55 protein-coding genes and 1 pseudogene are annotated in these 46,623 nt (G+C 66.6%); 18 read left to right on the top strand and 38 right to left on the bottom strand.

The genetic code is table 11. From position 1 onward, the window contains the following. Positions 1–248 precede the first annotated feature (248 nt). The 21 genes from AX750_RS09210 to AX750_RS09120 all read right to left on the bottom strand — a co-directional run bounded on the left by AX750_RS09210 (position 249) and on the right by AX750_RS09120 (position 15,454). The gene (locus tag AX750_RS09210) at positions 249–908 is read right to left on the bottom strand and encodes a hypothetical protein (protein ID WP_066715916.1); all 660 of its coding nucleotides are present in this window, start codon (positions 906–908) and stop codon (positions 249–251) included. Next, positions 905–2,623, bottom strand: coding sequence for a tape measure protein (locus tag AX750_RS09205; protein WP_068204358.1), 1,719 nt, complete (start codon positions 2,621–2,623; stop codon positions 905–907). The genes AX750_RS09210 and AX750_RS09205 overlap by 4 nt, the downstream gene beginning before the upstream one ends. A gap of 8 nt (positions 2,624–2,631) precedes the next feature. After that, positions 2,632–4,239 carry a terminase TerL endonuclease subunit gene (locus AX750_RS09200; RefSeq protein ID WP_197426493.1) on the bottom strand — a complete coding sequence of 536 codons (1,608 nt, stop codon included), beginning with the start codon at positions 4,237–4,239 and terminating at the stop codon, positions 2,632–2,634. Next, on the bottom strand, positions 4,202–4,609 hold the full coding sequence (locus tag AX750_RS09195; protein ID WP_066715919.1) for a phage terminase small subunit P27 family: 408 nt from the start codon (positions 4,607–4,609) through the stop codon (positions 4,202–4,204). The genes AX750_RS09200 and AX750_RS09195 overlap by 38 nt, the downstream gene beginning before the upstream one ends. Continuing rightward, the gene (locus tag AX750_RS09190) at positions 4,606–4,929 is read right to left on the bottom strand and encodes a phage head closure protein (protein ID WP_066715921.1); all 324 of its coding nucleotides are present in this window, start codon (positions 4,927–4,929) and stop codon (positions 4,606–4,608) included. The genes AX750_RS09195 and AX750_RS09190 overlap by 4 nt, the downstream gene beginning before the upstream one ends. Beyond that, positions 4,922–5,335, bottom strand: a complete 414-nt coding sequence (locus AX750_RS09185) for a DUF3168 domain-containing protein (RefSeq protein ID WP_197426494.1) — start codon at positions 5,333–5,335, stop codon at positions 4,922–4,924. Before AX750_RS09185 ends, AX750_RS09190 begins: the two co-directional genes overlap by 8 nt. Continuing rightward, the gene (locus AX750_RS09180) at positions 5,332–5,727 is read right to left on the bottom strand and encodes an HK97-gp10 family putative phage morphogenesis protein (protein WP_066715924.1); all 396 of its coding nucleotides are present in this window, start codon (positions 5,725–5,727) and stop codon (positions 5,332–5,334) included. The genes AX750_RS09185 and AX750_RS09180 overlap by 4 nt, the downstream gene beginning before the upstream one ends. Next, positions 5,727–6,023 (bottom strand): head-tail connector protein, encoded by a 297-nt coding sequence (locus AX750_RS09175; RefSeq protein ID WP_066715927.1) that lies wholly within the window; start codon positions 6,021–6,023, stop codon positions 5,727–5,729. The genes AX750_RS09180 and AX750_RS09175 overlap by 1 nt, the downstream gene beginning before the upstream one ends. Positions 6,024–6,184: 161 nt before the next feature. After that, complete coding sequence (locus AX750_RS25460; protein WP_082735305.1) at positions 6,185–6,520, bottom strand: HNH endonuclease; 336 nt, start codon at positions 6,518–6,520, stop codon at positions 6,185–6,187. A 182-nt stretch (positions 6,521–6,702) separates the two neighbouring features. Then, a complete protein-coding gene (locus tag AX750_RS09170; protein WP_066715929.1) occupies positions 6,703–7,089 on the bottom strand; it encodes a hypothetical protein in 387 nt (128 codons plus the stop codon). A 63-nt stretch (positions 7,090–7,152) separates the two neighbouring features. Further along, positions 7,153–8,292, bottom strand: coding sequence for a phage major capsid protein (locus tag AX750_RS09165; protein ID WP_066715931.1), 1,140 nt, complete (start codon positions 8,290–8,292; stop codon positions 7,153–7,155). Between the two features lie 4 nt (positions 8,293–8,296). Next, entirely contained in the window at positions 8,297–8,833 is a 537-nt protein-coding gene (locus tag AX750_RS09160; protein ID WP_156446391.1) for an HK97 family phage prohead protease, read from the bottom strand. After that, the gene (locus AX750_RS09155) at positions 8,826–9,218 is read right to left on the bottom strand and encodes a gene transfer agent family protein (RefSeq protein ID WP_066715933.1); all 393 of its coding nucleotides are present in this window, start codon (positions 9,216–9,218) and stop codon (positions 8,826–8,828) included. The genes AX750_RS09160 and AX750_RS09155 overlap by 8 nt, the downstream gene beginning before the upstream one ends. Then, positions 9,211–10,419: a phage portal protein gene (locus AX750_RS09150; protein WP_066715935.1), complete on the bottom strand. Its 1,209-nt coding sequence runs from the start codon at positions 10,417–10,419 to the stop codon at positions 9,211–9,213. The genes AX750_RS09155 and AX750_RS09150 overlap by 8 nt, the downstream gene beginning before the upstream one ends. Beyond that, positions 10,419–10,994, bottom strand: coding sequence for a hypothetical protein (locus tag AX750_RS09145; RefSeq protein WP_066715936.1), 576 nt, complete (start codon positions 10,992–10,994; stop codon positions 10,419–10,421). Before AX750_RS09145 ends, AX750_RS09150 begins: the two co-directional genes overlap by 1 nt. Before the next feature lie 188 nt (positions 10,995–11,182). Further along, positions 11,183–11,917 (bottom strand): hypothetical protein, encoded by a 735-nt coding sequence (locus AX750_RS09140; protein WP_066715937.1) that lies wholly within the window; start codon positions 11,915–11,917, stop codon positions 11,183–11,185. Positions 11,918–12,089: 172 nt separating this feature from the next. Then, entirely contained in the window at positions 12,090–13,436 is a 1,347-nt protein-coding gene (locus AX750_RS09135) for an AAA family ATPase (RefSeq protein WP_066715939.1), read from the bottom strand. Beyond that, entirely contained in the window at positions 13,423–13,677 is a 255-nt protein-coding gene (locus tag AX750_RS25940; protein WP_156446393.1) for a hypothetical protein, read from the bottom strand. The genes AX750_RS09135 and AX750_RS25940 overlap by 14 nt, the downstream gene beginning before the upstream one ends. 158 nt (positions 13,678–13,835) lie before the next feature. Continuing rightward, positions 13,836–14,042 (bottom strand): hypothetical protein, encoded by a 207-nt coding sequence (locus AX750_RS09130; protein WP_067253930.1) that lies wholly within the window; start codon positions 14,040–14,042, stop codon positions 13,836–13,838. Beyond that, entirely contained in the window at positions 14,039–14,263 is a 225-nt protein-coding gene (locus AX750_RS09125; protein ID WP_067253927.1) for a helix-turn-helix domain-containing protein, read from the bottom strand. Before AX750_RS09125 ends, AX750_RS09130 begins: the two co-directional genes overlap by 4 nt. A 99-nt stretch (positions 14,264–14,362) precedes the next feature. After that, positions 14,363–15,454: a site-specific integrase gene (locus AX750_RS09120; protein ID WP_066715942.1), complete on the bottom strand. Its 1,092-nt coding sequence runs from the start codon at positions 15,452–15,454 to the stop codon at positions 14,363–14,365. A 116-nt stretch (positions 15,455–15,570) separates the two neighbouring features. Here AX750_RS09120 and dusA point away from each other — a divergent pair, with 116 nt between their 5' ends. The 4 genes from dusA to AX750_RS09100 are packed head-to-tail and all read left to right on the top strand — an operon-like array spanning position 15,571 to position 17,914. Beyond that, the gene (gene dusA, locus AX750_RS09115) at positions 15,571–16,584 is read left to right on the top strand and encodes a tRNA dihydrouridine(20/20a) synthase DusA (protein WP_082735307.1); all 1,014 of its coding nucleotides are present in this window, start codon (positions 15,571–15,573) and stop codon (positions 16,582–16,584) included. A 10-nt stretch (positions 16,585–16,594) separates the two neighbouring features. Then, the gene (locus tag AX750_RS09110; protein ID WP_066715981.1) at positions 16,595–17,047 is read left to right on the top strand and encodes a PaaI family thioesterase; all 453 of its coding nucleotides are present in this window, start codon (positions 16,595–16,597) and stop codon (positions 17,045–17,047) included. A gap of 50 nt (positions 17,048–17,097) precedes the next feature. Beyond that, positions 17,098–17,451: a metalloregulator ArsR/SmtB family transcription factor gene (locus tag AX750_RS09105; RefSeq protein WP_066715947.1), complete on the top strand. Its 354-nt coding sequence runs from the start codon at positions 17,098–17,100 to the stop codon at positions 17,449–17,451. 22 nt (positions 17,452–17,473) lie between these two features. Further along, complete coding sequence (locus AX750_RS09100; RefSeq protein ID WP_066715949.1) at positions 17,474–17,914, top strand: SRPBCC domain-containing protein; 441 nt, start codon at positions 17,474–17,476, stop codon at positions 17,912–17,914. 42 nt (positions 17,915–17,956) lie between these two features. On the opposite strand, the gene AX750_RS09095 is transcribed toward AX750_RS09100, so the two are convergent. Beyond that, complete coding sequence (locus tag AX750_RS09095) at positions 17,957–19,198, bottom strand: SMP-30/gluconolactonase/LRE family protein (RefSeq protein ID WP_066715951.1); 1,242 nt, start codon at positions 19,196–19,198, stop codon at positions 17,957–17,959. Between the two features lie 328 nt (positions 19,199–19,526). Between AX750_RS09095 and AX750_RS09090 the strand changes: the two genes are divergently transcribed. Further along, on the top strand, positions 19,527–20,360 hold the full coding sequence (locus AX750_RS09090) for a sulfite exporter TauE/SafE family protein (RefSeq protein WP_066715953.1): 834 nt from the start codon (positions 19,527–19,529) through the stop codon (positions 20,358–20,360). 24 nt (positions 20,361–20,384) lie between these two features. Here the strand turns inward: AX750_RS09090 and AX750_RS09085 are convergent, their stop codons facing one another. Then, complete coding sequence (locus AX750_RS09085; RefSeq protein WP_066715954.1) at positions 20,385–20,558, bottom strand: DUF1289 domain-containing protein; 174 nt, start codon at positions 20,556–20,558, stop codon at positions 20,385–20,387. Further along, a complete protein-coding gene (locus AX750_RS09080) occupies positions 20,555–21,433 on the bottom strand; it encodes an adenosylcobinamide-GDP ribazoletransferase (RefSeq protein WP_082735308.1) in 879 nt (292 codons plus the stop codon). The genes AX750_RS09085 and AX750_RS09080 overlap by 4 nt, the downstream gene beginning before the upstream one ends. An 81-nt stretch (positions 21,434–21,514) precedes the next feature. Here AX750_RS09080 and cobT point away from each other — a divergent pair, with 81 nt between their 5' ends. Further along, positions 21,515–22,543 carry a nicotinate-nucleotide--dimethylbenzimidazole phosphoribosyltransferase gene (gene cobT, locus AX750_RS09075; protein WP_066715955.1) on the top strand — a complete coding sequence of 343 codons (1,029 nt, stop codon included), beginning with the start codon at positions 21,515–21,517 and terminating at the stop codon, positions 22,541–22,543. On the opposite strand, the gene AX750_RS09070 is transcribed toward cobT, so the two are convergent. Both AX750_RS09070 and AX750_RS09065 read right to left on the bottom strand, forming a co-directional pair. Beyond that, complete coding sequence (locus AX750_RS09070; protein ID WP_066715959.1) at positions 22,531–23,652, bottom strand: D-alanine--D-alanine ligase family protein; 1,122 nt, start codon at positions 23,650–23,652, stop codon at positions 22,531–22,533. The two genes, cobT and AX750_RS09070, sit on opposite strands and share 13 nt — an antisense overlap. A gap of 91 nt (positions 23,653–23,743) precedes the next feature. Further along, positions 23,744–25,261 carry a HAMP domain-containing sensor histidine kinase gene (locus tag AX750_RS09065; protein ID WP_066715984.1) on the bottom strand — a complete coding sequence of 506 codons (1,518 nt, stop codon included), beginning with the start codon at positions 25,259–25,261 and terminating at the stop codon, positions 23,744–23,746. An 86-nt stretch (positions 25,262–25,347) separates the two neighbouring features. On the opposite strand from AX750_RS09065, the gene AX750_RS09060 reads away from it, so the two are divergent. From AX750_RS09060 to AX750_RS09040, 5 genes are all read left to right on the top strand, one after another. Beyond that, positions 25,348–25,899, top strand: a complete 552-nt coding sequence (locus AX750_RS09060; protein ID WP_082735309.1) for a thermonuclease family protein — start codon at positions 25,348–25,350, stop codon at positions 25,897–25,899. Between the two features lie 95 nt (positions 25,900–25,994). Beyond that, the gene (locus tag AX750_RS09055) at positions 25,995–26,606 is read left to right on the top strand and encodes a glutathione S-transferase (protein WP_066715988.1); all 612 of its coding nucleotides are present in this window, start codon (positions 25,995–25,997) and stop codon (positions 26,604–26,606) included. Beyond that, a complete protein-coding gene (locus AX750_RS09050; protein ID WP_066715960.1) occupies positions 26,606–27,076 on the top strand; it encodes a hypothetical protein in 471 nt (156 codons plus the stop codon). Before AX750_RS09055 ends, AX750_RS09050 begins: the two co-directional genes overlap by 1 nt. After that, positions 27,076–27,543 carry a hypothetical protein gene (locus AX750_RS09045; RefSeq protein WP_066715961.1) on the top strand — a complete coding sequence of 156 codons (468 nt, stop codon included), beginning with the start codon at positions 27,076–27,078 and terminating at the stop codon, positions 27,541–27,543. Before AX750_RS09050 ends, AX750_RS09045 begins: the two co-directional genes overlap by 1 nt. Beyond that, the gene (locus AX750_RS09040; protein WP_066715963.1) at positions 27,540–28,166 is read left to right on the top strand and encodes a uracil-DNA glycosylase family protein; all 627 of its coding nucleotides are present in this window, start codon (positions 27,540–27,542) and stop codon (positions 28,164–28,166) included. The genes AX750_RS09045 and AX750_RS09040 overlap by 4 nt, the downstream gene beginning before the upstream one ends. A 25-nt stretch (positions 28,167–28,191) precedes the next feature. Here the strand turns inward: AX750_RS09040 and AX750_RS09035 are convergent, their stop codons facing one another. The 3 genes from AX750_RS09035 to AX750_RS09025 form a co-directional block, all read right to left on the bottom strand. Next, positions 28,192–28,578 carry a hypothetical protein gene (locus tag AX750_RS09035; protein WP_066715965.1) on the bottom strand — a complete coding sequence of 129 codons (387 nt, stop codon included), beginning with the start codon at positions 28,576–28,578 and terminating at the stop codon, positions 28,192–28,194. Positions 28,579–28,732: 154 nt separating this feature from the next. Beyond that, positions 28,733–29,827 carry a TRAP transporter substrate-binding protein gene (locus AX750_RS09030; protein ID WP_066715966.1) on the bottom strand — a complete coding sequence of 365 codons (1,095 nt, stop codon included), beginning with the start codon at positions 29,825–29,827 and terminating at the stop codon, positions 28,733–28,735. 243 nt (positions 29,828–30,070) lie between these two features. Further along, positions 30,071–31,156, bottom strand: a complete 1,086-nt coding sequence (locus AX750_RS09025; RefSeq protein ID WP_066715969.1) for a TRAP transporter substrate-binding protein — start codon at positions 31,154–31,156, stop codon at positions 30,071–30,073. Positions 31,157–31,348: 192 nt separating this feature from the next. On the opposite strand from AX750_RS09025, the gene AX750_RS09020 reads away from it, so the two are divergent. Together AX750_RS09020 and speB are read left to right on the top strand one after the other, a co-directional pair. After that, entirely contained in the window at positions 31,349–31,861 is a 513-nt protein-coding gene (locus AX750_RS09020; RefSeq protein WP_197426496.1) for a GNAT family N-acetyltransferase, read from the top strand. Between the two features lie 13 nt (positions 31,862–31,874). Next, positions 31,875–32,933 carry an agmatinase gene (gene speB, locus AX750_RS09015; RefSeq protein ID WP_197426497.1) on the top strand — a complete coding sequence of 353 codons (1,059 nt, stop codon included), beginning with the start codon at positions 31,875–31,877 and terminating at the stop codon, positions 32,931–32,933. A 9-nt stretch (positions 32,934–32,942) separates the two neighbouring features. On the opposite strand, the gene AX750_RS09010 is transcribed toward speB, so the two are convergent. Further along, positions 32,943–33,620, bottom strand: a complete 678-nt coding sequence (locus AX750_RS09010; protein ID WP_066715974.1) for a hypothetical protein — start codon at positions 33,618–33,620, stop codon at positions 32,943–32,945. 246 nt (positions 33,621–33,866) lie between these two features. On the opposite strand from AX750_RS09010, the gene AX750_RS09005 reads away from it, so the two are divergent. From AX750_RS09005 to AX750_RS08995, 3 genes are all read left to right on the top strand, one after another. After that, positions 33,867–34,646, top strand: coding sequence for a transporter substrate-binding domain-containing protein (locus AX750_RS09005; protein ID WP_066715976.1), 780 nt, complete (start codon positions 33,867–33,869; stop codon positions 34,644–34,646). Between the two features lie 72 nt (positions 34,647–34,718). After that, positions 34,719–35,447: an ABC transporter permease subunit gene (locus AX750_RS09000; RefSeq protein ID WP_066715978.1), complete on the top strand. Its 729-nt coding sequence runs from the start codon at positions 34,719–34,721 to the stop codon at positions 35,445–35,447. Beyond that, on the top strand, positions 35,444–36,160 hold the full coding sequence (locus AX750_RS08995) for an ABC transporter permease subunit (RefSeq protein ID WP_067253923.1): 717 nt from the start codon (positions 35,444–35,446) through the stop codon (positions 36,158–36,160). The genes AX750_RS09000 and AX750_RS08995 overlap by 4 nt, the downstream gene beginning before the upstream one ends. Positions 36,161–36,178: 18 nt before the next feature. Here AX750_RS08995 and map read toward each other — a convergent pair whose 3' ends face one another. Continuing rightward, on the bottom strand, positions 36,179–36,928 hold the full coding sequence (map, locus tag AX750_RS08990; RefSeq protein ID WP_066735411.1) for a type I methionyl aminopeptidase: 750 nt from the start codon (positions 36,926–36,928) through the stop codon (positions 36,179–36,181). A 5-nt stretch (positions 36,929–36,933) separates the two neighbouring features. Here map and AX750_RS08985 point away from each other — a divergent pair, with 5 nt between their 5' ends. Further along, positions 36,934–37,944: an NAD(P)-dependent oxidoreductase gene (locus AX750_RS08985; RefSeq protein ID WP_348626272.1), complete on the top strand. Its 1,011-nt coding sequence runs from the start codon at positions 36,934–36,936 to the stop codon at positions 37,942–37,944. Positions 37,945–37,968: 24 nt separating this feature from the next. Here AX750_RS08985 and AX750_RS08980 read toward each other — a convergent pair whose 3' ends face one another. The 3 genes from AX750_RS08980 to solA are packed head-to-tail and all read right to left on the bottom strand — an operon-like array spanning position 37,969 to position 41,209. Further along, positions 37,969–39,153, bottom strand: a complete 1,185-nt coding sequence (locus AX750_RS08980) for a multidrug effflux MFS transporter (protein WP_066735408.1) — start codon at positions 39,151–39,153, stop codon at positions 37,969–37,971. Continuing rightward, positions 39,150–40,052: a DMT family transporter gene (locus tag AX750_RS08975; protein WP_066735399.1), complete on the bottom strand. Its 903-nt coding sequence runs from the start codon at positions 40,050–40,052 to the stop codon at positions 39,150–39,152. Before AX750_RS08975 ends, AX750_RS08980 begins: the two co-directional genes overlap by 4 nt. 17 nt (positions 40,053–40,069) lie before the next feature. Then, on the bottom strand, positions 40,070–41,209 hold the full coding sequence (gene solA / locus AX750_RS08970) for an N-methyl-L-tryptophan oxidase (protein WP_066735397.1): 1,140 nt from the start codon (positions 41,207–41,209) through the stop codon (positions 40,070–40,072). Positions 41,210–41,544: 335 nt separating this feature from the next. Between solA and AX750_RS08965 the strand changes: the two genes are divergently transcribed. Further along, a complete protein-coding gene (locus AX750_RS08965) occupies positions 41,545–43,188 on the top strand; it encodes a methyl-accepting chemotaxis protein (protein ID WP_066735395.1) in 1,644 nt (547 codons plus the stop codon). Here AX750_RS08965 and AX750_RS08960 read toward each other — a convergent pair. The 4 genes and pseudogenes from AX750_RS08960 to AX750_RS08945 all read right to left on the bottom strand — a co-directional run. Further along, positions 43,185–43,949, bottom strand: coding sequence for a hypothetical protein (locus AX750_RS08960; RefSeq protein WP_066735392.1), 765 nt, complete (start codon positions 43,947–43,949; stop codon positions 43,185–43,187). The two genes, AX750_RS08965 and AX750_RS08960, sit on opposite strands and share 4 nt — an antisense overlap. A 107-nt stretch (positions 43,950–44,056) precedes the next feature. Further along, the gene (locus AX750_RS08955; RefSeq protein WP_156449967.1) at positions 44,057–45,514 is read right to left on the bottom strand and encodes a hypothetical protein; all 1,458 of its coding nucleotides are present in this window, start codon (positions 45,512–45,514) and stop codon (positions 44,057–44,059) included. Next, positions 45,504–46,091: a hypothetical protein gene (locus AX750_RS08950; protein WP_066735389.1), complete on the bottom strand. Its 588-nt coding sequence runs from the start codon at positions 46,089–46,091 to the stop codon at positions 45,504–45,506. The genes AX750_RS08955 and AX750_RS08950 overlap by 11 nt, the downstream gene beginning before the upstream one ends. Before the next feature lie 118 nt (positions 46,092–46,209). After that, positions 46,210–46,623 (bottom strand): annotated as a pseudogene (locus AX750_RS08945) (GTP 3',8-cyclase MoaA); the annotation flags it as partial.

The raw sequence follows: 46,623 nt of genomic DNA, 5'->3' as shown, positions 1-46,623 counted from the left end.
CAAAGCCGGCACGCGGTGGCTCTGCGAAGCTACACCACCAGCAGGGACACGACCGTCGAAACCGGACCACCATCACAGGCCGATCGCGCTAGAGGGCATGAAATCGGATATGCCCTGTCAAAATTGGGCTGGAGATTGAAGCAGAGAGGGCGCTACCCCCCGAAGAAGAAGGGAGCGCGTTGAATGCCGCCCATGTCGCCAAAGTAACCGGCCCGCCCTGTACATCCGAGGTACGGGCCGGCTTGCCGCTAGGCGGCAACTCCGAGGCGGAGGCCAATCCAGTCTTCGTCCCATCGCCGGACGATCGCGGTCTGGATGCTTTCCGGCGTGATGCGAACGTACTGGCAGTGGCCGCCGACGCCCACCATGGCCGCGCCGTGGCCGGCATTCTGGCCGCGTAGGCTACGCTGTAGCTCCATGACGGCCAGCCCCGCATCCAGCACGTCGGTGGCCGGCTCCGCGGCCTCCAGCGCCGCGCTCAAAGCGTCGTCGAAGGGCGCAATGGAGATCGGTCCTAACTGGTGCAGGATCCACGGCTCAACGCTTGTACTGTGGCTTGCCAGCACGTATGCGGCTGGCTGATCGCCCAGCCATCCGGCGATGAATAGATCGAAGTCGGCGCCGACCTGGCAAAGTGCGAGAGTGTCGGCTTCCCGCTCGAAAACATCACGGGCCAGGTCGACGATTCCGTCGACCAACTCGGCAAACGTTTCGAACCGGCGCCCGATCTCCGGCGCGAGCATATCCATAAATACGCTGGGTCCGCGGCAGACGGCCGCGGCGTGGAGATGCGGGAGAAGATGCGCCTTGCTCGACACGGCACCCAGCGTGCCGTCCCCGAGGTAATGGGCGCCGTCACAAAACATATGGATGGCGTCGGGCTGGGTGATGATGTTAGCCGCGGTCATGCGCGCACTCCGTAAATTTGTCCAAGAGGGCCGCCGCCAATAAGCGCAGCCTGAAGCGCGGCCTTCGCCAACTGCTTCACGAGTGATTTCAAAACGTCCTCGGCCTTGCCGCCGTCGATGATGATGTCAGCGAGGCTGTCGGTGATGGCGTTGCCGAAGAACTTGCTGGCGTCGTTGAACGAATCCAGCGCCTTCTCAACTTCTTCGACCTTCACCTTGGCATTCGCGTAGCCGGTTGCGGCCTTGTCGATTGAGGCCCGCATTTCGTCGGTGATCGTGACGTTGGCACGCTTCGCAGCCGTCTCCAGATCAAGAACGGCCTTCGCTTTCGACTTCTCGAAGGTCGACTTGCCGGTCATCTCCGCGTCGAGTTGCAGCGCCTTCGTGCGCTTCTCAATCGCAATGAGTTCCTTTTCATAGGCGTCCAGCTTCTCCTTGGAGCCGCCGCCGCCTGCGCCGCCGCCATCCTTACCGCCTGGTGCCGCGAACTCGGACAGCGACCGCGGCTTGATGCCGTTTGTCCCCAGCCCGCCCGGCCGCGTGGGCGGCAGCGGGCCGGTTGTGAGGCGATTGGCGAAGTCGATCTCGCCAGAGCGGAAGTCCGCAAGGGCCTTGCGGTTGGCTTCGGCCGCGGCTTTGTTCGCAGCAGCCTGTTCTGCGGCAAGAGTTTCGCGGCCACCGGAATTCGCGAGGCCCATCTCGCGGGCTTGTGCTGTGCGGGCGGCCCGCTCTTCCTGATACGTCAGGGCCTGCTGGCGCTGTACGCCAGCATTGGCTCGGGCAAGCTCTCCAACCTTGGCGATGAGCGACTGCACGCCCAGAACCGCGTTGGTGGCCGCCGTGCCCACGCCCGCAACACTGCCGGCCAATGTATTGATGCCGCCAGCAAGGGCGGCGCTCGCGCCTGTGGCGCGATCAAACTCGCCGACCGCACGAACTAGCTCATTTTTAAGCTGTTCGAACGCCTGTGCAGACGTCAGCGTCGCACCGGCCAGTTTTGATTCCAGTAGCGGGGCACCTGCTTGAATGGCGCGGAAGAATGCTTCAGACGAGACCTTGCCGTCCTTGACCAGCGCGGTCAGTTTCGACACGTCGCCGCCAGCCTCCTTGAGGCCCGCCGCAGCCGCCTGCAGTAACGGGTACATCCCGTCTAGCAAACTGTTATATTCTTCCGCCTGGACCTTGCCCCCGGACAGGGACTGGCCAAGCTGCAGAAGCGCTCCTGAGGCTTCCGTAGCTGACGTGCCGGACACACGCAGCGACTGCGCAACAATGTCTGTCAGGCCCAGCAATTCGCTGGACGTCGCCCTAAGGGTCGTTTGCGCCTGGCTAACGCGTCCGTAGAGCGACGCAAGCGCATCGAGCGGCACAGCGTTCCGCTGCGCGCTCGCAAACAGCTTGTCGAACACGCCGGCCATGTCGCCGCCGGACACCCCAGCGACCTTCAACGTGTTGATGATTTTGGTGTATTCGTCGCCCGTCTTCCGGAGGTCGTTCAACACAGAGCCGACCGCGATACCGGCGAAAACGGTTCCAATTCGCTTGCTGAGGGATGAGAACGACGACCCGACGCTGTTCTCCATCCGCTTGGCCCGATCTTCGATCGACCCGAAGCTCCGGCTGGCAACCTGACTGGCTCGGGCCATGCCCTTTTCGAGTTTGTCGATGCGCGCGATGACGTCGACAGTTAGTTTTTTCGATTCCGAATTGGCCACGCGGGCTCCTAGAAGTTCAAATCGTCGACATCGAGCGTGTCGTACGCGCTGCGTTTGGTGTTGCCTGCGAGGGCACGCCCCGCGGCCATGATTGCGGCAGCGGCCGGATCAATGCGGTCGGGCGCCCGCTTTTTGTCGGGCCGGCGGTTGCCTGAGGCGTCGGAATAGAGAACGACGTTGGACACGGCCCAGCGCAAAAGCGGATTGCCGCCGTGCTCAAGCCGGCGCTCAAACATGGCCCGCTCAAAGGCATTGATGGCTGGGGTGTACGTCCCGATGGTCTGCGGAAACTCGACAACCGGCAGGCCGTCGCGATCCAAAGATTCCATCATCTCGCGCGCTGACCAGCGGTCGAAGTTGATCTCCTGAACGTCGAACCGTTCGCAGAGATCGCGAATGTACGCTTCGATCATGCCGCGGTCGACAACGTCGCCGGGGCAGGCCGTAAGGTGCCCCTGGTCGCGCCACAGCGGGTAGGGGGCGGCATCTACACCGGCACGGCGCCTGATGCCCTCTTCTGGGGCAAAGGACTGCACGTGCAGCGCTACGCGGTCGTCGGGCCGTTCTATGGCAATGGCAACGGCGGAAAGGTCGGTCTGTTTGGATAGGTCTACGGCCAGCCAGGCGCGACTGCCCTCCAGCGCATCCAAGTCAACGGGGACGGCGTTCTGGTCCCAAATGCGCATGTCCCACGCGGGTTCTGCGGCACCGTCGAGATAGACCGAGAGGTGAAGCCGCTTGTAGCTTTCACGCTCGGCCGGCGCGTGCTCGCACCGCTCGCGATAGCGCCTGAGTTTCTTGAGGTTGGGATAAGCGGGCGTGCACGACAGACCGGGGTTCGTCGCGAAAAGCCACTCATCCGAAAGCCAGTCCGCATCGGCCGGGGCTTCGAAAAGCACCGGCAAGAACGTCTCGTCCTTGATCCGGCCGTCGATGATCTTGTGAGCTTGCTCGTACTTCGCCCAGAACGGGCCGGTTCTCCCGATGCCCGCCGTCGAAGCGGACAAAAGCAGCGTGTTATTGGCCTTGTTGAGGCCGGTTTCGATGGCCTCTAGCAACTCCGTCTTGTTCTCGGCGTGCCCTTCGTCCCAAAAGGCGGCCACGTCGTTTCGACCGTGAGCGCCCTTGGCGTCCGACGAAAGCGCCTCGTAAACGACGGCATGCTTTCGATAGGTGATGGTCTTGCGCGAGTCCTGGATATGGACCGCCTCCAGAATGCGAGGCGTGGCCCGGCAGATGCCAGCCATCTCCTTGAACGTCAGCGACGATTGCTCGCGGGAGTTCGCAAAGCTGGCGATGGAGGTGTCGTTACGCCGCTCCGGCCCGCAGAGGTGGAGCATGAGGCACGCGGCCATCAGGCTCGTTTTGCGATTGCCACGGCCCACCATCAGGAAAAGCTCGTTCACGCGGCGGCTGCCATCAGGCAGCGTGTCGCCGTAGACGCGCCGAACGATCCGCTCCTGCCAAAGCGACAGGTCGAAAGCGTTACCGGGCAAGGTGCTCTTGGGGTGTTTCAGGGCGCGGATGAATTTGACCGCGGCCTCGCCTTTTCCATGCGGATCCGGGATCGGGCTCTGGTCAAATATCCACGCCAAACTCGGAAGCTTCTCCGTCACCGGGGGCGCCTCCCTTGTTTTTGGTGCGTGATGCGGGGGTAAGGCCAAGCTCCGCAGCCAAGCGGCGGGCGGCCTCTAGGTTCTCTTTCAGGATGGTCGTTTCCGGCCGGCGCTTCGGCCCGCTCTCGGACTCGAACGTCAGACCGTTGGCTGCGATGGCCGCCTCAGCCTGCCGCATGGTGGCAACGGCCAGGCAATACGACTCAACCGTGCCGAGTTCGTGGGCGGCGATCTTTCGCTCGGCGACCAACTGCGGCAGGACGCGGCGCCATTCCGCCTTGGCGTGGGCGGGCAGCCAGGACGGCGCGGGCGGTGCTTTCGACAACGCCCCGTCAATGGCCTTGATCTCGGCCTTCCTACCCCGGCTCATAGCGGCGTGCCATAGCCCGCCGTCCGAATCTCCAGCCCGCGCCGGCGCCCGATCTCTTTAAGTTCAACGATCGGGCGAATGGTACCGTCGTGGATGATACGGTGCACTAGCGTCACGCCGTCCAGCCATCGGATTCGGAAGACGTACGTCGGCTCGCTCGACGTGCCCCAGCCCCTTTGGAATTCCTCGGTGCTGGCCTGCAGCAATTGCGCGCGCACCGTGGCAAAGTCGGTCCACGACTCGATCACATTGCCAAATTCGTCGTCGGTGGACGTGAACGATTGGATCCGGATCGTCCGGTCGAGCGATCCACTACGCATCGTCGAACTCCGCGTTGATGGTTAGGCTGATGATGGCGTGGCCATGGTCGCCGGAAGGATCGCGCAGAAACCGCGTGTCCTGGCCCTCAAAGGCGAGCGCGACGCCATCCTGCGTGGCCTCAACGTTGCGGAGGGCGCGCTGCACAGCGCCGGCGATGGCCTTGGTTGGTGCCAGGCTGTTGCCGCGGGTCCAGACGTCAAGGTCAAGGAACACCTCCGCACCGACGAAACATTCGCCGTCGCTCTCGTCGATCGTCTGACCCTCTCCCACGATGATGCAGGGGAAAACCTCGGGCCGGCTGTTGCGGTCGAAGATGTTGGCGCCGGGGACCAGGTCCGTCACGGCTGATGTCGTCTTAAGCCGGGCAACGACATAGCGCTGCGCGGCCAATGATGGTTCGGTCACTTCCAAGCGTCCTTGATTGCTTTGCTGATCGCCCGGTCGATGCGGCCCTTTACGCGCTTTTTCAGCGTGTTGACGGACGGCCAGAAAAACGAATTGCGCTGCATGGCGACCGTGCCGAACTCTTGCGCCAAGGCGACGTCGAAGGGGCCTTGCGCGGTCTGCACGGTGGTTGCCGCGCCGCCTGCGGAGACCGTCACCGACAGTTCGACCGGGCCGGGGGTGGCGGCAATGCTGTCGCGCAGCTTGCCGTCGTCAGCCGGGGCCAGGTGCTTCATGCGCGCCACCAGTTCCTCGCCGCCCTTAGCGACTGCGGGCTTGATGCTGGCCTTCACCTCGGACGGGATGGCGGCGAACCGGCGCGTAAGGTCGGCCAGGTCGGGGTTTCGGGCCATCACGACCAACTGTAATTGCGCCGCTCGCGGATGATTTCGCGCACGCCGAGCGGCAGGAGGTGGACAGAAACGCCAACGACAGACGCCTCGCGGTTCTCGTACCAGTGGGCCGCAAGCTGGCGAACGGCCTCGGCCAAATCGGCGGGGACGTCATCGAACTCGTCCTCGATCACGTACCCAAGCTGCTGCTCAAGCGCGGCCTGCGCGGCGTCCAGCTTGCCGGAGATCAGGGAATCGTCATTGTCGTCGGTGATATTGAGGTGCGCCTTCATGTCGGCGAGGTCTACAATCGCCATGGCGGCGGCTTCCTTATTGGGTTGAAATTCCTATTTGCCCTGAATTGCGAAAGAAAGGGCGCGGGTGGTCCCGAGCTTGCGGCCAAAAGTCGGCGGACGCGCCCCGGTAGGGGCTTCGCGGCAGGCTCGGCTAGGGGGATGGCCTGAATCGGCCGAGGTCGTCAGCGGGCTGCTGTGGGCCGCCCGAACGGCTGCGTCCGTGCCGTATGCCTTGAGTGGCATGAGTGACACAGCGAGCGCAGGTTGCGCGGGTCGAGCCGCAGATGCGGTGCCTCGCGTATCGTCCTGATGTGGTCGACGTGCTTGGCAGGTGCGCCGCATTCGACGCACTGTGGATTGGCTGCGATGAACTGTGCGCGCAGGGCTCGCCAGTCGGCGTCATAGCCACGCTCAGCGGCGCTACCGCGTTCGGCGTCCTTGGCCTTGGCGCGTGCACGCTGGCATGAGCAGCGCTCGCCCTTGGGCACGAGCGTGCCGCATTGGCATAGGCGCTTCATGATGATGTCCTTGGTGGTGGGGCCAGCCCGGCAGGACTGGCCCCTGAGCCCTTGGTCGTGTGGGGCACGACTGGTTCTCGCGACTGGTGGCAACCTTGACCGGATCAAAGAACTTTGGCGCGCCGGAGTTTGCCTATCGTTGTTGGACTGGCCGCATTCAGCCCTCAATGCACCGCGCCAGATTAGGAAACGGGGGCGCTCGCCGGATGGCCCTTGATAACCGTGGCGCTCGCGGCGATCGACGTGCCGGAGTTGAGCGTCAGCACCGTGCGGATGTACCGCTTATTGCCGATGTACCCGACCTTGATCACGCTGGCCGCGGAGAGTGCGGCGGGGAACGTGCCGGTCAGGTCAGCGGCAGCCACGTCGGTAAAGTCGCCCGAGGTCGTGGTGTCCGACTCCTGCAGCTTGGGCGTGAAGTTGCCAGACGAGACGATCGCGCCGGTGTTGACGACGACCATGGCGGAGTCAAAGCCGAGCAGGTCGATAGCGGCAGAGGTGTTCGTGGCGGTGAGTACGGCAGGCGCAACGGCCTGCACGATGCCAACGTTATGGGAGAGATCACGCATCGCGGGATCCTTTCAAATTGAGGGAAGGGTAAGGGGCGGCCCGAAGGCCGCCCTGCGATGCGCTTAGGAAGCGGCGCACTTGATCTTGCGAAGGGCCTCGGCCTTGACCAGGCCACCGCCCACACGCCGACGGGCATGGAAACGGACCTTACCGGTGGTCGCGAGGCTGTAGGGATCGCGCAGCATCGACATCGCGACGCGGTCGTAAATCCGATACGCGGCGTTGAAATCGCCGATGATGATCGGGAAAGCGCCGGCGCCTTCGTCCGGCATATCCGGGGCCTCGATGACGGGGCGGCCAAGGATCGTGCCGGGCTCGCCGGCCTGAATACCGGGCTGCCAAATGTAGTTCTTGTTGGCGTCCTTCATGCGGCGAACCGAGCCGAGGGTGGTGCCGTTCATCATCCAAACCGCACGGCTGCGGTAAGCCGCCGGCAGGTCGTACAGCGCGTTGATCAGGCCGTTAGCCTGGCCATCAGCGTCCGCGATGGTGGCCGACGTGCCCGAGATGATCTCGCTGATGCCCTGGCCCGCGACCATGAAGCCGAGGGGCTTCTTGGTGCCGTCGCCGGAGACAAACGAGATGCCTTCTAGGCGACCGAATTCCTCGCCGAGGTCCATGGCCACTTCGGCCTCGACGTTGACAGCAGCGTCTTCAAGAAGCTGAACGGATACGTCGACATACGCCGCCATCTCGTGGATCGAGATTTCGATCTGTCCGTAAGCGGACTCGGTGCCGGTACGCGTCTCAGTCTCGCCAACCCACGAAGCGGTCGGCGTGCCGGTGCGCTTGGGCAGAACAACCGAAGCCGACGCGGTCGAGCCGACGCGGGCCGCCTGGCGAACGGGCGAGAACTCGACGATGTTCTTGATGATTTCGGTCGAGAACTCCTTTGGCGCCAGATAGCCGCCGCGGGTGTCGTCGGCCACGATCAGCGCCTTGGCCTCTTCGGCCGGCATGCGCTGCTCGCCCTGGCGCAGGAACGAGGTGAACGCCTTTCGCTCGGGGGTGATCGTGTCGTCTTCGGCGCCGCGGTTGATGTTCGGGCGGTTCAGCTTGGCTTCGAGGTCATCGATGCGGGCCTTCAGCGGGTCGGTGGCGGCCTTCACGTCAGCGGCCAGAGCCGCGACGGCAGCCTTCACCTCGTCGGCGCCAGCGTCGTCCGACTTGGTTTCGAGATCGGCGGGAATGGAATCAAACAATGTGTCAGTCCTTGAAATGAGCGCGGCCAGCGTTGATCGCTTCGACCAGTGCGCGGAAAGATTTGTCGGGTGAAGATTTGACGCCGGTTACGGTGGCGTCTTCGTTCATCGGGAAGGTCACGATGGACACCTCCCAAAGTTCGAGTTCGTGAAGCAGGCGGGCGCCGCTTTTGCGGTCCATCTCATCGCGAATTGTTCGGAAGCCGATGGATAGACCGTCGATCGCGCCGGCTTTGACCAGCGCATAGACTTCCCGGCCCTTGACGGTGTCGAGAATGAACCGCCCCTCGGCCTTGAGGCCGCGAGCGTCTTCGGTGAAGGACGACCACGTGCCAACAGGCTCCGAAGTGTCGTGCTGGTAGAGCATCTTGACGCGGGCCGGTGGGTACTTCTTGAGGCTGGCCGTGAAGGCTCCAGGCTGGACGATGTCGCCGCCGCGGTCCTTCACGCCGAAAACCGAGGCGTACCCAACAAAAAAGCCATCGTCTCCGATGGCCTTTAGGTCGAGTTCGATGGCTGAGCCGTGCGCGTACTTACTCACTGGCAGCCTCCTTGGCGGGAGCGACCAGGGGATCGTCGACAACGGGATGGCCGAACAGCATGCCCACCATGACGTCGAGGGCGATCGTGCTGTACTCGGCGATCGGCTCCTTATCGAAGTAGCGGCTAACCAGCTTGTGCGCGTCGCTGGGCGACTTACCGCCACCGATCAGCGAAAGGCGCAGCACCTCGCGAATATCGCCGACGCGGAAGTCATCGTCGCTGATGGATTTGAACAGGCGATACGGCCCGACGCCGGTCTTTTCCTGTAGCTCCTCGATCAGCGCCAGCGGCTCGGCTACGCCCTGCGGCTGCAAGGTGAAGACATGCTCGCCATCGCCGAAGAACGCCGTTACGCGGGCCGTCTTTTTGGGTTTGTCAGCCACTCGCGGCCTCCTGCTGTTGTGTGTTGTCGTTGGCCGGGCGGGCCGCGGTGGTGTTGGGGTTTTCGAACTTTTCGCCGCCTGGATAAGGCGGGCGGTTTTCAGCGGCGCGGGCCTCGTTCGGCGACAGGAAGCGGGCCGAGATCGCCTTGCTGTAGCCCTCCATCCGCTGCGCGAAGTCCGCACGCAGAAGGCCGTCCGTCAGGAACTCGGCGTATTGCCGGGCACGCTCTTCAGGCGTGAAAAGCTTGAGCGCGATCTCTCCCTCCCAGCGCTTGAGCCAGGGCAAAAGCGTTAGCTGGAGGAACTGCCGGTTCATGGCCTCCGCGTTCGACCAAGTCGCGCGGTCGAGGTCGCCGAGGAACTGTGCCGGGATCGAGAACGCCCGGCCAATCTCCGTGACCGAGAACTTGCGAAGCTCAAGCAACTGGCTCGAAACTGGATCGAACGTCGTGGCCTTATACGTCGCGCCGTCCCACAGCACCGCGGTCTTGCCAGCGTTGTCGGCGCCCTGATGCGCGGCCCGCCAGGCAAGGCGCATCTTCTTGAGGCCCTCATCCCCGAGCGTGCCGGGGTGCTCGATCACGCCGCCTGGAGCCGCCGAGTTGGCGAACAGCTTGGTGGTATGGGCTTCCAGCAGGAGCGCCAGGCCGATCGCCTCGCGGGCCTGCTGGATGGGCGCGACGCCGCGGATGCCGTCGAGCGACGGGGCTCGGATGTGCAGGACATCGCGGCGGGGAATGACGCGACCGTCCTTTTTGTAGACCGGGCCGCCCCAGTCGTCGGCGCTGATCGAGACAGAGCCGGGCGTGTACCTGATAAGCTCACGCACCGTACCGCCGGCACGGACGATGGCAGCAAGTCCGTCACCATGAAGTAGCGCGTCGCGGGTCAGTAGCTCCCGCATGTCGCTGGCAGGCGTCCATTCGTTCGCCTGGCCATTGAGTACGGACTCGATCGGACTGGCGGCGTCGCGCTCCTTGTCCGCGCGGTTGTGGACGTGAACCGGAAGCTGGCCGACCGCCTCGGCAATCGTCTGGACCGCTGCGCGCACTGCCGTGCAGCGCATGGCCGTCTGAGCGGTGACACTGACGCCCGCGTTGGTCGGGATGGCGCCAAATAGCTCCAGCCATTCCACGCTGGGATCCGCCAGGCTCTTCGCCTCCACGGGCGGCGGCTGGCGTTTGGTGAAGGGCCAAATCATCAGGCATTCACCGTGAACGTGGCCGGAAACGTGCGGCGCTCGATCGCGGGGGGCATGAGTTCACGCAGCGCCGTGGCAATGCGGAACAGGACGCGTCCTGGGATGATGCAGCTTTCGAAAATTCGATCTGCCTGGTTCGGCTGCCACGGCACTCCGCCGGGAGTGAACGCGACTTCGACCGGCTCTTCGTCGCTTCCGATCCGCACGACGAGGGCGGGGCGCGACCCGTTCGTGATGGTGACAGACGAGTGATACGCGCCCCGGCCGCCTATGCCGGTGTCGAGATCAACGAGCCGCTGCAGCATGGCCGCCACGAAGTCGCCGGCTGTGGTTTCGTCGTTCCGATAGTTGCGGATGTCCTCGACGGCCTTGGCAACATGGCCGTACCCGACGCCGACAATGTGGGCGAACAGCAGCGACACGACATGGTCGATGGTGACGACGGGGCGGTTGGAGCCGCCCTCGGATTTGGGAAGCTGGCCACCTTCCTGAAGACGGCGGGCCAGGGTGTCGAGGCGGCCACGGCCTGTATTCAGCGAGGTGGCGAGCGCATCGACAGCATCAGAGAGGTACATTGCTGCGCCTCCTTTCTGTCGTGTTGAAACTGAAAAATGAATGTGCGAGCCCGCATTCGGGCGAATTCTAGCAACAAAAAGCCCCGCGCTCTTTCGAGGCGGGGCAAGTCTTGCACGGGTCGTCGGAACGAACCCGACCACCTATTTATGACTGTATAGATTCGTAGCCTAAGGGGGTGGAGGGGGGTCTATGCGGCCCAAGCTGCTTGCCGGTTGTTATCGTTTGCCGGCCTGCCGAAGTGCCAAGAGAGGGTTTCGGGGTCGATGCGGTCAGCGTCCTCCAGTTCCTCCACGTCCGCGCGGACGTCAGCTACCAGCCGCAGTGCGGATACGACCGTTGCCCGGCCTGCTGCGGCTTCGCTGTTAGCACCTATGCCCGGCGCCTTGCCGATGGCTCGCATCTCCCATCGCAGCATGATCGCGGCGGCGGCGACGTCGAAGAGATGCCCGAGCCGCCGACGACACAGCCGGATGATCTGCATGGAACGCGCTTTTCGCTCTAGCGGCAGCAACAGCGACATATCGCGAGACGAATCCACAGCGCTTGCCGTGATGCCGTTCCGAACGATTCCGGGGTCACCCAGTCCGACGTCGCCCCAATCATCGGCCTTTACCTTGTAGGCTACGCCCCCCATTGCCGCGGCGATCGTGTTCGTTCCGTAGTGGCCAGGGTTCACAGCTTGCTCGACGTGCATACAGAACCATCGCACGGCAGCCTCAAGCCGGTAGCGTTCGGCTTCGTCCACCCCGATGCGCCCGGCGTTGAACTCTTCCCCCAGAGGCCAGCGTGCCGGAGCCCGTCGAGGCGGGGTGTCGTCGTTGGCGGTAGATAAGGGGACATTTTGTCCCATTATCTCGACGGCCCCCGCACGGGCCAGTGTGACGCCATTAGAGGCGGTGATGGTGGGCAGGGTGATGGTCATTGATCGCCTCGTGCAAGGAAGGGGTAGGCCGCTGCGCGGCTCTTGGTTTGATTGATTTTGGTTCGGGGCTGCGCAGGGTACGAAAGTACGTACCTAAGGGTACGTACCTTTCGTACCTCGCTTGGCGAAGACCGTACCTCGGCAGGTACGAAAGGTATTTTTAGGTACGGAATCATTTCGTACCTTCTTCCGCCAACGTGAATTCGCCTTGGTTTTCAACGACGAAGCCAGCCTTGATTAGATTTGGCCGGGCGCGATTGAAGCGGGACTTCAGGACGTTCTCGTCCTCACCGACATGATCGTCATAATAGGACTTGCGCCAAGCCCGCTGATCTACGACGCCGCCCCACTGGCGCGCCTTGCGCAGAGCCTCCAGCACGGCCTCGTCATGCTTGTTAGGGCGGCCTACGGCAGGCACCCAATTGGCCTTACCCACCGCCATGACGGTCGGAACCGAGCGGCCCTTGGTATCGACGAGAACCGGCGCGGTGACTGATTCCAGCGCGAAGAACATTGGAGCGAAATCCGCTCCCCGGTGCTTGACCTGCCAGTGAAGCTTGGCCAGCCCGCCGTCTTTCGTCAGCGTCAGATTACCGTCGACCTCCGCGATAAAGGCGCCGCCACCGCGGGGCTGCAGGTTTGCTTGATCGGCGTTCTTAGTTGGGTGGCAGGCCACGAACACAGCCGGCTTGCCGGGCAATTCCGTAAGGGCCCGGAGATCTCGCGCATGCTTGCCGAGCGGCGTGTTGCCGTTCTCGTCATCGCCTTGGAAATACGCTGCCGAGGTGTCCACGACGATCATGTCTGCGCCACCCAGGCGCTCGACATCGGCACTTATCCGCGCAATCGCGCCCGGTATGCTAAACGTGCCCGCGATAAAGTGGACGTCCGTATCGTTGGCATCGAAGCCCTGATGGTGCGCCATGGCCAGCCAGCGCATCCGCACGTCGTCTGGGTTTTCGCCTGCGAAATAGACGACACGGCCCTTCCGAACGTCCCTGCCGCACAGAGCCCTCCCGAGCGCTGTAGACGACGTCAGGGCGAGCAGAACAGCCGTCTTTCCGGTTCCGGTGCCTGCCGTCAGGGCATAGAGGAATCCTGCCTGCGCGACGCCGTCAATATGATAGTCAGGCGGCACGAACCCACGCACGAAGTCAGCGCTTGAGACGATTCCGGGATAGGGGGAGTTATCGTTTGCTGCCGCTGCCTTTCGGAGCGGAAACGGGGACGTGTAGCCCATGATGCGGGCGACCGTTCCGGCGTCGCCGGACAGCACAGCATCCGCGGCCCTTTTACGTTGAATGGCCGTTGCAACACGCGCCTTGCTCTTTGCGCCCTTGGCGAAAACGGACGCCAGCGGCGAGTCTCGCCAATAGGCGAAGGTCGTGTCGGCCTCGGCGTCGTCGCGCGCTTCTAGTTCGCTGTCCGACAGAGCTTCGTCGGGATCTGGCGTATCAGCAACGGCGTATCGGCTAAGAAGGATGTCGGCTTCAGGCTGCGCGGTTTCAGTTGCCGGCATGTTGGGCACCAAGCCTCCCGAACTCGGCGACCGCTTCTGCCGTCAGTGCTCGATAGGTGTCTGGTGCAAAGTGTGCGACACGCACGCCAAACGCTGCAGGAGCGGCAATGACATGCCCCCCGTCCCGCCTGCGGCGAAGTCTAAAGCCCGTGAGTTTGAGGGCTGGCGAAACGTCAATAGAGAAGCGTGCAATATTTTGTCCGCCGTCATAATGGATCGGCGTCATATCAACGATGCGCACAATGCGCTCCTATAGTAATGCCCCTATGGGCTGCTGCGGAAATGCCGCCGAAGCGGCGGGGAAGATTTGGGGAGGTCATTTTGACCTCCCCAAACACCGCGCCCGGTGTGGGCGCGGGATTGGTGAGAGCACGCGCAGAGTCTGCGTTTGCTACGGGCTCAGCGATCGGCGGGGTCGTAGAGAGTCGAGGCAACAAATTGCGCCACCTCTCGACGCTTCTCACGCGTCTCCAGCCGGATGGTTCCCTGGATGGCAAGCAGGGCCGCAGCGCCTTCGCTGTCCATGCCGATGTCCGTCAGTTCGGTCAGGGTGCGCTCAATTATGCCGCGAACTCGATCCTGCATGTTTTCGTGGCTATCTATCACGCGGCCCTCGCGGCGCGGGCATTGTCATTGGCGTGGTCGTAAACCGCCGTCCGGCGGGCGCCGGCGAGAAAGGCGTCGAGGTCTCTGCGGTCGTAGCGGACGCTTCCGCCGATTTTCAGATAGACCGGGCCTGTGCCGTTAAGGCGGGTTTTATTGAGCCAAGAGGCTGATTTTCCGATGTAATTTGCAGCTTCCGCCGTGTCGAATTTTGCCGTTGACATCTGGCCTCTGTCCCTCTAATGTGAGCATGTTGGGGGTCTTCTGATCAACTCAACATACATAGCCGTGTTTGGGGTCAAAAGTCAAGATTTTGTCCGCGCCTATCCGGTTGTGCGAGGCGCTGTGAGTTTAGCCAGCCACGGCCAGTTTGCGAATTTGTCGCCGCGATCGCGTATCTGGCTGTATCGCTGCAGGCTCTGCCAACTCCTGTGCCCTGATACTGACGCAGCCAATGGGATCGTTCGTCCCATTTCGAAGAGCCGCGAGACGCCTTCGTGCCTCAAGTCGTGGAATCGCAGGTCCTCGATCGCAAGGAGGTCGCACGCTCGCGTGAAGGCCATCCCGATAGCGTCGGTTGAATAGGGAAATATCTGCGGCTTGACCTTCGGCATGCTCCTAACGATCGCCAGCGCCTCCGGAGGCAACTCAACCCACGTATCGTTTCCAGCCTTCTGACCGGGGTGCTTCATATCACGCACGAGAATTCGGCTGTTTACTTCGTCGAGGTCTGCCCAAGTTAGGCGTGTAATCTCCTCCATTCGGCGCGTACTGAAAATCGCGAACGCAATAACTCGGGCCATAGGATTCGATTTGGGGCGGCGCGTCTGAACCTCGACGAAATGCTGTAACAGCCGGTCAAGCTCGGCGAGGGTAGGGCGCCTAGTGCGCTGCCTGCTTTTTGCGACGGTACCCAACCGTGCCAGTGCGGCCTGAGCGTCTTTGATAGCTTGCTGATCAAGCCGATAGCCCCACGCAGGCCGAGCGATGGCAAAAATAGCGGCTAGATGGGAGATGTAGTTTCCGACTGTGGAGGGGTGACGCCCGCCGTCTAGCAATTCTTGAGCAAAGGATACGATATGCTCACTTTTGATCGTCGCGCAGTCCATTTCGGCGATATCGTACTGCTTGATGGATCGAAGGACCTGCGTTTTTGTTCTGCCGATCTCTTTAGTCGACGTCGCAGTATATTTGTCGATGGCGTCCGCAAGCCTTATGATCGGCTTCTTGAGGTCGTCTAGAGCGCCTGGCTTGTCCAACTCGGCTTCGCGGAACCTTAGCCACGCCTTGGCCTCTCGCTCCCTGTCGAAAGTCTTCGCTTCCCGATGCAGGAACTCCTTACCTCGCTTGCGGACGATCTGTGCGGTATACCCAATCGAACCGTTCGCGCGCTTGCGCGGTGTGATCGTGCCCATGGCGGTACAACTAGCCTTCCGTTAGTACGACGGACGTTGTACCGGAGGCTGAAAAACACCGCAATGGTGGGTGTTTTCTGGTAATGTTATGACAAATTAGTACCGGACCTAAGAGCTTGAAATCAAATCAAAATCAAGCGTTTTCAGATACTTGGCGCTTCTCCGTCGCGCCGATGATGGACTGGACCGACCGGCATTGCCGCGTCATCCACCGCCTGATGTCGCGTCGCGCCCGGCTCTACACCGAGATGGTGACGGCGCAGGCGGTGATCCGCGGCGACCGGCAGCGGCTGATCGGCTTCGATGCGGTCGAGCATCCGGTCGCGCTGCAGCTCGGCGGCAACGATCCCGCTCTGCTGGCGCAGGCCGCCCGCATCGGCGCCGATTTCGGCTATGACGAGATCAATTTGAACTGCGGCTGCCCTTCCGACCGCGTCCAGGGGGGCGCCTTCGGGGCCTGCCTAATGCGCGAGCCGGCGCTCGTCGGGGATTGCGTCGCGGCGATGAAGGCGGCCGTCGCGATTCCCGTCACGGTGAAATGCCGCATCGGCGTCGACGATCAGGATCCGGAAGCCGCTCTCGACGCGCTCACCCGGGCGGTGACGGGCGCAGGCGTCGATGCGCTGATCGTCCATGCCCGCAAGGCCTGGCTGCAGGGCCTCTCGCCGAAGGAAAACCGCGAGATCCCGCCGCTCGACTATGACCGCGCCTATCGGCTGAAGGCGGCCCATCAGGGACTGCCCATCGCCATCAACGGTGGCATCCGCGCCCCGGAGGAATGGGCCGGGCATCTCGCCCATCTCGATGGCGTCATGATCGGGCGCGAGGCCTATCAGAACCCGGAGATCCTGCTGCGGGTCGATCCACTGCTCTTCGGCGAGGACGCGCCGGTGGCGGACGCCTTCGCCATGTTGGAGGCGCTTGAGCCGCATCTCGCCCGTTATGTCGAGGCCGGCGGGCGGCTCCATGCCTTCACGCGCCATCTCGTCGGCCTGTTCCCCGGCCGTCCCGGTGCGCGCCAGTTCCGCCGCCATCTCGCCGAGCATTGCGTCGCGGCCGGTGCGGGCCTCGCCGATCTGCGCGCGGCGGTGGCCCATGTTTCGCGGCACGACGCCATCCGCGCCGCCTGAGGACCTGACGATGGCGGATGCCCTGTCCGATACCGAGATCGGCCGCCGCGTCGCCGAGAGCTTCAACAAGCAGGGCCTTATGGCGACGCTGGGCGCGCGGCTGCTGCTCGTGGCGCCGGGCGAGGTCGAGATCGATCTGCCGATCGGGCCGCAGGTCTCACAGCAGCACGGCTTCGTCCATGCCGGTGCGGTCGCGGCCATCGCCGATTCCGCCTGCGGCTATGCGGCTTTGACCCGGATGCCGGCAGGGGTGGGCGTGCTGACCGCCGAGTTCAAGATCAACCTGCTCGCGCCTGCCGCCGGCGACAGGCTCATCGCGCGGGGCAAGGTGGTCAAGGCCGGGCGGACGCTGACGCTGGCCCTTGCCGAGGTCTTCGCGGTCCGTGACGGAGACGAGAAGCTCTGCGCTATGCTGACCGCCACCTGCATGGCCGTCGGCGGCCGCGAAGGCGTGTCGGATTGACGCGCCCGTCGCTGTTGACGCACCCGGCCGCCCCAAAGTAACTTAACGCAATGGTTAAGTTGGAATCCTCGCAGCTCGACAGAACCTTCGCGGCGCTGTCGGACCCGACCCGCCGGGCGCTGCTGGCGCGTCTCGAGGGCGAAGAGGCGGTCTCGATCAGCGAACTGGCGCGGCCTTTCGCGATGTCGCTGCCGGCGGTGATGAAGCATCTCGACGTGCTGTCGGATGCCGGGCTGATCACGCGGACGAAGAAGGGGCGTACCGTCTCCTGCCGCCTCAATGCCGACCCGATGGAGGAGGCGATGGGCTGGCTCGCAAGCTATCAAAGATTCTGGACGCAGCGCCTCGACGCGCTGGAGGCGATGCTGGAGGCACGCCGCAAAACCCCCGCCGATGCAGATTGAGCGCCGACCGCAAGGATCGTTCATGGACAGGGATGTGCCGACGACGCCGAGCCTGACGATCAAGCGCCGGCTCAACGCTACACCGGCCGAGGTCTTCGAGGCCTGGACCGATCCGAAGCTGCTGATGCAGTGGTTCGGACCGGAAAATGTCGAGACGCAGGAGGTCTCGGTCGATGCACGCGTCGGGGGCGGTTTTCGCGCGGTGATGCTGGAGGACACTGGCGAGCGTCACGAGGTCTCCGGCATCTATGCCGAGGTCGTCGCGAACGAGAAGCTGGTCTTCTCCTGGTCCTGGATCACGACGCCCGAGCGCGTCTCGCAGGTCACGGTCACCTTCAAGCCCGACGGCGCTGGCACGATCCTGACCCTGCTGCACGAGCAGCTCTTCGACGAGCAAGCGGTCAAGGGCCACACCCATGGCTGGACCGGCTCGCTCGCCAAACTGGAGGCGCTCTTCGCCTGACGGCCGGCCCGGCCTTGCGCCGGGCCGGTCGCAGCGCGGTCTTCAGCCTGGCCCGGCGCCCTGCGTACCCAGATAGAGCGCGTAGATGGACTGGCTCGCCGCCATGAACAGGCGGTTCCGCTTCGGCCCGCCGAAGCAGATATTGCCGCAGACCTCCGGCAGGCGGATGCGGCCGATCAGCTTGCCGGCGGGGTTGAAGACGTTGACGCCGTTATAGCCGACATTGCGTCCGGCGTTGGACGAAGCCCAGAGATTGCCCTCGACATCGCAGCGCAACCCGTCCGGCCCGCAATTCACGCCGTCGAACATGCAGTCCGAGAAGACGCGGCCATTGCTGAGCTTGTTGTCGGCGCCGACATCGAAGACATGGATGTCGCCCTTGCCGCCCGGCCCGGTATCGCCCGGTCCCTTGCCGGTCGAGGCGATGTAGAGCCGCTTGAAGTCGGGCGAGAAGCACAGGCCGTTGGGGTCCGGCACCTGCGATTCCGGCACGACGAGCTCGACGCGCCCGCTCGGGTCGATGCGGTAGGTGTTGGTCGGCAGTTCCCGCTTGGCGAGCCCGATGCCCGGCGGCTGGCCGAGGCGGGGATTGATCTTGCCATTGGCGTTGCTCGGGCCGCCCGGAGCGTCGGGCGCGCCCTCGTAGAGCTGCCCGCCATAGGGCGGATCGGTGAACCAGTAGCTGCCGTCGGGATGGGCAACGATGTCGTTGGGCGAGTTCAGCTTCTTTCCGTCGAACGAGTCCGCCAGCACCGTCGCCGAGCCGTCGAGCTCGTAGCGCACGACCCGGCGGTTCAGGTGCTCGCACGAGAGCTGCCGTCCCTGGAAATCGAAGCTGTTGCCGTTGCTGTTGCCCGAGGGCGCGCGGAAGACGCTGACATGGCCGTCATCCTCGATCCAGCGCATCTGGCGGTTGCGCGGGATGTCGCTCCAGACGAGGTACTGACCCTGCGCGTTCCAGGCCGGCCCCTCGACCCAGAGGCCGCCGGTCCAGATCCGCTGGATCGCCGCATTGGGCTGCGCCAGCCCGTTGAAGGCCGGATCGAGCGCGATCACGTCCGGGTCCCAGAAATAGGTCGTCGGAGCGCCCTGGCGGCTGAAATCGCGCGGCGGCGTGGTGACGGTGGTGGGTGGGGACGGCCGATTGGCGGTCGACTGGGCCAAGGCCGGCCCGGTGGCGGCGGCCAGCGCCCCGAGCCCTGCGGCGTGGATCAGGCGGCGCCGCGACAGGATCGCTTCTTTCGTCTCGGTGGGACCATGGTCGTGAACAGTAGGGTCTGTCATCGCTTTATCCTCCCAGATTGTTGATGGCTGTCCGGCTTGCTGCCGGTCTCGCTGCGTTTTGACGGTCTCCTCGCAATTGCTCGCCCATGGCGGACGGACGCTGCGCAGATCATCAGCAGGCCGTGCCGCGGTCGAGCGGCCTCGGCGTAGGGGCTGCCGCGCAAGGCGAGCATGCGTGCAGCCTTCCCGCGGCACGCGTGTTGCTGGGCGCGCGACAGCGCCCGACCGCGCACGACGGATCATCGCTGCATATCGGCTCCGCCCTGCCGCGCTTGCTCCGGCGCCGGAAATCCCCCACAGCAGCCTCCCCTTCTATCGGAACGCTGTCATGCTTGCTGGAATTCCCGTCGGCGACCTCGTCTTCCTCGCCATCTCGCTGGTCGCGGCGGGGGCGATCACCGGGCTGCTCGCGGGCGTCTTCGGCGTCGGCGGCGGCGCCGTCATCGTGCCGATCCTTTACGAGGTCTTCCGCGTGATCGGCGTGCCCGAGGATGTCCGCATGCCGCTCTGCGTCGGCACCTCGCTGGCGGTGATCATCCCGACCTCGATCCGCTCCTTCAACGCCCATCGCGCCAAGGGCATGGTCGACATGTCGATCCTGAAGATCTGGGCGGTTCCCGTTGTTCTCGGCGTTATCGCCGGCAGCTACATCGCCCGGTTCGCGCCCGCCGACCTGTTCAAGATCATCTTCGTCATCGTCGCAATCTTCAGCGCGCTGCGGCTTCTCTTCGCGTCGGACCGCTGGCAGCTCGGCACCGAGATGCCGGGCAAGGTCCTGATGACGATCTATGGCGGCGTCATCGGCGTGCTCTCGGCGCTGATGGGCATTGGCGGCGGACAGCTCTCCAGCCTGTTCATGACCTTCTATGGTCGCCCGATCCACCAGGCGGTCGCGACCTCCTCGGGGCTCGGCGTGCTGATCTCGATCCCCGGCGCGCTCGGCTTCATCTATGCCGGCTGGCCCAAGCTGGACGTGCTGCCGCCGCTCTCGCTCGGCTATGTCTCGCTGATCGGCTTCATCCTGTTCATCCCGACCTCGATCTGGACGGCGCCGATCGGCGCGCGTCTCGCCCACCGGCTCTCGAAGCGCAAGCTCGAGGTCGTCTTCGGCCTGTTCCTGCTGCTTGTCGCGGCCCGCTTCATCTGGTCGCTGGTGGTCTGACAGACCACGCGCCGACGCCGCGCCTCAGGTCTTGCGGGGCGTCTGCCCCGCCAGCCGCGCCATGATCGCGAGGCGCTCCGCCTCGCTCAGGTGGCTCCAGCGCCCGATCTCGTCGAGCGAGCGGCCGCAGCCGAGGCAGAGCCGCGTCGCCGGGTCGAGCTGGCAGAGCTTGATGCAGGGCGAGGAGATGCCGGTCACGACAGGCCAGTCCCCAGCATCAGCGCGAAGCCGAGATAGAGCACGATCTCGTCGAGCTGCTGCGTCGCTCCCGCGATATCGCCGGTCTGGCCGCCGATCAGCCGCCGGCAAAGGCGCCTGACGAGAAGCGCATCGAGGGCGATCAGCGCGAGCCCGAGCCCGAGCCCCGCGAGTGGCAGTCGAAACGGCAGCGCGAGCCCGCCCGCGAGCAAGAGGCCAAGGGCGGAGGCCAGCCAGGCGGTCTGCAGGCTCGGCCGCCCGACCGACGCCGAGGCACCCACCGGGCGGGCCGGCGCCATCCCGGCCAGCAGATGCAGGCCCGACAGGCGCGACAGCACGGCCGCCGCCATGAGGGCACCGCTCGCTGCCAGAGGCCCGGCCCGGTCGAGGATCAGCGCCAGCGCGAAGACGCGCAGCAGCAGCGCCAGTCCCATCGCCAGGGCGCCATAGCTGCCGAGCCGGCTGTCCTTCATGATCTCGAGCCGGCGCTCCGGCGTGCGCCCGCCGAAGAGCCCGTCTGCGCTGTCGGCGAGCCCGTCCTCATGGAGGGCGCCCGTCGTCAGGGCCAGCGTCGCGATGGCGAGCGTGGCCGAGAGCAGCCCGCCGAGCCCCGCGGCTCCGGCTCCAGCCAGCACGAATGCCGCCGGCAGGGCGATGATCAGCGCCGCGAAGGGCAGGGCGCGCGGCACGGTGCGGAAATCGGGCGCGGCATGGGGATCGGCCTCGCCAGGCAGGGCCGGCACCGGCAGGCGCGAATAGAAGCGGATGCAGATCGCGGTGGCCACGGCCCAGCCCGGCCAGGCCGGCTCGGCATTCGCCGGCGGCACGGGTGCGGCCTGCGGCGCCGCCTCATCCCTGTCCTCGATTGTCTTCATCCCCTGCAGCCTATAGCAGCAGCGACGATGGCGGGGCCATCGCCGAAGCCTCGCCGCCCGTCCTTAGCCACAGAGTCCGCCATGGCCGTTTCTGGATTGCCCTTCGACGACATCCGCGAGCTGATCGCGGCGATGCCCGGCCCCGACATGGCGGCCGCCAACCTGGTGCGCGCCCGCGACAAAGAGCTGACCAAGCCCGCCGGCAGCCTCGGCCGCATGGAGGAGATCGCCGAATGGCTCGCCGCCTGGCAGGGCAAAGGCAAGCCCTCGGTCGACCGTCCCCTGGTCTGCGTCTTCGCGGGCAATCACGGCGTCGTGGCGCAGGGTGTCTCGGCCTTTCCGCAGGCCGTGACCCGCCAGATGCTGGAGAATTTCGCGGCCGGCGGCGCGGCGATCAACCAGATTTGCGCCGCCTTCGATCTCGGCTTCAAGGTCTTCGACCTCGCCCTCGATTTGTCGACGGGGGATTTCACGCAAACCGACGCGCTCGACGAGCGCGCCTGCGTCGCCACCATGGCCTTCGGCATGGAGGCGCTGGTCGGCGGCACGGATCTGCTCTGCCTCGGCGAGATGGGCATCGGCAACACCACCTCGGCCGCCGCGATCTATGCCGCGCTCTATGGCGGCGATGCCGCCTTCTGGTGCGGCCGCGGCACCGGGCTCGACGATGACGGGCTGAAGCGGAAGATCGCCGCCGTCGAGGCCGGCATCGCGCTCCACCGTCCCCATCTCAAGGACCCGCTCGAGGTCTTGCGCCGTCTGGGCGGGCGCGAGGTCGCGGCGATCTGCGGCGCCATCATCGCCGCCCGCTCGCAGCGCATTCCCGTGATCCTCGACGGTTATGTGGTGACGGCCGCCGCCGCCATCCTACACGCGATCGAGCCCTCCGCGATCGACCACTGCATCGCCGGCCATCTCTCGGCCGAGGGCGCCCATGCGCAGGTGCTGGCGACGCTCGGCAAGGCGCCGCTGCTGGCGCTCGACATGCGCCTCGGCGAAGGCTCGGGCGCCGCTCTCGCCGCCAGCCTCGTCAAGGCGGCGGCCGCGATCCACAACGGCATGGCGACCTTCGCGCAGGCTGGCGTGGCGGGGAAGGATCAGGCCTCGTAGCTCGTCCTCAGCCCCGCCCGCTCGGCATGGCGCTCCTGCGCCAGTTCGACCAGCCGCGTCAGAAGGGCGGGGTAGGGCATGCCCGAGGCTTCCATCATCTTCGGATACATGCTGATCGCGGTGAAGCCCGGCAGCGTGTTGATCTCGTTGAAGTAGAAGGCCCCGCTCTGGCGGTCGAGGAAGAAGTCGACGCGCGCCAGCCCGCTGCAGTCGAGCGCCACGAAGGCGTCGATGGCGAGCTGCCGCACGCGCGCCATCTGCGCCGCGTCGAGCCGGGCGGGCAGGTCGACGCTGGCGCCGTCCTGATCGATGTATTTCGCCTCGTAGGAGTAGAACTCGTGCTGCGGGCCGGCATTGAGCTCGCTGGCGACGCTCGCCACCGGCGGTTCGCCGTCGAGGACGGCCACCTCGATCTCGCGGGCGTCGATGCCCTGCTCGATGAGGACCTTGAGGTCGTATTCGAAGGCGTCCGCCAGCGCGGCGTCGAGATCCTCCCAGCGCTTCACTTTGTGAACGCCGACGCTCGAGCCCATGTTGCAGGGCTTGACGAAGACCGGCAGCGTCAGCCCGGCGCGGGCGGCTTCGGTCGCGGCGACGGGGGCCCGGCGATAGTCGCGGCGCGCGACCGCAAAATAGGGCGCGACGGGCAGGCCCGCCAGCGCCGCGAGCCGCTTGGCGATGTCCTTGTGCATCGAGACCGCCGAGCCGAGCACGCCCGAGCCGACATAAGCGGCGCCCGCGAGTTCGAGCAGCCCCTGCAGCGAGCCGTCCTCGCAGAGCGGGCCATGGATCACCGGGAACACGACGTCCACGGGCGCGATCGCAGCGGCATCGGCGTCGCTGGGCAGGATCGCGGTTCGTCCATCCGCCTGGGGCTCGAAGCGAACCGACGGTGACTCGGCCGGGATCGGCAGGCTCTCCGTGTTGGCGGCCTCGATCCGGCGCAGATCATGACACTGCCAGCGGCCATTCTTGTCGATGCTCACAGGCACCGGCTCGAAGCGCTCACGGTCGAGATAGCGCAGCACGGACGCCGCCGACTTCAGCGAGACCTCGTGCTCGCCCGATTTCCCGCCATAGAGCACGGCGACACGCGTTTTCCGGGTCATGATCGAACAGTCCGAGGGCAGGGGGAGGCTGGGAGGGCAGGTCGGCGGTAGAAAGATGGCGGCGGAAGCTGTGGCACGATTCGGGCAGGAATCACGCGGCGCGCGTTTCGGGTTCGGGCAGGGCGGCCAACGTGTCCATGACGCGCACCGGCGGCAGCGTGACCGTCACCTCCGTTCCGGCGCGCGGCTTGGACTTCAGGCTGAAGCCGCCGCCATGAAGATCGATGAGGCCCTTGACGATCGGGAGGCCGAGGCCCGAGCCCTGTTCGGCCGTCTTGATCGCCAGCGAACCGCGCCCGAAGGTCTGCAGGACGACCGGGATCTCGTCCTCGGGAATGCCGGGGCCGGTATCGGCGATCGAGACATACTGCCCGCCATTCGCCGTCCAGCCGACCTTGATGGTGATCTCGCCGCCCGGCGGCGTGAACTTGATCGCATTCGAGAGGATGTTGAGGACGACCTGTCGGATTGCCCGCTCATCGGCCCAGACCTTGGGCAGGTCGGGCTCGACCGCCTCCCTGATCGTCTGGCTCTTCGCCTTGGCGCGCAGGTTGAGCATGTGCCGGCAGTCCTCCGTGATGTCGGCGAGCGACAGCGCCTCCTCATGCAGCTCGTATTTGCCGGCCTCGATGCGCGACAGGTCGAGGATTTCGTTGATCAGCTCGAGCAGGTGCTGCCCCGAGCCATGGATGTCGCCGGAATATTCCTTGTAGGCGGCGTTGGCGTGCTCGCCGAACACCTCGTTCTTCATCACCTCGGAGAAGCCGAGGATGGCGTTGAGCGGCGTGCGCAGTTCGTGGCTCATCGTCGCCAGGAAGCGCGACTTGGCGAGATTGGCCTCTTCCGCCTTGCGCCGAGCCTCGTCGGAATTGGCGTTCGCGGTCTCGAGTTCCGCGATCAGCGCGTCCTTCTCGGCCCGGAAGGCGATGGTCGAGACCGAGCTGGCATAGAGGCGATTGGCGAGGAAGACGAAGAACAGCTGCGCGGCGGCGGCCATGACCGCGGTCGTCAGGCTGTCCATGTCGGTGCGCCCCCAGAAGAAGGCGGCGATGCCGATCATGATCGGGACGATGCCCGCATAAACCGCCATGGGGATCGAGGCCGCCAGCATCACGGTGAGCGCGCTCACGATCAGCAGCGTCGTCGTCACGAAGACCTTGGCGCCGGGCGCATCCACCTGCGCGAAGATCACCACCATCAGCGCCCAGGTGATGCCCTGCAGCCCTTCGGCAACGGCGAAGGCCCGCCGCCAGCGCCGGATGGCGACCCCGCTGGCCGGTTCCGCCAGGAAGCGCCGGCTCATCACGACGACGAGCATGGTCGACAGCAGCACCGCACCGACCCAGGGCGTGACCTTGTAGACCGGAACCCACAGGCAGGCGGCGGCGGCGATCGCGAGAGCCAGGACCAGCGTGCCGACCGAGCCGTTCATCCGATACTCGGCGAAGACACGCAGCAATTCGTTGTCGAAAGCCCGCTCCAGCCCTGTGGACGAGGTCAGCCGCTCGCGCACGGACTTGACCTCGCGGGTGACGAGCTTGCGGCGTGCGACGGCCGTCGGGTCCGGCCCGCGCCCGCGCTGCACCTGTTCAGCCGTCACTTCCGCCATGGTCGAGAAACGCGACATCCTCTGCCGGGGCACGGGGTGCGCGCCGGGTCTGCCATCATGGTCGGCAAATCGTTAAGCTCGACTTGATGGCGCGCTTCGGATTCCCCCGCTGGAAGGATGGCCCCCTCGGCTGGCGGCGGGTCGGCCGTCCGGTCGACCTCGTCGTGGCGCTGGGCCTGCTCGGCCTGCTCGCCATCGCGGGTGCCGTGCTGCAGTACCGTCTCGGCCCGGCGCGCTCGCTGGTCGGGATCGCCCGCGCGATCGACGGCGATTCCCTGCGCCTGGCCGGCGAGGAGTTGCGGCTGCAGGGCCTGGATGCCCCCGAATTCCGCCAGACCTGCACCGATCCCGGCGGGCGCACGGTGGAGTGCGGTCGCGCGTCGCGCCGCGCGCTCGAGGCCCTTCTGGCGCGCGGTCTCGTCACCTGCGAGATCGGCAAGATCGATCGCTACGGCCGGGGGCTGGCGCAATGCCGGCAGGGCGAGACCGACATCAACGCCACCCTGGTGCGCGAGGGTCATGCCGTCGCCTATGGCGGCTATCGCAGCGAGGAGGCGCAGGCCCAGGCGGCGGGGCGCGGCCTCTGGGCGTTGCGGTTCGAGCGGCCGGAGACCTGGCGGCGGATGCACCCGCACTGAAGGCCGCCACAGAACCATCACGAAACGGCTGGAAAGGAATTGACCGCTCCGCCCCCGTCATGGTCGGGTCGCGCGGCGACGGGGAGAGGATCTCGATGAAGCTTTACGATGGCGGGCGGGCTCCCAATCCGCGCAGGGTGCGGATTTTCTTCGCCGAGAAGGGCGTGCCGCTGCCCGAACTCGTGCCGGTCGACATCGGCAAGCGCGAGCACAAGAGCGAGGCCTTCACGAAGCTCAACCCCGCGCAGCGCCTGCCGGTGCTGGTGCTGGACGACGGGACGGCCCTGGCCGAGACCATCGCGATCTGCCGCTATGTCGAGAGCCTGCACCCGCTGCCGCCGCTCTTCGGCCGCGATGCGCGCGAGCAGGCCCTGGTCGAGATGTGGAACCGGCGCATCGAGCTCGGTCTCTTCGCCGCCGTCGCGGCGGTGTTTCGCCACTCCCACCCCTCGATGGCGGAGCTCGAGACGCAGGTGCCCGAATGGGCCGAGGCCAATCGCGAGCAGATCGACGATCACCTCTGGCTGCTCGAACTTCAGCTCGCCGGCAGCCGCTTGGTCTGCGGCGAGGAGCTCACGGTCGCCGACATCACGGCCGGCATCGCGATTGACTTCATGAAGCCCTCGCGCATTCCGCTGCCGGAGGATTTCGTCCAGATCCGGCGCTGGCATGCCGAGTTGACCGCGCGACCGAGCTGGAAGGCCTGATGCGGACCGGCCTCCTCCTGCTGGCGGCGCTGGCCGCGCTGATCGGGCCGGCGCGGGCGGCCGAGCGTCTCGACGGCGGTGCGATCCGGCGCGCCTTCGAGGGCAACACCGTCAGCGGCCGCTACACCAATGGCGGCTTCTTCACCGAGTATCACGACCCGGACGGCCGCGCGCTCGGGCACAATGGCTGGCAGCCGAACCGCGACGCTTGCTGGACCACACGCGCCGACCAGGTCTGCTATTACTATGGCCCGCAGAGCGAGCGCACGGTGCATTGCTTCACCGTGGAGCTGAACCGCGACCTCTACATCCTGCGCAATGCCGGCAATCGCCAGATCAATGCGCTGGCCTCGGTCGAGCCGGGCAATCCGCGCAAGCACAGTGACCATGGCGAGGCCTGGTATTGCGACGGGCTGATCTCGAAGGCGCCGGAGATCCCGATGACGCGACGGCGCGTCGCTTCGCGGTGATGCAGGCTCGGATCGCCCTGTCGGTCCTCATCGTGCTCATGGGGGCGGGCGGCGCCGCGCGCGCCGCGGAGCGCCTCGACGGCGAGGCGATCCGCAAGGCCTTCGAAGGCAACACCGTCGCCGGCCGCTATGCCGGCACCAACCGCCCCTTCAGCGAACATCACCATCCCGACGGCCGCGCCACGGGCCATAACCGCGGCGTGCCCAACACCGACGCCTGCTGGACCACCACCGCCGATTCCGTCTGCTACTATTATGGCCCGCGCGAGACGCGGCGGACCTATTGCTTCACGGTCGAGCGCAGCGAGCGGCTCTACATCCTGCGCCGGCAGCCGGGTGGCGAGATCAATGCCATGGGAACCGTCGCGGCGGGCGATACCGAAGGAGCCAGCGCCGGCGCGCCCGCCTGGAGCTGCGACGGGTTGATCTCCGCGGCGCCGCCTTCCGCACGCCTCGCCCGCCGATGACGACGCAGGACGGGCTGAACACCCTTCTGCGCGAGCTGCGGGCCTGCCGGGTTTGCCGGGATGCACCGTTGCGCGGTCCGCCGCTTCCCCATGAGCCACGTCCGGTCGTCCAGGCCTCGGCCACGGCCCGGCTCTGCGTCGCTGGGCAGGCGCCGGGGACACGGGTCCATGCCAGCGGACGGCCCTTCACCGATCCGTCCGGCGTGCGGCTTCGGCAATGGCTCGGCCTCGACGAGGCTCGCTTCTACGACGCGTCGCGGGTGGCGATCGTGCCGATGGGCCATTGTTTCCCTGGGCTTGACGCGAAGGGCAGCGACCTGCCGCCGCGAGCCGAATGCGCGCCGCTCTGGCGAGACCGCGTCTTCGCTGCGCTGCCTGCGGTCGAACTCGTGCTGGCCATCGGGCAGTACGCCCAGGCCTGGCATCTCGGCCCCGCGCGCGGCGGGACCCTCTCGCAGACGGTGGCGCAATGGCGGACGATCCTCGATCGGCCGCTGACGCCTCGCATCATCCCGCTGCCGCATCCCTCTTGGCGCAACAATGGCTGGCTGCGGAAGCATCCTTGGTTCGAGCAGGAGCTTTTGCCCGTGCTCCGCCGCGAAGTCGCTCGGCTGGTGGCATGAGCGCAGGCGCGTCACGCCGAACCGGTCAGCGGTAATTGTAGCTGCCCGAGTCGAGCCCGCGATCGAGCTGCCCGCGCATCCGCAGCACGCCGCGCACCGGCCCGAGCGTCGACTCGCCACGTCCTTCGAGCTGGACCAGCGCGCCGGTCGAGGTGCCGAAGCCGCTGCGCGAACTCTTGCCCATCTCGACCCGCACCGACCCGCCGACGCGGACGCAGGAGGTCGACCCCTCGACGCGCACGAAGCCGGGCCCGTATTCGGGGCAGGAGCGCGTGCCGCCGACATCGGCCGGGACCGGCTTCACGCGCTGCTTCGCAGGGCCGCGGCCGGGCAGGGGCTCGCCGATCGACTGGGCCGGAGCCGCCGCCGCGGTCAGCAGAAGGGCGAGGGCCGTGGCGGTTACGCGGATCATGAGCTCGGTCCGAGAAGGGAATCTTCCGTAGGCTCGCCGCACAAGAAGGCGGCGCTGTGGCGCCAGCATAGGGCGGGCCCCCGAATCGGAAAACCCCGGCCTCGCGACCGGGGTGTGGGGTCAGTTGGGCCGCGGAGCGGCCGGTCGCTCCTTGTCAGAGCTGATTGGCCGCGCGCGCGCGGATCAGGAAGTTGTCGTAGGTATATTCGGCGATCTGGAACCAGAGATACTCATCGTTCCGGAAGGCCGACATGGCGTCGTAGACCTTCTTGAAGTCCGGGTTCTTCGCCGAGGTCTCGGCATAGACTTCCTTCGACGCCTTCAGGCAGGCCTCGAGGATCTCCTGCGAGAACGGCCGCAGCTGGGCTCCGGCGCCGACGAGACGCTTGAGCGCGCCAGGATTGCGGGCGTCGTACTTGGCCTGCATATCGACATTCGCCAGCGCCGCTGCGGTGGTGAGCACGGATTTGTAGAGCTTCGGCAGCGCGTCCCATTTGGCCGTATTCAGGAAGAAGTGCAGCGAAGCGCCGCCCTCCCACCAGCCGGGGTAATAGTAGAACGGCGCGACCTTGTTGAAGCCGAGCTTCTCGTCATCCGCGGGGCCCACCCATTCAGCCGCGTCGATGGTGCCCTTTTCGAGCGCCGGATAGATGTCCCCGCCGGCGATCTGCTGCGGCACGACGCCGAGCTTGGACAAGACCTGCCCGGCGAAGCCGCCAATGCGCATCTTCACGCCCTGCAGGTCGGCGACCGTCTTGATCTCCTTGCGGAACCAGCCACCCATCTGGCAGCCGGTATTGCCGCCGGGAAGGGCATAGATGTTGTATTTCTTGTAGAATTCGTTCAGCAGCTCGTTGCCGCCGCCATGGTAGAACCAGGCGTTCTGCTGGCGCGCATTCAGCCCGAAGGGCACGGCCGTGCCGAAGGCGAAGGTCGGATCCTTGCCGACATAGTAGTACGATGCGGTGTGGCACATCTCGACGGTGCCGTTGGTCACCGCGTCGGCCGCCTGAAGGCCGGGCACGATCTCGCCGGCGGCGAAGACCTGGATCTGGAACTTTCCGTCCGTCGCTTCCGACACCGCCTTGGCCAGCACTTCGGACGCGCCGTAAATCGTATCGAGCGATTTGGGGAAGGAGGAGGTGACGCGCCAGCGGACCTCCGGCGTCGCCTGCGCGATGGCCGGGCTGGCGATCACACCCGCGGCAGCCCCTGTGCCCGCTACCTTCAGAAATTGACGACGCTTCATTCCTGTCTCCTCCCCTGGAGCCTTGTGTGCCCGTTGGCCGAGCATCACGATTTCGCCAGCAAAGCAGGTCTGAGCGTGAGCGCAAGCAAAAAATGCATGCAAAGCATGCGTTCTTCGCATGAATTCCGTTAGGGAAGGCCGGAGCCCTGCGCGAGGCGCGGCTGTGCCGTTCCCTAAACGCAGAAAGCCCGGCCGAAGCCGGGCTTTCCCGTGGATGAGGGCGCTGCCCTCCGCAGCGCGAGATCAGCGAGCGCGCGAGCGGACCTGGAAGACGTCGAAGCTGAGCTCCGCCACCTGCCACCAGAGGTACTGGTCGCCACGGAAGGCAGCCATGGCGTCGATCGCCTTCTTGAACTCGGGGTTCTTGGCCGAGATCTCGCTGTAAAGCTCGTTCGAGGCCTTGAGGCAGGCCTCCAGGATTTCCTGCGAGAAGGGGCGCAGCTGCGTGCCGGCGCCGACGAGGCGCTTCAGCGCGGCCGGGTTCTGCATGTCGTAGCGGGCCGCCATCTGGGTGTTGGCATAGGTGCAGGCGGCGGTGAGCGCGGCCTGATAGGCCTTCGGCAGCGCGTTCCACTTTTCCAGGTTGACGAAGGCGTGGACGGTCGGGCCACCCTCCCAGAAGCCGGGATAGTAGTAGAACGGCGCGACCTTGGAGAAGCCGAGCTTCTCGTCGTCATAGGGGCCGACCCACTCGGCGCCGTCGATGGTGCCTTTTTCCAGCGCCGGATAGATGTCGCCGCCGCCGATCTGCTGCGGCACGACGCCGAGCTTGGCGAGCACCTGGCCGGCGATGCCGCCGATGCGCATCTTCAGGCCCTGCAGGTCCGCCGGCGTCTTGATTTCCTTGCGGAACCAGCCGCCCATCTGGGCGCCGGTGTTGCCGCAGGGCAGGCCGTAGATGTTGAACTTCTTGTAGAACTCGTTGAACAGGTCGTTGCCGCCGCCCTGGAAGAGCCAGGCGTTCTGGCCGCGCGCATTCAGGCCGAACGGCACCGAGGCCGCCACTGCGAAGGTCGGGTCCTTGCCGACATAGTAGTAGGAGACGGTGTGGCACATCTCGACCGTGCCGTTGGTAACGGCGTCGGCAGCCTGCAGCGCCGGAACGATTTCGCCGGCCGCGAAGACCTGGATCTGGAACTTCCCGTCGGTCAGCTCGGAGACCATCTTCGCCATGACCTCGGCGCCGCCATAGATCGTGTCCAGCGACTTCGGGAAGGAGGATGCCAGACGCCACTTCACCTCGGGATTCGCCTGCGCGACGGCGGGGGAGGCGATCGCCGCGGCGGCGGCGCCTGCGGTGGCGGTCTGGATGAACTGACGGCGCTTCATGTGGGGACATCTCCTCGGAGTGTTGTGGCGGTGGGAGGCGGTTCGGCCGCGCTCGCCAAGCATTGAGACTTGCTCAGCTTTCTAGAGGAAGCCTCTGCCCTTCGCGAGCGTTTTCGGGCAAGTCGCATTCAACTTTCGACTAGGTTGAGCGCCCTCTTGGCCAGGCGTTGCCGTAGGTGGTTAATGCAGCCGATGCTGGACACCGAACGCCTGCGCCTGCGCCCACCCCAGGCCGATGATCTCGACGCGCTTCACGCGTGGCGCAGCGATCCTGCTGTGGTGCGCTTCGTCGGAGGGCGCACGCTCGATCGCGAGGAAGCGTGGCAGCGTCTCCTGCGCATCGCCGGACACTGGTCGCTGTTCGGGCACGGCCTGTTCATGGTCGAGGAGAAGGCGAGCGGTGCCGTCATCGGAGAGGTCGGCTTGTTCTACGGCCGCCGGGACCTTGGGCCGGATTTCGACGCGGCGCCCGAGATCGGCTGGATTCTCGCCGCCGCGGCCCATGGCAGGGGCTATGCGAGCGAGGCGGCGCGGGCAGCGCAAGGCTGGTTCGCCGCGACGCAGGGCGACCGGCGTTGCGTCTGCATGATCGATCCTGCGCATGAAGCCTCCTTCCGGGTCGCCTCCAAGCTCGGATACAAGAGCTATCGATCGACGGATTATCACGGCAGTTCCGTGACGCTGCTCGAACGTCTGCCGGCCTGAGAGGCCGCAAGGAGTGAGAATGGACCAAGAGAAGCTCGCGCGGCTGCGGCAGCGCTATGCGGACGCCAGCGGCGCCGAAATCCACGATCCCCACTTCGCCAGGGTCGCCGCCGGCCAGTTCCAGGGTGACAAGCGGAAATGGCCGTTCTCGGACGTCGCGACCTTTCTCGGCGCGCCCTATCGCCCCGATGCGCTGTCCGCTCCGGCCCTTGGAGGGCTCGATGTCGCGATCATCGGTCTGCCGATGGATCTCGGCGTCACCAACCGCGCCGGTACGCGGCTCGGGCCCCGTGCCGTGCGGGCCATCGAGCGCATCGGCCCGATGGACCATGTCATGGGCACCGCGCCGCTGACCATGCTCAAGGCGGCCGATATCGGCGATGTGCCCTTCCGCTCGCGCTATTCGCTGGAGAGCTGCCACGAGGACATCGAGGCGACGTTCCGCACCATCGTCGAGGCCGGCGTCTCGCCGCTCGCCGTCGGCGGCGACCACTCGATCACCTATTCGATCCTGAAGGCGGTCGGCGCGAAGCGGCCGGTCGGCATGGTCCATATCGACGCCCATTGCGATACGTCCGGCCCCTATGAAGGCTCGAAGTTCCACCATGGCGGCCCGTTCCGTCAGGCGGTGCTCGATGGCGTGCTGGATCCGGAGCGCGTCATCCAGATCGGCATCCGCGGCGGCGCCGAATATCTCTGGGAGTTCTCCTATGAGAGCGGCATGACCGTGATCCATGCCGACGAGATGGACGGGCTCGGCCTCGACGCCGTGATCGCCAAGGCGCTTGCCGTCATCGGTGACGGGCCGACCTATGTCTCCTTCGACGTCGATTCCCTCGATCCCGCCTTCGCGCCGGGCACCGGCACGCCCGAGGTCGGCGGACTGACCCCGCGCGAGGCGCTCGCCATCCTGCGCGGGCTGAAGGGCGCCGACATCGTCGCCGCCGACGTGGTCGAGATCGCCCCGCAATATGACGCGACCTCGAACACCGCCCATTGCGCGGCGCAGGTGCTCTTCACCGAACTCTGCCTGATCGCCGAGGCGCGGGCGCTGGGGAAGGGGCGGCCTTAAGGGGCGTGATCACCCCTTCCGCGCCAGCCAGATGATGTGCCGCGCGCCGGACTTGCCGCGATGGGCCCGCACCATCACCTCCTCGACCGCGAAGCCGGCATGGCGCAGCCTTCCGGTGAAACGCCGGTCGGGGCCCTGCGACCAGACGGCGAGGATGCCGCCCGGGCGCAGCGCCGCCTTGGCGAGGCCGAGCCCGCCATCCTCGTAGAGCCGATCGTTGGCGGCGACCGTCAGCGCCTCCGGCCCATTGTCGACATCGAGCAGGATCGCGTCGTAACGCCCGGCGCCATCGGCGATGACGCGGCCGACATCCTGAACGGCAATGCTGACGCGGGGATCGTCGAGGCAGCCGGCGAAGAGCTCCGCCATCGGCCCTCTTGCCCAGTCGACCACGGCGGGGATCAGCTCCGACACGGTGATCTCGGCCGCCTCCTGGAAACTCGCCAGCGCGGCGCGCAGCGTGAAGCCCAGGCCGAGTCCGCCGATCAAGATGCGGGGCTTGGTGTGTCCCGCCAGCCTTGCCGCGACCAGCGTGGCGAGTGCCTCCTCCGAGCCGCTGAGACGGCTGTTCATGAGTTCGATCGTGCCGAGCATGATCGAGAACTCGGCGCCGCGGCGCTTCAGCCGCAATTCTCGCCCCTTGGCGCCGGGCAGGGTGGCCGTGTCCAGCTGGGTCCAGGGGATCAAGGGCGCGTCTCACAGTCTCAGGGCTCCCGAAGGGGAGGGCGAGGCGGTGGTAGGCAACCCCGGCATCGCCGTCCAGAGCGGACTTCTCCGGGAGGGTGACGATCCGCATGCCGCATAATTCGGCGCGCGGGCTCACAAAAGCCGCTCGCGCCCCCTTGCGGGCCGGCGGCGCCATCGCCCAATCTGTGGGCAGAGCCGGCAACGGGTCCGGGAACGCCCGGCCGGCCGAACCCACTGGGAGGTACCATGAAAGGTTTCGCACGAGTCATCGCCGCCGCCCTGCTGACGGCCGTCGGGGCCAGCGGCGCCCTGGCGCAGGCCAAGGAGTGGAAGGAGGTTCGGATCGGCACCGAGGGCGCCTATCCGCCATTCAACAATCTCAACGCCAAGAAGGAGCTCGAGGGCTTTGAGATCGACTACGGCAACCTGCTCTGCGAGCGGATGAAGGTGAAGTGCACCTGGGTCGTGCAGGACTGGGACGGCATCATCCCGGCGCTGCTCTCGAACAAATACGACATCATCATCGCCGGCATGAACGCCACCGACGAGCGCAAGAAGCGCGTCGATTTCACCGCCGTCTACACCAAGACGCCGATCTGGATCATCGGTCCGAAGACCACGACCTCGACCGATGTCTCGCCCGCCGCCCTGAAGGGCAAGGCGATCGGCGTCCAGGGCTCGACCGTCCATTCGAACTATGTCGAGAAGGTCTACAAGGATTCGACCGCGCGGCCCTATCCGACTCAGGAGGAGGCGAACCTCGACCTGCTCAGCGGCCGCCTCGACTACATCATCGCCGATTCGCTCTCGCTCGAGGATTTCCTCAACGGCAAGGGCAAGGACTGCTGCAAGAAGATCGGCGAGATCACCCGCGATCCCACCATCCACGGCCCCGGCGTCGGCGGCGCCGTCCGCAAGGAGGACACCGCACTCAAGGCGATGTTCGACAAGGCCATCGCCGAGACCATAGCCGACGGCTCGCACAAGAAGATCGCCGACAAGTACTTCAAGATTCCGATCCTCTGATCGGCTCGCCCTTCGCGGCCGGCGCGGCTTCCCGCGCCGGCTTGAGCCTCCCCGGCCCGGCACCCCTCATCGATGTTCGACAAGTTCGCGCTCCTCGGTTTCGGCGAAGGCGGCTGGGGGCTCGCTCTGCTCCAGGGCGCCGGCATCACCATCTCGATCGCGCTGGCGACGCTGCCCTTCGGGCTGGCCCTCGGCCTAATCGTCGCGCTCGGCGCCCGCTCGCAGCGCACGCTGCCGCGCATGCTGGCAACGGCCTACACCACCGTCTTCCGCGGCGTGCCGGAGCTGCTGACGCTCTACATCATCTATTTCGGCATCCAGGTGCTCCTCCAGGAGGCCTGGCGGCGCCTCGGTCTGCCGGGCTCCTTCTCGATGCCGCCCTTCGTCGCCGGCATGGTCGCGCTCGGCGTGGTGCTCTCGGCCTTCTCCAGCGAGGTCTGGGTCGGCGCGCTCAATTCGATTCCGAAGGGCCAGCGTGAGGCCGCCGCAGCGCTCGGCCTGACAAAGGGCCAGGCCTTCCGCCTCGTCGTGTTCCCGCAGCTGATCCGCGTCGCGCTGCCGGGGCTGGGCAACAACTGGATGGTACTGCTGAAGGAGACCTCTCTGGTCTCGGTCATCACCCTGCCGGACATCATGTTCATCACCACCCGCGCCAATGTCGCGACCAAGGAGCCCTTCCTCTTCTTCGGCGCGGCGATGGCGATCTACCTGTTCTTCTCGATGATTTCGGCCTGGGGCATCGGCCGCATGGAAGCGCGCGCCAACCGCGGCATCGCCGCCTTCGGAGGCGCGACGCGATGACCTGGTGCGAGTATCCGGGCTTTCTCGTCGGCAGCGAGGTCCTGCAGAACTATGGCTGCCGGATGGCGACCGGCCTTGGATTGACGCTCCAGCTCGTCGCGATCTCGGTGTCGCTCGGCTTCCTGCTCGCGATTGGGCTCGCGGTCGCGCGGCTCTACGGGCCGCGCTGGGCGCAGGCCCTGATCAACGGCTACACCACCTTCTTCCGTGGCACGCCGCTGCTCTGCCAGCTCTTCCTGGTCTATTACGGCCTTGGCCAGTTCCGACTGTTCTGGACCGATCTCGGCCTGTGGTGGTTCTTCCGCGAGCCCTTCTACTGCGCGCTCCTGACCTTCGTGATCAACACCGCGGCCTATCAGGCGGAGATCCTGCGCGGCGCCATCCAGTCGATCCCGCGCGGCCAGTTCGAGGGGGCGCTGGCGCTGGGCCTTCACCGCTGGTCGAGCCTGCGCCACGTCATCCTGCCGCAGGCGATGATCCTGGCCCTGCGCCCGCTTGGCAACGAGCTGATCGTGATGATCAAGTCGAGCGCGCTCGCCTCGCTGGTGACGCTCTACGACCTGATGGGCGCGACGCGGCTCGCCTTCTCGCGCTCCTTCGATCTCTCGATCTATCTCTACGCCGCGCTGCTCTATCTGCTGCTGGTCGAGATCGTCCGGCGTGTCTGGGACCGGCTGGAGATGCGCCTGACGCGACATATGGCGCTGCGCTGAGGCAACCGCGCCTCATGATCAGGCCGGCAGCGTCAGCACCATCGCCCCCTGGGCGGTCGCCACCAGCGTGTGCTCGTATTGCACGGTCGGTGCGCGCGGCTCGCCATAGAGCGTCCAGGGATCCTCGCCGTTCTCGGCCCAGTTCGCGCCCAGCGAGAGGAAGGGCTCGATGGTGAAGACCTGGCCCTTCTGCATCAAGCGACGCTCGGACCGGTCTGGCCAGGTCGCGACCTCTTTGGGCTCCTCATGCAGCGAGCGCCCGACGCCATGGCTCGCGAGATTGCGCACCAGCGTATAGCCGTTCTTTTCCGCGAAGCGGCCGATCGCGTTCCCGATGCCGGAGAGCGGCTTGCCGGCGCCGACCTGCCCGATCCCGACCCAGAGCGCGCGCCGCCCGTCCCGGCAGAGCCGTTCGGTCTTGCGGGCGACCGGCGGGACGGCGAAGGAGGCGCCGGTATCCGAGTAAAAGCCGGCCTTCTCGGCCGAGACGTCGATGTTGACGAGGTCGCCGGCCTCGATCCGCCGCGCGCCCGGAATGCCATGCGCAATCTCGTCATTGACGCTGATGCAGGTGGCGCCCGGAAAATCGTAGTCCAGCTCCGGCGCCGAGCGCGCGCCCTCCCGCTCCAGCAGGCTGCGTCCGATGAGGTCCAGCTCGGCGGTCGTCATGCCGGGTTCGATCGCCTTGCCCATGGCCGCGAGCGTCTGCGCGACGATGCGGCCGATGTCCTGCAGGCTCTTGAGGTCGTCGTCGTTCGAGATCGTCATCGCCGCTGCTGCCTAGCCCCATCCGGAGTCTGCCACAACCGGCCCGGCGTCATCGCCCATATGCGCCGCACGGTCCCGCGCCTTTCCAGAGCGGCGGCCACAGGCTAAAGCGCTGTGGCGAAAATCAGAACAGTCAGGCGGAGCGAAACATGGCCAAAGTCGCGTTCATCGGTCTCGGCGTCATGGGCTTTCCCATGGCGGGTCACCTCAAGGCCAAGGGCCATGAGGTCACCGTCTACAACCGCAACCCGACGAAGGCGCAAGGCTGGGTGTCGCAGCATGCCGGCATTTCGGCGCCGACGCCCGCCGATGCGGCGAGGGGCCAGGAGATCGTCTTCGCCTGCGTCGGCAACGATGACGATCTGCGCTCGGTGACACTGGGCGAGCAGGGCGCCTTCGCCGGCATGGAAAAGGGCGCGATCTTCGTCGACCACACCACGGCCTCGGCCAATGTCGCGCGCGAACTCGCCGAAGCGGCGAAGGCGGGCGGCTTCGGCTTCGTCGACGCGCCGGTCTCGGGCGGCCAAGCGGGTGCCGAGAACGGCGTGCTGACCGTGATGTGCGGCGGCGAGCCCGAAGCTTATGCCCGCGCCGAGCCGGTGATCGGGTCTTACGCCCGGATGTGCAAGCTGATGGGCCCGGCCGGCTCCGGCCAACTCACCAAGATGGTCAACCAGATCTGCATCGCCGGTCTCGTTCAGGCTCTCTCGGAAGGCGTCCATTTCGCCAAGCGCGCCGGTCTCGACGTCGAGGCCATGCTGGAGGTGATTTCGAAGGGCGCCGCCGGCTCCTGGCAGATGGAGAACCGCGGCAAGACCATGAATGCCGGCAAGTTCGATTTCGGCTTCGCCGTCGACTGGATGCGCAAGGATCTCGGCATCGTGCTCGAGGAAGCGCGCCGCAACGGGGCGCAGCTCCCCGTCACCGCCCTGGTCGACCAGTTCTACGCCGAGGTCCAGAAGCTAGGCGGCCGCCGCTGGGACACCTCGAGCCTGATCGCCCGCCTCGAGGAGTGAGCGTCGGACGGTCGCGGCGCGGCGTCAGCCGCGCGCCGCGCGCCGGCCGAGATGGATCGCGATCATGCCGATGATGGTCAAGAGCCACATCAGCACGACGAGCGAAGGCGGCCAGATCGTCACCACGAGGCTGATCGCCACCGTCATCAGCGCGCTGAAGCCGAGTTGCAGCGCGCCCATCAGACCCGCCGCCGAGCCGGCGTGGTCGGGCCGTGCGGAGAGCGCCTCGGCCGTCGAGCCGGGGATCGTCATGCCGTTGCCGATCGCGTTCACGGCTAGCGGCAGGAACAGCATGATCGGCGACCAGTCGGCCCGTAGCGACAGCGGAACCGCCACCGTCATCGCGACGGAGGAGATGACCAGCCCGAGATGGACCATGCGCGGCGCGCCGATCCGCACGACGAGCCGTGCCATCATGAAGTTGCCGACCATGTAGCCCGCGGCGTTGAGGATGAAGTAGGCGCCATAGGTGTCGCTGCCGCGCCCCATCGTCTCGACGACGATATAGGGTGCCGCCGCGATGAAGGCGAAGAAGGCCGCCGAGCTGGTCGAGACAGCGATCACGTTGAGCACGAAGACCCGGTTGGCAATCAGCGTCGGGAAGGCCCGGAAGACGCCGAGCAGCGGCGTGCGGAGCCCCAGATTGGGCGCGGTTTCGGGCAGTTTGAACAGGGTGAGAAGCAGCACGATCACGCCGCTGACGGTCATGAACCACAGGATCATCCGCCAGCCGAAGGCAGTCTCGATCTGCCCTCCGAGCCAGGGGGCGATCATCGGCGCGACGACCATGACCATCGTCACGGTGGCGATCTGGCTGGCGGCCTCGTCCCGGTTGGCCGTGTCGCGGATGATCGCGCGCGAGAGCGCGAAGACGGATCCGGAGCCGGCTCCTTCCAGGATGCGCGCCAGCAGCAGCATCTCGATCGACGGTGCGAGCGCCCCCAACACCGAGCCGGCGATGAAGAGCGCAATGCCGGCATTGACGCAGGGCCGCCGGCCGAAGCGGTCGGAGAGAGGGCCGCTGACGAGCTGGGTCAGCGCGACGGCGACCAGAAAGAAGGTCAGCGCGAGCTGGATCGTCGCGTAGCTCGAGCCGAAATGCCGCGACAGCGCCGGAGCCGCCGGAGCGAGCAAGTTGAGCGCGATCGGTTGCAGCGCCGACATCGCGACCAGCACGGTGAGCGTGGGCTTCAGGGCTGTGGCGCTCATGTCGGCGGCGTGCTCGGCAGCTTGAGCTGCGACTGCGGCACCACGCGCTGCCGGTGCATGGTGTAGAGCCCGCTCGCCACGATCATCGCGATGCCAAGCCCCGCCAGCGCATCGGGCACATGGCCCCAGACGACATAGCCCATGATCACGGCGAGGATCACGACCGAGTAGCGGTAGCCGGAGACCACGCCGACATCGGTGTTGCGATAGGCGCTGATGATGCAGATGCTGCCCGCCGCCATCAGCGCCGCCGCGGCGGCGACATAGCCGGTCTCGCGTCGCCAGACCGGCTGCCAGACCTCGAACAGCCCATAGCCGCAGGCCACGAGCCCGACGATCGCCGTCGTCATCAGCGCGATCACGGTGGAGGGAATTTCGTTGCCGATCCGGCGTGTCAGCAGGTCCCGTGCGGCGGCGAGGCTGGCGCTGATCAGCGCGACCAGCGCGGCGGCGTTGAAGGAATCCGTCGCCGGCCGCAGCACGACCAGCACACCGCAGAACCCGAGAAAGACGGCCAAAGTCCGGCGCCAGCCCACCCGCTCGATCCGCAGCACCACCGCCAGCACGACGATGATGATCGGCGACGCGAGCAGGATCGCGGTCACGTCCGCCAGCGGCATCTCGGCCAGCGCCCAGATGAAGGTCAATGTCACCCCGGCGTCGATCAGCCCGCGCAGCAGCACGATCGGCCGGAAGGCCAGACGCAGCTTCGCCCCCTCCTTGAACAGGATGACGAGGGCGAGCGCGCTCAGCAGCGCAAAGCCGGTGCGTAGCGTGATCGCCTGGCCGGCCGGATAGACCTCGCGCGCGAGCTTCATCAGCGCGTCGTTGCAGACGAACAGCGCCATGGCGGCCAGCATGGCGATGATGCCGCGTCGGTTCTGCTCGGGGCTGGCCACGCGGCTCGCTTCTTTCGTCAGGCCGCGAAGCGCGCCAGCGAGAAGGGCGCGAGGTCGAAGCGCGACCGGCCGCTGTCGGAGAGATCGGCGAGGATCTCGCCGATCGCGCTGGCGAATTTGAAGCCATGGCCGGAGCAGCAGGAGGCGAAGACCGCCTGCGGCACGCCCGGCACGCTGTCGATGATGAAATCCTCGTCCGGCGTCACGCTGTAGAGGCAGCCCTTCAGCGTCAGCGGCTCGCCCGCCGCATCCGGCAGGTAGCGGGCGAGGCAGGCGCGGATCAGCTCGACCTGCCGCGGACTCGGGGTGCGGTCGTCCTCGCGCGGATCCATCGGCTCGCGCCCGAAATGCGGCCCGCCCAGCTTGAAGCCGGGATGTTCGTAGAGCGGGAACCCGTAGAAATTGCCTTCCTCGACGGTCAGGATGAAGACCGGGAAGACGCCCTCGCGATAAAGCTCCGGCTTGCGCGTGGTGAACCAGCCGATCGCCTGGCGCACCGTCGTCACCGTCCGGGCCAGCGCCGGCACCGCATCGGTGATCCAGCCGCCCGAGGTGATGACGAGCCTGCCGGCGCTGTAGGTGCCGCGCGCCGTCCGCACCGTCACGCCGCCATCGGCGGTGGGCGACCAGTCGAGCATCGGCTCGTTGGTGCGGATCTCGGCACCGCGCGACTGGGCGAGGCCGACATGGGCGAAGATCGCCTTCTCGGAGGCGACGAAGCCGCCACCGGGCTGCCACAGCCCGATATGGCCGGAGGGGAGCGAAAAGCCGGGGAAGCGCCGCGCGATCTCCTGGCCGTCGAGCTGCTCGTGCTCGAGCCCATGGTCGAGGCAGGATTGCAGCGAGGATTCGACCTGGCCGGAGCCGGCCGGCGCGAGATCGAGCGAACCGGTGACGTGAAGAAGCTTCAGCCCTGCCTGTTCGCCCGTCTTCTGCCAGAGCTCATGCGCGCGCTGGACGATCGGCACATATTTCGAGCCCTCGAAATAGGCGAGCCGGATGATCCGCGTCAGCCCATGCGAGGAGCCCATGCCGTGGCCGAGATCGAAGCGCTCCAGCCCCAGCACGCGCAGGCCCCGCTGCGCCAGATGCCAGCAGGCGGCCGAGCCCATCGCCCCGACGCCTGCGACGATCACGTCATAGCTGTTGCTGGTCATCGTAAGGTCTCGGCAGGTCTTGCGGGGCGGGAAAGAGGCAGCGGGTCAGCAGTGGGAACCGTGCTGCGACGCTTAACCCGCCCGGCCGCAACGGTCCATGCTCACCCGCGCAGGGCGGCCCCTCGCGCATCATGGTGAGCCTTTCTTAACGATGTCGGACCATAAAGACGCATGGCTTGAAGGGACTGGGTGAGGTGATGCACCGAGCGGTTCGACGCTGGCTGAGCGGTCGAAGCCGGACGGACGCCGACGACCCTGCTCCGGCCGGGGCGGCGCCGTCTGCGGCCGGCCCCGCACCCGCCGCTGCGGCCACCGACACCATCGATCGCGAAGCCGTGGCCGTCCTCGAACAGGATGTCGTCGCGGCGATGCGCCGCCTCGCCGACGATCTCGGCGAGGCCGAACATTACTCCGCCGAATCCGAGACGCGCTCCAGCATCATCCACGAACGCGTGCTCGGCATGCGCGAGGCCACGGCGACGGCGAGCGCGAATTCGGCTGCGCTGGTGACGGCGTCGCGCCAGGTCTCGGATGCCGCCGGACAAATCGGCACCTCGATGAACCGTGCCCGCGACCGGCTCGACGCCGCCGCCACCCGGGCGGGCGAGGCGACGGAGATGATGACCGGCCTCGCCAGCGCGACGGCCGAGATCCGCGGCATCGTCGATTCCATCGCCGAGATCGCCCGGCAGACCAATCTGCTCGCGCTCAACGCCTCGATCGAGGCGGCGCGGGCGGGCGAGGCCGGCCGTGGCTTCGGCGTCGTCGCGCAGGAGGTCAAGGTCCTCTCGGTCGAGGTACGGGAGGCCGTCGAGACCATCCGCAACCGCGTCGACCGCCTCACCCAGGCGGCGCATGGATCGGCGGCCATCGTCACCGATGCGCTGCAGATGGTCAGGGACGTCAACCCGGTCATCGCGGCCATCGGCAACGCGTCGCAGGAGCAGGCGTCCGCGACCGCCGAACTCTCGCGCAATGCCGACGAGACCGCCCGCTTCATCGAGACGGTGGTGCAGCGCGTCGAGGAGATCGACCGCGTCGCGCTCGCGGCCGCGACCGAAAGCGCCAATGCCCGCCGGGCCACCGCCAAGGGCGCGAGCCAGGCCGGCGGGATGCTGCGGCGTTTCATTCCGACGCTTCGGCATTCCTCCTTCGCGGACCGGCGCGTCCATGATCGCTTCCCGGTCGAGCATACCGTCAAGGCGCGGCTGGGGCCCGACGACTTCACCAGCCGCACCATCGATCTCGGCCGCGGCGGCGTCCTGATCGCGCGGCCGGATGGGCGCAACCTCGTCCCGGGGCTGCGCGGCACCATCGAGATCGCCGACCTGCCGCCGATGTCCTGCCGCATGGCCGCCGCCAGCGATCTCGGCCTCCACATGGCCTTCGACCGCCAGCTCAGCGAACAGACGGAGCTCGAGGACCTGATCGGGTCGATCGAGAGCGGGTACCGCCCGCTCATCGACCGCGCCCAGAGCTTTGCCGCCGAGGTCGTGGCCTGTTTCGCCGAGGCACTCGCCAGCAAGCAGCTCACCGAGGCCGACCTGTTCGACGTCGATTATGTCGCGCTGCCCGACACGGACCCGCAGCAACATCGCAACCGGGCGCTGTCGGTGCTCGAAGCGATCCTGCCTCCGCTGCTGGCGCGCACGGTGGCGCGCGACCCGCGGCTGCTGTTTACGGTGGCGATCGACCGCAACGGTTACATTCCGGTGCATAATGCCGCCTATGCGCTGCCGCAGCGGCCGGGCGACCCGGTCTGGAACGCCGCTCACTCCCGCAACCGGCGCATCTTCGACGACCGCGCCGGCATCGCCGCGGCGCGCTCGGTGCGCCCCTTCCTCGTCCAGTCCTATCTGCGCGACATGGGCGGCGGGGTGACGGAGATGGTGCGCGAGGTCGATGCGCCCGTGCGCATCAACGGCCGCCACTGGGGGGGCGTGCGCATGGCCTATCGCATGGAGGCCGCCGGGCTCTAGAGGCGTTCCCACACGAAGGGGATGCCGGAGCCGCGCAGCGCCTGCTGCCACAGGGAGCTGGCTTGTTCCAGCCGCTGAGGCTCGTAGACGCCCTGGACCTGATGGACCTGCAACTGCCAGCTGCGGGCATCGGAATCCTGCCAGACCTTGCCGACGAGGCGCTTCAGCCGCTCGGGATCGCGTGCGCCCGGCGCGGAGCCGAAGAATGTGAACTGGCTCGAGTTCTGCAGCATGTCCGAGACCAGCACGAGCGACTTGTCACCCTCGCGGACGCGTGTCTCCGGTCGCGAGGCCACGTCGCCCACCGCCTCGACGATCGGCGAGAGATTGCCCTTGGCCGGCTGCGTCAGCACGGACAGCGCCTCGTCGAGCGGGCGGCCGAATTTCTCGACCCAGCGCAGATAGTCCCGTCGCGGATTGCCGATCAGCTCGCTCGCCGTCCGCCCGGGATTGCACAGGGACAGAAGCGGCGGGAAGCCGGGCTCGAAGACATCGTTGAAGACATAGATCGAGAGCATCCGGTCGGCCGGCAGCGTCTCGCCGATCTGTTTCACCAGCCGTTTCAGCCGTCCCGCCTGCACCTCGCTCCAGGGATCGCTCTTGTCGACCAGGACCAGCGTGTGCCCGACGGCGCCCGTCTTCAGGCACAGGCTGTCCGGGTCCCGCGGCGGGCCCTTCAGCAGCGAGGGCGCGGCGAAGAAGCCGACCAGCGCCACGCCGGCAAGGATGGAGGCGACGATCGCCCAGCTTTCGCTCTTCATCGGCCGTTCGTCTTCTTTCGTCTCTCGGGCCGCTTGCCCCGCCTGACGGGCTGTCTAGCCGGGCGGCGCGGCAGCGTCACCAGCTTGGGGATCATGGGACCTGTGGATCAGCGCGGGGCGGCGGCGAATTCGTCCCGGATCTGGCGGCGGGCCGCCTCGTCCTGTTCGAAGGCGTCACGCCCGGCCTCGGCGGCCCTTGCCTTCAGCCGCTCGATCTCGCCGGCCAGGTCGAGCCCCCGCACCAGAGCGAGCTGCTCGCGCAGCTTGGCTTCCACCAGCGCCGGCATCGAGGCGAGCTGGCGCTCGAAATCGTCGATCGCGGCCCGCAGCGCCGCATACTCGGCGAGCGCCACCGGCTGATCGATCTCGGCGACGTTCAGGTTCTGCGAGAAATAGGCCGGCGGCATGTCGGTCCGCACCCGCAGATTGGCCTCGCGATACTGCATCAGCGCCGCGTCCTTGGCCGAGCGGAGCTGGGCGAGCCGGGCACCATAGAGGTCGCGCGCTTCGTCGGCCGCGGCCTTCACCGATTGCAGCCGGGTGCTTTCGCGGGCGCAGTCCTCCTTGAAGCCGTCGATGCGTGAGCGCACCGTCTCCAGCTCGGGCAGGAGTTCGGCATCGAGCCGGCGCCGCTCCTCCTCCACGGCGCTCCAGCGCTGGCGCCAGCGCTGATAGGCGGCCCCATGGCCGGGATAGGTCCCGAAGGCGGAATAGCCCTTCACAGCGGCCGCGAAGGCGACCAGGCAGCCGATGATGACGAGAGCAGCCGATTTCAGCTCGGTAATGGCGAAGGGATTGGCCATCAGCCGCGGCAGGACCTGCAGGGATCGCACATCGGGCGTCGCGATCAGCATCTCGCGATAATGCCCCACCGCGAGGTTGAACATTACGATCAGGATGATGAGGGCGACATAGGCCGGCAGCGCCCAGAGCAGATGCGATGGGCGCACATGCTGGCAGTAGCGCGCCGGCCCGAGCCCGGTCAGGAAGCCCAGCGCGATGTTGAGCGCCGAAATGATGACGGCCGTCGCCGCCCCGCCGACGAGACCGAACTCGCTCGCTTCCGCGAAGAAATTGCCGTTGAGCAGGCTTTCCAGCGTCAGCGGCACGATCAGGAACAGCAGGATGAACTGCCATTTGTCGACCTTCGGATCGGCGGATCGCTTGTGCGTGTAGTTGAAAAACTCGTATTCGCGCTTCGCTTTCAGCGCGTCATAGACACGCTGCTCCAGCTCCCCGCCATGACGGTTGAGCAGCGCCCGCATCGCGGCCTCGATCGAGCGGATGCGACCCTCATAGCGCTCCTGCGTGAACTGCTCGCGCCGCGCGGCGATCTCGGCCTGCAGGCCGTTCAGCGTCGCCGCCGCCTCCTGCCGGATCGTGGTAAAGAGCTCGACGACGCGGGCCAGCAGCGTCAGCTCCGTCTGCGAGGGTGAGGCGGAGCTGGCCGGGGGCTGGTTGTCCAGCGCATCGCGGGCGCCGTGATGGCCGGCCTGCACCACCTCGGCGAGGTGATGGGCGGTGATCGGCGGAATCGCGCTCATCGCGCCACGATCAGACGCCATGGGCGGCTCGCATCAGGAAGCGCCGCGCCTCGACGACATCGACATGGAAGTCGCGGAAGCGCCGCCAACCGGGATTGCGGTAGCGCCGCTCGAACCAGACGGTGAGAGCGAGCAGCACGGCCGTGAAGCCGAAGGTCACTGCGGCGTCGCTCCCGAGCGCATCGCCGGCGTTCAGCCGCAGCAGCGTCGCGGCCACGGCCAGAAGCGTCGCCAGCGCGAGAAGGGCGGCGATCCGGTGGCGGCCGAGATCGCGCGCGAGCTGCAGGCTCAGGCCGAGACCGGCGGTCGCGGTCAAGGCCGCGAGTTCCAGAACGAGCAGGAAGGCGAGGGCAGCCGCGAGGCCGGCTCCGATTCCGGTGGGGGAGGCCGGCGCAAGCGTCAGATGGACGGTCCGGGCGGTCGCGACGGCGAGAAAGAGACAGCCGCAGACCAGCAGCGCGACCAGCGCCGACGGGAGCTTGAGGTCCGGCCAGAGGCGCCACGCGATGATGACGAGCCGCGCGATCTGCGTCTCGAGCACGAAATGCCAGACGGATCGCCCGGCGGAACGCAGCCGGGACCACAGGCTCCTGATCATCGAACGCTCGCAACCTCCGCCACCGCGCCAAGGTCGGGGCTTTGCCGCGACGCGTCAAGGCGCCGCAACGTCAGGCCAAAGCTGCGTTGCGCCGGGTTCGCAAGCCGGACGACCGCCCTCAACCGCCGGTGACGCTCATATGGCGCCCGACCGCGGGCTTGGCACGGCGGCGGTCGATGACGAAGTCGTGCCCCTTGGGCTTGCGGGCGATCGCCTCTTCCATCGCCCTGTGCAGCAGCGCGTCGTCGGCGGAGGCGCGCAGCGGCGCGCGCAGATCGGCGGCGTCCTCCTGGCCGAGGCACATATAAAGCGTGCCCGTGCAGGTCAGCCGCACGCGGTTGCAGCTTTCGCAGAAATTATGCGTCATCGGCGTGATGAAGCCGATCAGCCCGCCGGTTTCCTGCACGCGGACATAGCGGGCCGGCCCGCCGGTCCGGTAGGGATCCTCGACGAGGTTGTAGCGGTCCATCAGCCGCGCCCGCACCACCGAGAGCGGCAGGAACTGGTCGATGCGGCCCGGCTCGATCTCGCC

Origin of the sequence: Methylobacterium sp. CCH7-A2 (assembly GCF_001557075.1) — a bacterium.
Lineage (GTDB): Bacteria > Pseudomonadota > Alphaproteobacteria > Rhizobiales > Beijerinckiaceae > Allobosea > Allobosea massiliensis.
This window is presented reverse-complemented; position numbering and strand designations above follow the sequence as displayed.

Excerpts from the sequence above, each read along its gene's own strand:
- AX750_RS09050 (WP_066715960.1), top strand. The coding sequence starts at position 26,606 with ATGCGGACCGGCCTCCTCCTGCTGGCGGCGCTGGCCGCGCTGATCGGG.
- AX750_RS09175 (WP_066715927.1), bottom strand. The coding sequence starts at position 6,023 with ATGGCGATTGTAGACCTCGCCGACATGAAGGCGCACCTCAATATCACC.
- AX750_RS09000 (WP_066715978.1), top strand. The coding sequence starts at position 34,719 with ATGTTCGACAAGTTCGCGCTCCTCGGTTTCGGCGAAGGCGGCTGGGGG.
- AX750_RS09025 (WP_066715969.1), bottom strand. The coding sequence starts at position 31,156 with ATGAAGCGCCGTCAGTTCATCCAGACCGCCACCGCAGGCGCCGCCGCC.
- AX750_RS09055 (WP_066715988.1), top strand. The coding sequence starts at position 25,995 with ATGAAGCTTTACGATGGCGGGCGGGCTCCCAATCCGCGCAGGGTGCGG.
- cobT (WP_066715955.1), top strand. The coding sequence starts at position 21,515 with ATGGCCGTTTCTGGATTGCCCTTCGACGACATCCGCGAGCTGATCGCG.
- AX750_RS09180 (WP_066715924.1), bottom strand. The coding sequence starts at position 5,727 with ATGGCCCGAAACCCCGACCTGGCCGACCTTACGCGCCGGTTCGCCGCC.
- AX750_RS09120 (WP_066715942.1), bottom strand. The coding sequence starts at position 15,454 with ATGGGCACGATCACACCGCGCAAGCGCGCGAACGGTTCGATTGGGTAT.
- AX750_RS09190 (WP_066715921.1), bottom strand. The coding sequence starts at position 4,929 with ATGCGTAGTGGATCGCTCGACCGGACGATCCGGATCCAATCGTTCACG.
- AX750_RS09150 (WP_066715935.1), bottom strand. The coding sequence starts at position 10,419 with ATGATTTGGCCCTTCACCAAACGCCAGCCGCCGCCCGTGGAGGCGAAG.
- AX750_RS09090 (WP_066715953.1), top strand. The coding sequence starts at position 19,527 with ATGCTTGCTGGAATTCCCGTCGGCGACCTCGTCTTCCTCGCCATCTCG.
- AX750_RS09170 (WP_066715929.1), bottom strand. The coding sequence starts at position 7,089 with ATGCGTGATCTCTCCCATAACGTTGGCATCGTGCAGGCCGTTGCGCCT.
- AX750_RS09065 (WP_066715984.1), bottom strand. The coding sequence starts at position 25,261 with ATGGCGGAAGTGACGGCTGAACAGGTGCAGCGCGGGCGCGGGCCGGAC.
- AX750_RS09005 (WP_066715976.1), top strand. The coding sequence starts at position 33,867 with ATGAAAGGTTTCGCACGAGTCATCGCCGCCGCCCTGCTGACGGCCGTC.
- AX750_RS09135 (WP_066715939.1), bottom strand. The coding sequence starts at position 13,436 with ATGCCGGCAACTGAAACCGCGCAGCCTGAAGCCGACATCCTTCTTAGC.
- AX750_RS09145 (WP_066715936.1), bottom strand. The coding sequence starts at position 10,994 with ATGTACCTCTCTGATGCTGTCGATGCGCTCGCCACCTCGCTGAATACA.
- AX750_RS09095 (WP_066715951.1), bottom strand. The coding sequence starts at position 19,198 with ATGACAGACCCTACTGTTCACGACCATGGTCCCACCGAGACGAAAGAA.
- AX750_RS08960 (WP_066735392.1), bottom strand. The coding sequence starts at position 43,949 with ATGAAGAGCGAAAGCTGGGCGATCGTCGCCTCCATCCTTGCCGGCGTG.
- AX750_RS25460 (WP_082735305.1), bottom strand. The coding sequence starts at position 6,520 with ATGAAGCGCCTATGCCAATGCGGCACGCTCGTGCCCAAGGGCGAGCGC.
- AX750_RS09030 (WP_066715966.1), bottom strand. The coding sequence starts at position 29,827 with ATGAAGCGTCGTCAATTTCTGAAGGTAGCGGGCACAGGGGCTGCCGCG.
- AX750_RS09195 (WP_066715919.1), bottom strand. The coding sequence starts at position 4,609 with ATGAGCCGGGGTAGGAAGGCCGAGATCAAGGCCATTGACGGGGCGTTG.
- AX750_RS09210 (WP_066715916.1), bottom strand. The coding sequence starts at position 908 with ATGACCGCGGCTAACATCATCACCCAGCCCGACGCCATCCATATGTTT.
- solA (WP_066735397.1), bottom strand. The coding sequence starts at position 41,209 with ATGACCAGCAACAGCTATGACGTGATCGTCGCAGGCGTCGGGGCGATG.
- AX750_RS08955 (WP_156449967.1), bottom strand. The coding sequence starts at position 45,514 with ATGGCGTCTGATCGTGGCGCGATGAGCGCGATTCCGCCGATCACCGCC.
- AX750_RS09040 (WP_066715963.1), top strand. The coding sequence starts at position 27,540 with ATGACGACGCAGGACGGGCTGAACACCCTTCTGCGCGAGCTGCGGGCC.
- AX750_RS09060 (WP_082735309.1), top strand. The coding sequence starts at position 25,348 with ATGGCGCGCTTCGGATTCCCCCGCTGGAAGGATGGCCCCCTCGGCTGG.
- AX750_RS09045 (WP_066715961.1), top strand. The coding sequence starts at position 27,076 with ATGCAGGCTCGGATCGCCCTGTCGGTCCTCATCGTGCTCATGGGGGCG.
- AX750_RS09140 (WP_066715937.1), bottom strand. The coding sequence starts at position 11,917 with ATGACCATCACCCTGCCCACCATCACCGCCTCTAATGGCGTCACACTG.
- AX750_RS08950 (WP_066735389.1), bottom strand. The coding sequence starts at position 46,091 with ATGATCAGGAGCCTGTGGTCCCGGCTGCGTTCCGCCGGGCGATCCGTC.
- AX750_RS09125 (WP_067253927.1), bottom strand. The coding sequence starts at position 14,263 with ATGTCAACGGCAAAATTCGACACGGCGGAAGCTGCAAATTACATCGGA.
- AX750_RS09070 (WP_066715959.1), bottom strand. The coding sequence starts at position 23,652 with ATGACCCGGAAAACGCGTGTCGCCGTGCTCTATGGCGGGAAATCGGGC.
- AX750_RS08980 (WP_066735408.1), bottom strand. The coding sequence starts at position 39,153 with ATGAGCGCCACAGCCCTGAAGCCCACGCTCACCGTGCTGGTCGCGATG.
- AX750_RS09105 (WP_066715947.1), top strand. The coding sequence starts at position 17,098 with ATGGTTAAGTTGGAATCCTCGCAGCTCGACAGAACCTTCGCGGCGCTG.
- AX750_RS09080 (WP_082735308.1), bottom strand. The coding sequence starts at position 21,433 with ATGAAGACAATCGAGGACAGGGATGAGGCGGCGCCGCAGGCCGCACCC.
- AX750_RS09110 (WP_066715981.1), top strand. The coding sequence starts at position 16,595 with ATGGCGGATGCCCTGTCCGATACCGAGATCGGCCGCCGCGTCGCCGAG.
- AX750_RS08995 (WP_067253923.1), top strand. The coding sequence starts at position 35,444 with ATGACCTGGTGCGAGTATCCGGGCTTTCTCGTCGGCAGCGAGGTCCTG.
- AX750_RS09035 (WP_066715965.1), bottom strand. The coding sequence starts at position 28,578 with ATGATCCGCGTAACCGCCACGGCCCTCGCCCTTCTGCTGACCGCGGCG.
- AX750_RS09020 (WP_197426496.1), top strand. The coding sequence starts at position 31,349 with ATGCTGGACACCGAACGCCTGCGCCTGCGCCCACCCCAGGCCGATGAT.
- map (WP_066735411.1), bottom strand. The coding sequence starts at position 36,928 with ATGACGATCTCGAACGACGACGACCTCAAGAGCCTGCAGGACATCGGC.
- AX750_RS09100 (WP_066715949.1), top strand. The coding sequence starts at position 17,474 with ATGGACAGGGATGTGCCGACGACGCCGAGCCTGACGATCAAGCGCCGG.